The sequence below is a fragment of the Bacillus sp. 196mf genome (assembly GCF_003217275.1).
Taxonomy (GTDB): domain Bacteria; phylum Bacillota; class Bacilli; order Bacillales; family Bacillaceae_G; genus Bacillus_A; species Bacillus_A thuringiensis_S.
Map to the genome: position 1 here is coordinate 287,409 of NZ_QJTG01000002.1, position 57,671 is coordinate 345,079.

The following is a 57,671-nucleotide window of genomic DNA, read 5'->3' on the forward strand; positions in this document are numbered from 1 at the left end:
TGTTTGAAAAATAATTGATGATAAAAGAGATAGGGAGTAGATGATAATGTAAGATTGTTTACTTTCTATCTTTTTTGGATTTTAATTCTGAATTGTTTGAATTTAAATTATTATGCGTATAGTATAAAATAATATGTTTTATTGAATGATATAGATAATCGGTAATACATAATAATGTTATGTAAACTATAAACAGGGTAAGAAAGCAAGAGATTTTAATTTTTATATTTTAGATGTATTTTTACACGGTAAGTATTCCAATAATCAACTTACAACATTTACGGAGGGCATCAAACTTTGAATAAGTAATGGAGTTGATAACAAAATAAATTAACGTTTGTGTATATGGAAAAATAGAAAGTATGGCGAGTGGGAAATGGATCGAATCATAAGGGGGAATTAAAAATGTTACTAAAAACAATCTACTGTAAGGTGGAAGAAGAGAAAAAAGAATTGTTTTCCAGTGCGCAAGAAAAATGGCGTGATATACAACACCTAGAGGGTTTTCATGGACAATTTGGTGGATGGAATGAAGATGAGGCATGTGTATTTACTTTATGGGAAGATAGAAGTGTATATCAATCATTTATGAATGGAGCTCACGATACAATTTATTTAAATAGTAATCAAGAGAATACGTTTCTTTCATGTGAAATTGAATTATTTCAAACGTTGTATGATATAACTGATATGCATTTGAAAGACGTTGTAATAGAGGGGGCATTCGTAAGAGTTGCTATATGTGATGTAAAGTTGGAAAAGGAAAAGTATTTTTTACATAAGCAAGAAACAATTTGGAATAAAGGAATGGAAAAAGCAAAAGGAATGCTAGGTGGAGTAGTTGGGAAGTCTTTAAAAAATGAAAATCGTTACATAATGTTAACGTATTGGAAAGATGAAATAGCGCACCAACATTATGTGGAAGAGATTTTCCCAGATTTATATAAATTAGCTAATATTCATGAAGATATAGAAAAGATACAAGGAAAACAAGCTGTATGTAAGGAAGAATGGCTTGTATATTAAACGATGAAAAAGTGCATAAATGATTGTATAATAACGATATTTTCTTATAAACAAGTAATTAATAGAAGACGTTATATACCCTTTCATGTTAATATATTTAAGTTATAATAGGAGGCTTACCCTTTTGTATTGTACGGTAGAAGCAGTGTGAGCTTGAAATTTTTTTAGAAAAGGATGTGCCTAATTTGCGTATCAATAAATTTATTAGTGAAGCTGGAAAAGCGTCTCGACGTGGAGCGGATAAACTAATTAATGAGAGAAGAGTAATTATTAACGGTAAGGTTGCAAAAATTGGTGACCAAGTGAACCCAGGTGATGATGTACGAGTAAATGGAGAGCAGCTTCGAATTGCTCGAGATCACGTATATATCGCTTTAAATAAACCAGTAGGTATTACATGTACGAGTGAAAAAGCTGTAAAAGGTAATATTATCGATTTAGTGAACCATCCTTTACGAATTAGTCACATTGGACGTCTTGATAAAGACTCAGACGGTTTAATTTTATTAACGAATGATGGTGATATTGTTAATGAAATTTTACGTGCTGAAAACAAACATGAGAAAGAATATATCGTTTCAGTAGATAAGCCAATTACACCTGATTTCTTAGAGAAAATGGCAGCGGGTGTTAAAATTTTAGGAACAAAAACGCTTCCTTGTGAGGTTACACAGTTATCAAAATATGAGTTCCAAATTATTTTAACACAAGGGCTAAATCGTCAAATTCGCCGTATGTGTGAAGCTTTAGGTTATCAAGTATACACGTTAAAACGTACGAGAATTATGAATATCGAATTGAATAATTTACCAGTTGGGCAGTGGAGAGATTTAACGAAGAAAGAGAAAAGACGTCTATTTGCAGACTTAAATTACGAACCACAAGATTGGTAAAATTGTGAAGTGAAACCAAAAAAATTTGGTTTCACTTTTTTAATTAAATAAATAATTTTTTTAAACACTTGCAAAAATAAAATGAATAAGATATATTAAATAACAATAAATGGATGTTTTGCAAAAAGCAAAGAAAAGGACACGAGTTATTTTACCCGGTTATACAGAGAAGGAAGGAGAGCTGAGAACTTCCTAACGCAGAAAAATAACTTACCACCTTAGAGCTGCACTAGGGAAATTAAGTATCTAGTGCCGTGTATGCGACGTTATCGCAAAAGAAGCCATTATGTTTTTTGTGATGGGAATCTGGGTGGAACCACGGATATAAGCATATTCGTCCCTATATTTAGGGATGAATATGCTTTTTTGCATTCAATTTCATAATAAGCGAAGAAAAGGACACGAGTTATTTTACCCGGTTATACAGAGAAGGAAGGAAAGCTGAGAACTTCCTAACGCAGAAAAATAACTTACCACCTTAGAGCTGCACTGGGGAAATTAAGTATCTAGTGCCGTATAAACGACGTTACCGTAAAAGAAGCCATTGCATTTTGTGATGGGAATCTGGGTGGAACCACGGGTATAAGCACGCTCGTCCCTATTTTAGGGATGAGTGTGCTTTTTATTATGAAATGGAGAGATGAAAAATGAAAGAACAAATGATTGAAATTAAATTTCCAGATGGTAGCGTGAAAGAATTTGGAAAAGGAATTACTTTAGAAGAAATTGCGGGATCTATTAGTAGTAGTTTGAAAAAGAAAGCAGTCGCGGGGAAAGTAAATGATGGATTATATGATTTACGCCGAAATATTGAAGAAAATGCGGAAGTAGAAATCATTACTATAGATTCAAATGAAGGTGTAGAAATTGCAAGACACTCTGCGGCACATATTTTAGCGCAAGCTGTAAAAAGAATGTATGGTGATATAAATCTTGGGGTAGGGCCTGTTATTGAAAATGGATTTTATTATGATATGGATCTTCCAAGTAGTGTAAACATAGAAGATTTACGAAAAATCGAAAAAGAAATGAAAAAGATTATAAATGAAAATATAAAGATAGAACGAGTTGAGGTTTCTCGAGAAGAAGCAGCAAAACTGTTTCAAGAAATGAACGATCGCTTGAAATTAGAACTTTTAGAAGCAATTCCTAGTGGGGAAAGTGTAACACTATATAAACAAGGTGAATTTGTAGATTTATGTAGAGGGCCACATTTACCATCAACAGGTTATTTGAAAGCATTTCAATTAACTCACGTTTCCGGTGCATATTGGCGAGGTAATAGTAATAACCAAGTGCTTCAGCGCATATATGGTGTTGCATTCTCTTCTCAAAAAGAATTAGAAGAGTATTTACATTTCGTTGAAGAAGCAGCAAAAAGAAATCATCGTAAGTTAGGCAATGAGCTTGAGTTATTTATGTTTTCTGAAGAGGCTCCGGGAATGCCGTTTTATTTACCGAAAGGACAAATGATTCGTAACGAATTGGAAGCATTTTTAAGAGGAATTCAAAAAGAGTACAATTATCAAGAAGTACGCACTCCGTTCATGATGAACCAAGAAGTATGGGAGAGATCAGGGCACTGGGGACATTATAAAGATAATATGTATTTCTCTGAAGTAGATAATAAAAGTTTTGCATTAAAACCGATGAACTGCCCAGGGCACATGCTTATGTTTAAAAATAAATTGCATTCTTATCGTGAATTACCGATTCGTATGTGTGAATTCGGTCAAGTACATCGCCATGAATTTAGTGGTGCGTTAAACGGATTATTAAGAGTACGTACTTTCTGCCAAGATGATGCACATTTATTTGTAACTCCAAAACAAATTGAAAATGAAATCAAATCCGTAATGGCGCAAATTGATTACGTATATAAAACTTTTGGATTCGAATATGAAGTAGAGCTTTCTACTCGTCCAGAAGATTCAATGGGTGACGATAAATTATGGGAGCAAGCAGAAGCAGCATTAGAAAATGTATTACAATCGCTAAATTATAAATATAGACTAAATGAAGGTGACGGTGCATTTTACGGGCCGAAAATTGATTTTCATATTAAAGATGCTTTAAATAGAAGTCACCAGTGCGGAACAATCCAGCTTGATTTCCAAATGCCAGAGAAATTTGATTTAAATTATATAGATGAAAATAATGAAAAGAAAAGACCAGTTGTTATTCACAGGGCAGTTTTAGGGTCATTAGATCGCTTCTTAGCAATATTAATTGAGCACTTTGGAGGGGCGTTCCCGGCATGGGTGGCACCAGTTCAAGTGAAAGTAATTCCAGTTTCAAATGCAGTACATGAACAATATGCCAATGAGATTGCACATAAATTAGCACAAGCTGGAGTTCGTGTTGAAGAGGATGCACGAGATGAAAAATTAGGATATAAAATAAGAGAAGCACAAATGCAAAAAGTACCGTATATTCTTGTTATTGGGGATAAGGAAATGGAAAACGGAGCTGTAAATGTACGTAAATATGGAGAAGAGAAGTCAGAAGTTGTTGCGCTAGATGTATTTGTGGCAAGTATTGAAGAAGAAATAAAGAATAGAAAATATTGATTGTAAAGAAAACACACTATTAGAAATTAGTGTGTTTTCTTTTTTATCTTACAAAAATGTAAGGTAAATGTAAGCGAAATCGAGGGAACGAGTTGTAGAAAAATGAGAATATGAAGTAGGAAATAGGAAATAGGTTCATGTTAAGGGTGTAACTCTTATTGGATGAATAATTAAAAAATTCTTAAGGATTTACATGACAAAATAATAAGAAATATGTGAGAAATTGATTTTATACAAAAGGGATGGAGTGAAAGAGATGTCAACAAATGTAGTTACTGTAGAAAGTGTAGAAAAAACGTATGGGAAAAGAAATGAGAATCAGTCAAAAGCATTAAGGGGTGTATCGTTAAGTATTAAAGAAGGGGAATTTGTCGGGATCATGGGACCTTCTGGTTCTGGAAAAACGACTTTACTTAATGTGATAAGTACACTTGACCAAGCGACAGGTGGTAGTGTGACGATAGCTGGTACAAATATTACTTCTATGAAGGGCAATGCGTTATCTGATTTTCGCTCTCAAAAATTAGGTTTTATCTTTCAAGATTTTAACTTACTAGAAAATTTATCAATTTATGAAAATATCGCTTTACCACTTTCTTTGCAAGGCGTACCATCAAGTGAGATTACTGGAAAGGTAAATGACGTTGCGAAGAAATTAGGCATCACTGAAATTTTAACAAAATATCCGACGGCTGTTTCTGGGGGACAAAAGCAAAGAACAGCGGCGGCAAGAGCTTTAGTACATAATCCAGCAATTGTATTAGCAGATGAACCGACAGGAGCGCTTGATAGTAAAAATGCAAAAAGTTTATTAGAAGCGATGCAAGATTTACATGAAAATCATAATGTAAGTATTTTAATGGTTACACACGATGCATTTAGTGCAAGTTATTGTGAGCGTATTTTATTTATTCAAGATGGTCTTCTTTATAAAGAATTAAATCGTCAAGGCACTCGAGAGAATTTCTATCAAGACATTTTAGGTGTGCTCGCTCATATGGGCTCAGCTGCTGAGTCTAAGTAGGGGGCGAAACTATGTTATTTAAATTATCACGTCATAGTATGAAAAAGATGTTAAAAGATTATATGGTTTTACTTATTGGCCTCGTTATTAGTATTAGTATTTTCTACATGTTCCAAACAATGGCGATGAATAGTGAATTTACGAAAGATAATAGCCTAATTAGTAGTATTAGACTCGTCTTTTGGGTAGGTGCAATACTATTATCTTTCATTACTGTATTTTATATTATATATGCCAACTCTTTCTTACTTACGTTAAGAAGAAAGGAACTCGGTATGTACATGATGCTTGGTGCAAAAAAGAAAAAAGTAGCACAGTTATTATTTATTGAAACATTCGGTATGGGTATTGTCAGTATTATTATCGGTATTTTAGTAGGGATGTTACTTGCAAGTGTAGCAGGAAACTTTTTAATGAATGGAATGGAAATTTCAGCAAAAGGTAGTTATGCATCTGTATACACACCAGCAATTTTAGTTACAGCTATTTTCTTCTTAATACTATTTTTCATTACTGGCTTAATGAACAGTGTCCGATTGTTACGTAAAACTGAACTAGAGTTAATTCGTGAAGATGAAACACTAGATGAAGTAAAGAAAAGTAAAACTCGCATTATTATAATGACAGTACTTGGTATATTACTAGTAAGTACAGGGTACTATTTTATGATCAATGTAAAAATATATGCTGAATTAGGTTTTATTATAGCAACCATCGTTACAACACTTGGAACATATTTTATCTTTAGTTCATTACTCCCATTTTTTGTGATGAAAATTAAGGGGAATAAAAAACGAAATGAAACTGGTCTAAATAGTTTTACATATGCACAGCTACGCTTTCGAGTAAATAGTTTATCGAGAGTATTAGGTACTGTAGCAATGTTAATTGCATTAGGCGCAGGTGCGATGACGGCAGGTATGGCTTTCCAAAAAAATGTAGGTATTATGACAGACTTTTCTCGTGTATATGATGTTGTAATTCATGATCCGAATGATCAAGACAAAGCTGCCTTAAAAGAAATGGAAATTGTTGAAGAAAGCAAGTACAACTATAAAGTTGATGGAGAAGCGGTTTATTATTTACGTAACGACTTAACTGCGAAACCACCACTTGTTTCAGACCATTTTGATACAAAAACGTTAAAAGAGCCTGTTCGTAAACGTGTGACTGAACCTTTAACTGAACCTGTATATTCAGCTTTAGAGGCTCCTGAATTAGCAAAATTCCCTCAAATGCCAAAGGATTGGGAAGACGCAGTTGTAAGAGAGATACAAATTACGCATAATCAATTTAGCGGAAAACCAGTAAGAATTGCAGACGAAGAGCATTATAAAGGAATTCAAGGAACAGAACACACTGTAACATTAGCAAAAGTAGATGATATGAAAAAATATAAACCGTTATTGATCGAAATAGACAAGAGACAAAAAGCACAAATTGAAAAAGCAACAGGTGAAAAGGTAGACTTATTTACGAAAATGACAATTTATCAGTTTATGAACAGCTTCATGAGCGGAACAATGTTTATGGGATTTTTCCTCGGAATTGCCTTTTTAGCAATGATGGCAAGTTCCCTTATGTTCAAAATATTAACAGGTGCTTCTCGCGACGTACGCCGTTATGAAATGTTACGAAAAATTGGTGTGAGACGCAGTATGTTAACGAAAAGTATATATAAAGAAATTTCATATTTATTTATCTTCCCAGCGATCATTGGCATTTCTCACGTTTTAGTAGGTCTTAACTTATTTAGCTTTATATTAGTTGACCCGTTTGTGAAAGTGTGGGTGCCAATAGGAATTTTCTTAGTCATTTATTTCATTTATTACTGGATAACTGTTCAACTTTATAAAGGTATGGTAATGCCGAAAGAAGAGGTAGCTAAATAGTTTATGAAAAGAGTCCTTGTGTTGAGAATAAGGGCTCTTTTTTTATGTTTTTTATAAAGAAGGAAAAGATTGGATAATGGTCGAAAAATATAATGTAACTTCCAAGAAATGACTAAAACAATACTATTTTGTCGAGAGAAAGGATACGAAGTATGAAAGAAATGCTACAGTTATTTCGCAACAAAGTGTATGCACGTTTTTTTCTAGCAAATATTTTAGAGCGACTCGGTTCTATGATAGCTGGAATTTCTTTAATGTTTTATTTGCTAGATCAATACGGAAAACAACCAGTTTACGCAACGATGACACAAATTATGATTGCATTACCTGCATTAATCTTTTTTCTATTGGTAGGGACAGTAGTGGATCGATTTGATAGACAACGTATATGTACAGTAAGTAACATATGTTGCTCGCTCTGTAATATTGGAATCCTAATTTCGCTTTATTACGGGATGATTATACTTGTCTTTATATTTTTATTTTTGGAAAATGCGTGTATACAATTTTTCTCTCCAGCAGAACAATCGATGATACAGGGAGTAGTTGAATCAGACCAATACGGTGCAGCAGCGGGTATTAATCAAATGGTAAATAGTTTGTATGCTTTGTTTGGTGTAGGAATTGCAACGATGGTGTACTGGACTTTTGGAATTTACGGGAGCATTTTAGTAAATACGCTCACTTTTATTATGAGTGGTATTTTGATTCAAACAATCTCCATTCCAGAAAAAGTTCGTTTACCAAATGGTAGAACAAAATGGAAAGAAGTTAATTTGAAGATGTTAATAACAGAGTTTAAAGAAGGGATTAGGTATATATACCAAAATGAAACTTTAAAAAAATTACTTTTAGGATTTATCGTATTTGGATTATTAAATGGTGTTTTAAGTGTATCCACTACTTACATATTAAAATACAAACTAGCTCCAGAAACGTATGAAAGTTTAGCAATGGTGGGCGGTGTAGTTGGAGGGATTTCATTACTAATTGGAAGCATAGTAGCAACGAGTATAGGTAAGAAATATGCACCAAAATCTATTATAGTTTTTGGTATGGCAGGCTCAGGAGTCTTCTTTGGTATGTGTTACTTTGTAAATTACGTATGGACTTTTTATGTATGTATCGCTTTAGCGACATTCTTTTTACCGTTTATTAATGTTGCAATATCAGGATGGATGTATGAGATCGTAGAAGAATCGTTTATGGGGCGTGTTCAAAGTTTGCTAAGTCCATTAACGACAGGGTTTCAATTGTTATCTCTTGGAGCGATAGCTATGTTATTCCCAAAATGGATTGAGGCGGATACTTTGTATATTATTTTATTTGGTTTATTATTTTTTGTTACGTGTTTATACCAAGCTATTTTACCTAGTGGGCAAAAGCGAGTACATGTTGTAGCTAAAGAGATGTGACATATTTAGCTCTTTTTGTTTCTAGATATTCTATCGAATGGTAAGGGGTAATAGTTATGTTCATGCGAACTGCTAAGTGGTGTTGGATTACTTGTTTACAATTATTAGCTGCAATTCTATGTATAATCTGTTTAGGTGCGCTCCCTCGATTATTTAAGGGATTGCAAATTGATTTAATCGGTTTTTGGAACACGATTGTGTTTATTGGAGGAAAGTTACTCCGACCATGGGAAATTACATTTGGATTTCGAGACTCGAGGAAATTATTTCCACAAATATGGATTCATTATAGTGAAACTATGATTGTATTTCTATCAGCTTTTTTACTATCTTTGCTTATAGCGTATGTACTTGTTGTTTGGGTATTGCAGCGTTCTCATATGAAGCAAAAAATGTGGAATGGAGTTTTTCTTACGCTAGAGAGTATACCGGATATATTACTTATTTTATTATCACAACTTCTTGTCGTAATTATTTTTCAAAAAACAGGTTTTATGCCAATAAAACTTGCTGGATTAGGAGAAGAGAGAGTACGATTGTTACCGATTATATGTCTTACAATACCAACAACGTTATTATTTATTAAACTATTGTTATTACGTTTTAAAGAAGAAATGGAGAAAGATTATAGTATATTTGCGAAGAGTAAAGGACTAAGTTTGCAGCATATTTTAACACATCATGTTTCAAGGAATGTTTTATTGACGACAATTTACTATGCGAAAACAAATATTTTATTTATGCTATCCAATTTATATATTATCGAATGGATTTTTAATACATATGGAATGTTTGTATTTGTAAAAGAAAATTCTAAATTAGAAATATTTACAGTGAGTCTAGTTATATTATACGTTCCGCTTTTTATACTATTTCGTATATTACATACGCTTTTACAAAATGTTATAAGGGAGCGTGTGTAACATGTGGCAAGTTGTAAAAAGAGATGTGAGATTTTGGATAGGTGTTACTTTTCTGAGTGTACTAATGATTATTAGTATTGGATATACGTTATTTTTCGATGGGAATATTCGTGAACTTACGATGATGTATAATGAAAAAGGAGAACTAGAGGCTGCTCCATTTTCGCCATCAAGTAAATTTTGGTTCGGAAGTGATACGAAAGGCCGTGACCTTGTCCAATTAATAATAGAAGGCGCGAAATGGACAGTTGGAGCGAGTATAATTATAGCAACTTTACGAGTTATAGTTGGAGGAGGGATTGGTTTACTTCTTGGTATGTATGGTAAGCGATCTTTTCCGGTTATCTCATCCTTTTTTGATCCTTTTAGTATTGTACCAATGGTTATGATTTCTTATTTTATGTTAAATGAAGTTTTAACGTTTGATAGTGGAGCGGAAGTTGTGCCGTTGTATTTGCGGGTGACATTTCAAATTATAGTTCTTACATGTCTTGCTGTACCAACAGTTATGTTGTATGTAGCGCAAGAAGTTAAACGTATTAAGAAAGAAGAATTTATGTTGGCAGCCACTGTGCTTGGCGGGAGTAAATGGCAGAGGTTGAAGCGCCATATATGGCCTCATATGTTACCATCATTTCTTTTATTAGTAGCACAACAATTTGTGAGTACTTTATTACTTCTTTTACACCTTGGTTTGTTGCAATTATTTTTTGGTGGAACAATAACCTTCAGTGGAATGGATCCAGATAGTGTAACAAAAGAATGGACAGGATTAATTGGTCAAAACTTCCGGCACTTAACTACTCATACATGGATTGTACTTATACCGATTGCTTTTTATAGTATGACAATCTTAGCTGGAAACCTAATTAGTAATAGCATGCAAGATGCGATTAAGCTAGGAAATGTGAGAAGGCCAGAGCGAGAAGGTAGAGAAGTGCAAGTAGAGAAACAAGTACAACCAACTATGAATGATTTTTCTTTTTATAGGGAGATACAAAAGTAAAGAAAGATAGCTGAAGACAAATTGTTTTCAGCTATCTTTTTTCGCTTAAAGTGGAGGTAAATCAATCTTACCTTCTTCAAATAATTCTTTTATCATATGCTTCGTATAACCAGCGGCTTGACCAAATGTGATTTTTGCTGGCATTGGTGCTTCGTTAGCATCTACAACTACATCAATAATACATGGTTTATTTTGTTTTACTGCATTTTCGAAAGCGGGAAGTAGTTCATCTAAATTCTCAACACGGTATCCAATACCTCCACACGCCTCTGCATATTTTGCGAAATCTGGGTTCGTTAAGTCTGTTTCGAATTCGATATTACCCATAACTTCTTGCTCGAATTTAATCATCGCAATTTTATTATTGTTTAATACGACGACAACGATTGGTAATTTATATTTTACAGCTGTTACGAAGTCATTCATCGTCATTCCAAATCCACCATCACCACAAACTGCAAATACTTGTTTATCCGGGAAAGCAATTTTTCCAGCAAGTGCACCAGGTAAACCGCAGCCAAGTGTTGCGAGCCAGCTAGAAATGACAAATTGCTGGTTTGTCATACGGAAGTGTCTTGCGGTCCATACTGTTACATTTCCGACATCGACTGATAGAATTGCGTCATCATGTGCTACTTGCTGCAGAGCATGCATAACGCGTTGTGGTTTAATTGGAATGGAAGAGTCTTCTTCTTGATCGTGTAATTTTTCTTCCCACTTTTTCATCATTTCTTGGTGATGTTCTAAGAAGGAATGGTCTGTGTGTTCTTCAACATTTTCAATTAACCATCGTAATGTTTTATCAGCATCACCAGCTAAACCAATATCTGTCGCATAACGTTTCCCGATTTGGGCAGGATCTGTATCGATATGAATTGTTTTTGCTTTTTCAGGTAAGAAGCCGGTGAACGGATAAGAAGTACCGACCATAATTAAAGTATCTGCATGCTTCATTGCTTCATAAGAAGGTTTCGTTCCAATTAATCCTAATCCACCAATACAAAGAGGGTGTTCATCAGGAATAATTCCTTTAGCTGGTAATGTAAGTACGATTGGAGCACCAATATGTTCTGCCAATGCAAGTAAAGATTCTCTCGCATGTTTTGTTCCTTTTCCAGCTAAAATCACAGGCTTTTTCGCTTCATTTATTGCGAGTTTCGCTGCATCTAAATCTTCTTTTTGTGGAAACAACTCAGGCAAAGTAAAAGAAGTATTTGTAACACGGGCACCATTTTTCACTTCGAATTTCGGGACATCATCTGGAATAGTAAGAACGGATACACCTTTTTTCGTATAAGCCATTCGAATTGCTTGATTCACTACGGCAGGTAGTTGCTCTGCTGACATAATACGCTGGTTATAAACCGCAACATCATCAAACATTCTTTCTAAATTTACTTCTTGGAAAAAGTCCGTTCCAAGTAAATCGGTTTCTACTTGACCTGAAATTGCTAGAACAGGGGCTTTATCGAGTTTCGCATCATATAAACCATTTAATAAATGAATAGCACCAGGCCCTGCAATTGCCATACAAACGCCAAGTTTTCCTGTTAATTTTGCATAGGCAGCCGCTGCTAATGCACCAGCTTCTTCATGGCGAACTTGAATGAATTTAATTTTATCTTGTTTTTTTCTTAAAGCTTCAATGATAGAATTGATGGAATCTCCAGGCATACCGTATATGTGTTCTACTCCCCAGTCAATTAATAAATCAACTAATGCTTCACCGGCTGTTTTCCCAAACATAAGTGTTCCTCCTTATAATAGGTAGATAACATTATGTTTTGGATAAAAAGGAAAAATATACAAATAAGAAAATTTATCTGATTATTTGTAATCTAAGAATCAGTGTGGGAGGAACAAAAGTTTTACTTTAGCAACTTTAATGATGACCAGCGAATAAAGTGAACACTGTTATTAGTAAAAAACCACTAGTTGCCCACATTAGAAATGTAAGGAAAGAGAGCTGTTTCTTAGCTTTCCAAAGCATTTCATGAATTGTGACATATCCAAGTGAACCAATAGCACTTCCCATAATGAGTCCTTGCAGGTGAAGAGCTTTTCCTTCCATCAAAATGCCAAAAACTGTGCCAGTACCGAGAATAAGAGAAAGTAATAAAGTCGTTAATAAAAAGGAAATATATTTATGTTTTGTAAAAAGAAATGGAATAATTAAAGCTAATCCTTCTGGAATATGGTGAACGACAATTGCTATTAAAAAGGGAATGGCAGAGTCATTATGATTTATAAAAGCTGTACCTAACGCAAATCCACTAGGTATATTATGAATAAATATAGCGAAAGAGAGAAAAAGGAAGGTTTGCCATGCTTGTTGATCTTTTTTATGTATCATTGGATGGTGACAATAGTTATCTAATAAGCTCATAACTAAAATACCGATGGCTATACCAAGTATAGGCCCAATCATTTCGTAGCTTGAAAATGTTTCAGGAATAATTTCAAGGGATAAAAGCCCAAGTAAAATTCCGCCACATAATGCGTATAAACGATGCATCTTTTCTTCAATTAGCTGGCGTGTTGCTACTCCAACAGCACCGCCTAATAGTAATCCACCGAACGAAAAAAATGTTACAATCATTGGAATCCATAATCGTTCCATAGTATCACACTCCGATTCTTCCACTTATTTTTAGCTTACGAAAAGGAAAGTTAGAATAGTCCAAGTAATTGTGTTTGATTATAGAGAAAAAAGTAGTGATTCGTTATAATTTATATATTAAATTTAAGTGAGAAAATGAAAAGGGGAATTGGTTATGCAACAAATTAAAAAAATAGGAAACTCATTTTGGTATATGACACCAGTTTCTGAAACAGATAGACCTATATTAGGAATGGTTGTTGGAAAAGAAAAAACTTTAATGATCGATGCAGGGAATTCAGAGGAACATGCACAATTATTTTTAGAAATGTTAAAAGAACAAAATGTATCGAATCCAGATTTCGTAGCACTAACCCATTGGCATTGGGATCATATTTTTGGATTGCCTGTACTACAAGATGCATTGTCTATTGCACATTCTGAAACGAAAAAAGAGATGCGTACACTTGTTTCTTATGAATGGACAGATGAAGCTTTGGACGCACGCGTAAAAGAGGGTACTGAAATTGCATTTTGTGCGGATTGCATCAAGAAAGAGTTTGAAGAAAAAGCGAGAAATATTAACATTATTCCTCCGGCCTTAACGTTCCAGGATCAAATTGAATTAGACCTTGGTGGGGTGACATGCGTGTTAAAACATGTGGGCGGAGATCATGCACATGATTCAGTTGTTATGTACATAAAAGAAGAAAAGATATTATTTTTAGGAGACTGTATATATGCAGATATTTTTTCTTCGAAGTGGAACTATACGACGAAAAGAACGTTTAAATTGATAGATGAATTAGAGAAATTTGATGCTAAGACATATATTCTCTCTCATGGGGAAGCGATAAATCGAGAGGAGTTTTTACAAGAGATTCGTATGTTAAAAACAGTAGGAACTTATACAGAAGCTCATAAAGGTGATGAAGAGAAGATAAAGGCAGCGTATAAACAAGAACTAGATAGAGAATTAAATGAAGATGAGTTAGAAACAATAACTTATTTTGTCAATGGTTATGAAATGAGTAATCAATAAGACACTACATTAATCCAATATAATTAAATTGCACAAAAAGAGTATTGAAATTTAATTCAATACTCTTTTCAATAGTTAAATATGTAGTTTCAACTAAATTCTAAATATAGGGGTTCATCGTCTGAAGTGATTTTATTCTATTTATTTTTCGTATAGATAGTGGTTCAAGTAGAAGCTTTCTTTGCTAATTCAGTAATATATTCAAAGAATACATCACGTTTTACATCATAAACGACATTTACAGGTCGTCCATCAGCAGTTTCCTCTGTACGTCCTTGGCTTGGTCCGTATGTATGAACGATACTATTAATTGTTTCAGTTTTTGCAAGGTTAGTGTTTCCGACAAGCGCGGTAGTTAGTACATCCCATAAATAGTAGGTAGAGTTCGTTGAGAAGTGAACGAGAGGGGGGACCATTGCATAACATTGACCAAGGAAATCCATACCAATATACTTCCGTTCTTTTGCCCATTGTTCACGTATGTCTATAGTTAACGGAACTTGGTTTGTACTTTCTAGTGTCACTAAGTCGATTTTAATTTTTGCATCCCATACACGAGCTACTGCTTCAGGGTCCCAAAACGAATTCCACTCAGCTGTTCCATCATGCTCTGGTTCATGTACATTGCCTGCTGTAAGAAATGTACCACCCATCCAAACGAGACATTCAATTTTATCTTCAATTATGGGAGCTTCATATAACGCACGAGCAAGGTCAGTTAGGGGCCCGGTAAATAATAAAGTTGTTTTTCCTTCCGTTTGTAGAAGTGTTTCTATTAAATGGTGATGTGCAGGCTTTGCTGCCATGGGTGTTACAACTTTTCCAGACTCATTTAAAATTGGTAAAGCATCTACATAAAATGCATGCATCCGCCAGTCTTTCGGAAACGGGTTTTGCCCACGAGAGTTTGAAGCGGCTACTGCAATATTATCTTTGCTGAAGCGATCAATAATTTTACGACTTGCAGACATTGCGGGTTCTAAATAACAGTCTGCTGGGATAACAGATACACCGGTAAGTTCAATGTTTTCCATTTGAAGTAATAAAAATAATGAAATTAAATCATCTACGCCGCCATCATGATTGAAGTACACTTTTTTCTTCATTGTAATCTCCATCCTATATGATTTAGTTAGAAATTAAATATGAATTGAGGAAAAGTCATCAATAATTTCCACCACTTCAATTTCTCCATTAATCAGTAGCTCAGGAAGCTCATTTCTAATATTTCCTTTCCAATACTCTCTAGCTTGTTCGATTTTTTGAGAAAAAGGAATACCATCTTCTTTCGGTAAAAGATTACCGTCACCTTCAAAAGAACTTCCGATTACTCGTAGTTTAACAATCTGTAAAACTTCTCGATTGTAAGAATCAAATAATGCTTTCCATTTTAAAGCATCTTCATAGCTTTTTGAAGCGTATAAACAAGATAACCTGGAAGGGTATTCAGGGAATTCTTGTAGTCTAACCATTTCTACAATTGTTTCTCTAACTGCTCTAATTGTTTGATCCATATAACTCATAACTACTTTAGCACTTTCATTATTTATATGTAATTCGTCATTTTATAGTGATTATTTAAAATTTGTATGCCATCTTCACCATTAGCATTTAATTGTTCTCTTTCAAAAAAGAAGTGATATAGAGTATTGTGTTGATTTTTGTTAAAAGGAATCATTTGTCTGATATGCATTTTTTTCCTTGTTACGATGTGATATGCGTAAAATTCTGCTTCATTCATGGTTATCCTCCTAGTAATAGTGTAATGCAATGTTAAATTTAGTAATTCAACATTGAAATATATAAAACCTTTATAAGTAAAAGTGAGAATTTGAGTTGAAAGTAAAGAAAATATATGAAAACGTTTTAAATTTGTTCACAAAATGTTCACTTACGAAGGGGTTTCCAATGTCGATATAATGACAAAGACTCAAAGAGAGAGGATGATGAAATTTGCCAACAACAAGAAAGGAAAACTTCCAATTTGGCATGATGATGTGCTTTGGAATGGTTATCGTAATGACGTTTTCCAATTTACTAATGAATGAAACAGGAGGACCAATTTATATTAAAGAGATTGCATTAGAACTATTAATTGGCTTTATTATTGCGCTATTAATTGAAATAAGTATAGTTGGACCTTGTGCGAAAAAAATTGTATTCATGTTGCCATTTGATAAATCTAAGAAAATAAATATTATCGTTGCAATGGCGACAACTATGGTAATCGGAATGGTGTTCTTTATGTCATTTTTCGGTATGGCTATGATGCATTTACATGGTGGACTACAAGGAGATTCATTTGTTTCAATTTATTTTTCGATTTTTATTAAAAATTTCATAATGGCATATCCATTACAATTAATTATTATGGGACCGCTTGTACGTTTCTTATTTGCAAAATTTGTTATGAAAAAGAAATCTTTTAATGTAGCGTAATTTTTATTTATAAAACATTATATATAAATAATTATAAAACACATCTCGTATTTTTGAGGTGTGTTTTTTTTCATTCCAAGTTATTTTCATAGTGATGTGCCATTTGTCCTTTTGCCATTATAGGATGATGGTTTTTAATTAAGTCAGAAATAAAGGATGAGGAGATGATTTTTTGAAAGGTATTCTATTTGCTGTTTTTGCGGGGATATTTATAACACTTCAAGGAACCTTTAATGCGAAACTTAGTTCACATATCGGTATATGGTCGACGAGTATTATAACCCATTTAATTGGATTCATTATTGCAACAACTGTATTTTTGTTAAAGAAAGAAGAGAAAGTAACGGATTTAAAGAGTGTAAAAAAAATATATTTAGTAGCGGGTGCATTTGGTGGATTCATTATTTGTGCAGAAACTATGGCGATATATTCACTAGGAGTTACATTGACAGCTGGCACACTAATGGTTGCTCAATTGTTAACGGCAACAGTTATTGAAATGAAAGGACTGTTTCATATAAAAAAGATACAGATGGAGAGATATCATATTGTGGGAACAATAGTAATGATTATAGGTATTGTTGTATTTAATATGTAAATGAAAGGAGGAAATGAATATGGAGAATAGATCAAGTTTAATTACGCATTATTTGAAAATCAATAAAACGCTCGAGATTTTTTCCAAAATAGATACAGCATATTTTCAATTAAATCATTTTGAAAAAGGCGAGCTTATTTGCAATATAGATGACGAAATGAATCGTTTATATTTTGTTGTTAAAGGTAAAGTAAAAGTTTATACGATTACACCTGAAGGGAAGAAACTAATCCTTCGCTTTATTAATCCACTCGCAATTGTTGGTGATATTGAATTAATTCAAAATAGCAAAGCACATAATGTCGTTGAAGCTTGTTCAGATGTTGTAGCGATTTCCATTTCTAATACGGTTATTAGAAACAAGTTATTACATGATCCTATATTTATGAAATTCTTACTTGAAAACATTGCGAACACGTTAAAAATATCGACTCGTTTTACTGCTCTTAATTTACTTTATCCTGTAGAAGTACGTGTAGCTAGTTATTTACTTTCAATTTCAACAGATAGTAACGGAAATATGTACAAAGGGGATTTGGATACGACATCGGTAACGAGTATTGCAGGCTTTATAGGGGTAAGTTATAGGCACGTAATTCGGGTATTACAAAGATTTTATAATGAAAAATTAATTGAAAAAAGTAATGGAGTTATTGTCATTAAAGATTTTTCTAGAATGAAGGAAGTCGCTAAAGATAATATATATGAGCAATGAAAGGGAGAGGAAGATTTTGATTGGATTTAGTTTAGCTATATTAGCAGGAATATTAATTAGCTTACAATCTGTTTTTAATGCAAAAGTAAATGAAAATGTAGGACAGTGGTTAACGACTACATGTGTCCTTGGAATAGGTCTCATTAGTTCTATTCTATTTTATATCATTACAGAAAACAGTATTAGCATTAAAGTGTATACTGCAAATTATTTGTTTTATGTAAGTGGACTGTTTGGCATCGGGTTAATTATTTGTATAATGGGTGCAATAAAGAGTTTAGGTCCAGCATATACGGTGCTAATTAGTCTTATTACTCAATTGGTCGTTGCGTTATGTATTGATACATTTGGATTATTTGGAATGGAGAGCATTCCATTACAAATAAATAAATTAGTTGGTATAGGTTTATTAATTGTGGGAGTAGGAATTTTTAAAAATATCTTTTCGAACAAGAGAGCTATTAGAATAACCGAGGATGAGATTTAAAGGTTATAAGGATGTTGATAATCAGATTATAGATGTTTATGTAGTGGGAATACATTTCATATATGTCTCTGTTAGTGAAGGGTCTATATATATTCGAAAAAAAACGTGAATTAGCTATTAGTGTAGTTGAAAAGAAGACGTCAATAAGTTGAGGTCTTCTTTATGTATTGTTCTGAAGTTACCAGAACTTAAGTATAAGGGAATGGGAAGTGGTTTAAGTTAAGCAGAATATACCCGAAAATAAAATATTACTTAACATATATAACTAATGAATACAATGTCTTTTTCGGTTATTATGTTGTAAATAATTTTATGATAAAATCTTTTACATAATGAAATAAAGGGGTAGTATTCTATGGGTTATTTCTCAAATGGTTTATTAGTTTTGTTTGTGCTAATCGTATGCAGTTGTATATTTTTTGGTTGATAATATAATGAGAGTCTTATATAAAAGAAGTTATCTTAAGTGAGATAACTTCTTTTTACTTTATATTGAGAAGGAATTCTATCTTTCTTATTGAAGTTTGTTCTAGTTATTTTTACATCAATCAGATTTGTGTAAAGGGAATTTTATGAAATATAAACAAGCCAGAGAATAGGGAGTATTTACATGGAAAATAGTATACGCTACACAAGTGAACATCCTACAGATTTTAATGGATTATTATCCTTATACGAATCTTTAGGATGGAATTCTCTTAAATTAACGGTTAACGAGTTAGAACGAATGTGTAAGCAAAGTTGGTATGCAATTTATGTTTTTGATGATAAGAGGTTAGTAGGGATGGGGCGTGTCATATCAGATGGAGTCATAACAGGCATTATTTGTGGAGTTGGTGTATTGCCAAAATATCAGTCTAGTGGCATCGGAAAAGAAATAGTGGAACGATTAATCCAGCACTGTGAACAAAACAAGGTTATTCCACAACTTATGTGTGTAGAAAAATTGCAATCTTACTATGAATCTATAGGGTTTGAGGCATTCTCTATTGGTATGACAAAACATATTATAAGATAGAGGAGCTTTATCACGCTATTTGCCGGGCAGTAAAACCCCCACTGAGTAAAGTTTCACTTTATATTTTCAGTTTACTCGTACATATTTTTAAACTTTAATATAAAGGAGAATGGCTGTATGGAGATCGCTAAAGGGATAGAAATGTTACAACTTGAATTTCAAGAATTTGTTATTCATCCAATTCTTTTATGGGATGATGAAATGGCAGTATTAATAGATACGGGTTTCCCAGGACAAATTGAAGATATACAAGTAGAGATGGAAAAGGTTGGGGTATCATTTGATAAGTTAAAAGTCGTGATTTTGACGCATCAGGATATTGATCATATAGGTAGTCTTCCGGAGTTGTTGCAGCGCTGTCGAAGTAATATTAAAGTTTATGCGCACGAACTAGATAAGCCATATATCGAGGGGGATTTACCTTTATTGAAGGACGGAAATGTAGAGAACCGCCCAAAAGGAAAAGTGAGTGAGACTGTGATTGACGGGCAAGAACTTCCGTATTGCGGTGGAATACTAATTCTTCATACTCCAGGGCATACTCCGGGTCATATTAGTTTATATTTGAAACAAAGCAAAATTCTTATTGCAGGAGACTCTATGTATAGTGTGAATGGGATGTTAGGAGGAATTCACGCCCAAACAACTATAAATATTATGGAAGCAAAGCAGTCTTTGAAGAAGTATTTAAATTTACATATTGAATCTGTAGTTTGTTACCATGGGGGATTAAGTAAGGAGAATATAAATGTTCAACTTCAAAATTTGTAAAGTTAAAATGGAGTTTTTTGTTAATTGACGTTGAAGTATAATCTGATTATTAGTATATAAATAAATTATAAAAGAGCATGTTTGAAAAAATTAAACATGCTCTTTTATTAAAGTAAATCAATTTAATATGAATGACCTAACCCATTCCAATAAAAAGAAACGATTTCTTGTGCTAATTCATCTATATTTGCTAGAATAGGATTGTGATTTTCATCTTTAAAATTCCCAATTGATAATAAAGATACGAAAGCATGAGCAGCAAATTTAGCGTTTCCTTTTGGGATTTCTCCGATGTGCATCGCATTATCGAGTGCTTTTTCTAGTACTTCATACATATTATCTTCAGCATTTTTTAATTCTTTCAATTGTTCTTCAGATAACGACAGTTTTGCATCTTTCATAAAATTTTTCATATCAATATCCATCGTTGCGTGTAAGTAAACTTTAGCGAAGTCTAATAATCTTTCTTCTAACGTTTTGTTTGTAGAGAGTATTTGAAACATATTCTCACGTATACGTACCATCATTTTGATCATAGTAGCAGTAAATAAATCGGCTTTTGTTGAATAGTAATAGTAGACAGTTGCTTTCGTAACACTACAAACTTTTGCGACCTCATCCATAGAAACGACTTGATAATTTTGTGTAAGAAATAAGCGGGTTGCTACTTCTAAAATGGTTTCTTTTGTAGATTTTGTATTTTTATTTTGACGCGGCCTTCCGAGAGGACGTTGTTTTTGTTCCAAATACATTCGCTCCTGACATTTATGATTGAGATAATTATAACATAATTTTCAATCATTCTTGATTAATTAACCGACCAGTATATATAATTAATAATGGAGGAAAAAAGGAAGGTGGGTTTTTATGAAAAAGCACCCGTTACATATGTTAGGGAGGCTTGTAGCAGGGAGAAATACGCAGTGGATCACTTTATCGGTGTGGATTCTTATTACATTATTACTTTCATTTACGTTACCACAAGTAAACAGTACGAAAGAACCGAATCCGAAAAATTTACCTGAAACAGCTATGTCACAGCAAGCGGAAGCGCTTATGAAAAAAGAGTTTCCGAATAATGCAGGGAATCCGTTGTTAGTAGTATGGTATAGAGATGGTGGATTACAGTCACAGGATTATAAACTCATACAAGATGTTTATAAGGAGTTAAAAGCTAGTCCTTTAAAAGAACAATCAACGTTACCACCATTTGATACAATCCCAGAGCAAGTATTATCAAAAAGTGCATCAAAAGATGGTACATCATTTGTTACACCGGTATTTTTTAATAAATCTGCTGGTACAGATATATTAAAAGGAAATCTTGAAGAGTTTAGAAAAATAGTGAATAGTAAGGTGGATGAAGATCCATTTAAACAAAAAATAAGTGAATCTGGTTTACATGTTCGATTATCAGGACCTGTAGGTATTCAAACGGATGCAGTTAGTTTATTTAGTCAAGCAGATGTGAAATTGTTAGTGGCTACTGTACTACTAGTGTTAGTTTTGTTAATTTTACTGTATCGTTCACCAATTTTAGCGATTTTACCTATACTTGTTGTTGGCTTTGCATACGGTATTATTAGTCCTACACTCGGTTTTTTAGCTGATCACGGATGGATTAAAGTAGATGCCCAAGCGATATCAATTATGACAGTATTATTGTTTGGCGCTGGAACGGACTATTGTCTATTTTTAATTTCGAGATATAGAGAGTACTTGTTAGAAGAAGAAAGTAAATATAAAGCATTACAACTTGCGATTAAAGCTTCTGGCGGTGCAATTATAATGAGTGCATTAACTGTTGTACTTGGATTAGGAACATTACTACTTGCTCATTATGGAGCCTTTCATCGATTTGCAGTACCATTTAGTGTTGCTGTATTTATAATGGGAATCGCTGCTTTAACGATTTTACCAGCACTATTATTAATATTCGGTAGGATTGCATTTTTCCCGTTTATACCGAGAACAACTTCAATGAATGAGGAGTTTGCAAGAAAGAAAAAGAGGGCTGTAAAAGTTGAAAAATCAAAAGGCTCCTTTAGTAAAAAACTTGGAGATATTGTAGTACGAAGACCGTGGACAATAATTATGCTAACTGTATTTGTATTAGGCGGATTGGCTTCATTCGTACCACGTATTCAATACACATATGACTTATTAGAGTCGTTTCCAAAGGATATGCCTTCTCGTGAAGGGTTTACGTTAATTAGTGATCATTTCTCAGCTGGTGAACTAGCACCAATAAAAGTTGTTGTTGATACGAAAGGCAAAGAGCTTCCTATTAAACAAGAACTAGAGAAATTTTCTTTCGTAAATACAGTGAAAGAGCCAAAAGAGGGAAAAGAAAATAAGCAAATACAAATGTATGAAGTTTCTTTAGCGGAAAATCCATACTCAATTGAAGCGTTAGATCAAATTCCTAAATTGAAAAGTAGTATAGAAAAAGTATTAAAAGATGCTGGGATTAGTAATGCTAAAGATCAATTATGGATTGGTGGGGAAACAGCTTCATTATATGATACAAAGCAAATTACGGAACGTGATGAATCAGTAATTATTCCAGTAATGATTAGCATTATCGCTTTACTATTACTTGTCTACTTACGATCGGTTGTTGCGATGATTTATTTAATTGTAACTGTCGTTTTATCATTCTTCTCAGCGTTAGGAGCAGGATGGATATTACTTCATTACGGTATGGGTGCGCCGGCCATTCAAGGTGCGATACCGTTGTACGCATTCGTATTTTTAGTTGCTTTAGGTGAAGATTATAATATCTTTATGGTTTCAGAAATATGGAAAAACAGAAAGACACAAAATCACTTGGATGCAGTAAAAAATGGTGTAATACAAACAGGTAGTGTTATTACATCGGCTGGTTTAATTTTAGCAGGAACTTTTGCAGTGTTAGGTACACTTCCAATTCAAGTATTAGTTCAATTTGGTATTGTAACTGCAATTGGCGTATTACTAGATACGTTTATCGTAAGACCGTTACTTGTACCCGCGATTACAGTAGTTTTAGGCCGATTTGCTTTTTGGCCAGGTAAACTTTCAAGAAAGAGTGAAGAAATACAAAAGGTGGATGCATAGTTAAAAAAGCCAAGGATATTTTCCTTGGCTTTTTTCAATGTAGTTAATTAATTTTTTGAAGTCAAATCATCAGCTGCAGCGTGATCAGCATCTTCAATTGTTGTTTCGGGCATTCCATATAAGCCGTTCATTGCTTGTTCTTCGATAGTAAGATTTGCAGTATTATTATTTTGAATAGATGTAGTGTTTTCAGTAACATGTTCTTTTTTATTCATATTTTTGTTATTCATGTATGTATCCTCCAAATTTCATTTGATTTATCTATAGTATGTGGATGGATTTCCAGAAATATGTGAATTGATTCTTACATATGTTATATAATTAAATGAATAATTAGGGTGAATTGTAAACTGTTAGGAGTGAACAAGTATGGTGAGAGCAAGGGAATTAGCCTTCTAAAATAAAAAGAAAATTTTAGGAGGCTATTAGAATGAAGTTTCATGTAATTGATAGAGAAGATTGGAATAGAGAGCGGTATTTTGAGCATTATTTAAAGTTGAAATGTACATTTAGTATGACTGTGAATGTTGATATCACGATGTTATTAGAGGAAGTATATCAAAAGGGAATAAAATTTTATCCCGTTTTTATATATTTAATTTCTAGAGTAGTAAATAATCATAAAAAATTTCGAACATGTTTTAACGATGAAGGAGTTTTAGGCTATTGGGAGGAAATGATACCGAGTTATACAATCTTTCATAAAGATGATAAGTCTTTTTCAAGTATATGGACGGATTATTCAAGTGATTTCCGCACTTTCTATAAAAAGTATGAAGATGATATGAGATACTATGCTAGTGTTCATGGTCTTTTCACGAAAGAAAATATTCCGCCTAATGTATTTCCGATTTCTAGCATACCTTGGACTAGTTTTACTGGATTTAATCTTAATATTAATAATGATGAAAATTTTCTATTGCCAATTATAACTTGTGGGAAATATTTTAACGAAGGAAACAAGGTTATGCTACCAGTTTCATTGCAAGTACATCATTCGGTTTGTGATGGATATGATGCGAGTAAATTTATAGAAGATTTACAGCAGTTAAGTAATACTTGCAACGAGTGGCTTAAGTAATATCTAATTTTTAATTATATAAAGTGAAACTTTAATCAGTGGGGGGGTTCAGCCCTCACCAATCGGGATTTTACGGGCAATTGATCCCCCACCTAACTTCTTTGCTTTCGCTGAATTTTGAGGTGGGGGTCTTACTGCCAGGCAAATAGCGGGATAAAATTAAAAATGAATAAAAGAAGAGAACATGTTTATATTACATGGTCTCTTTTTATTATTCATTAATACTAAGTAACTGTGGAAAATATAGGGTGATTTGTAGTTTAATAGTAAAGAGAGTGATTAGTGTTAATTTTCTTAGTTTTTAAAAAGGATATAAATGTTTTAATAGGGGGGAGTAAAGTGAAATTTGTAAGCATTGTAAAAGAGGAGATCCTAATTGGGAATATGGCAAATTTGTATTGTAAAGTATTTGAGAAAACAAATTTCAATGAAATGATCAAGCGAATGAATAGGCATATAGAATATACAGGTTTTAAAGGTATAGTAGCAATAAATGATGAAAATGAAGTAGTTGGTTTTACTTATGGTTATCGCTCAATGGAGGGACAGTACTATAATCAATTAATGAGAGAAGCGTTACATCTAGAGCAAGTAGACGAATGGTTGCAAGATTGTTTTGAATTTGTAGAGTTAGCAGTTCACCCACAATATCAAAATAAAGGTCTTGGAACGAAATTACATAATAAATTACTAGAAGGAGTTTCAAATAGAACGAGTGTTTTAACAACACAAATAAACAATGAAAAAGCACGTTCGTTATATGAAAGATTAGATTGGATAAATGTATTGGAGCCATTTCATCCAAGTAAAAATGATGTTCCATATGTAATAATGGGAAAAGCATTAAAAACAAAAGTGAATTGATAATTATGGCATTCACAAAAATTATTGGTTTGTAATAATGAAGGGGAAAACAACAATGATATCTATAGAAAAAGCTACAATTTTAGATGCTGAGAAATTAACAGAAATAATGAAAAGAACATTTGATGCAGAAGCAAAACAATGGCTATACGGCCAAGATGATGTCATTGATTATAACATTCAACCGCCAGGATATTCTTCAGTTGAAATGATGGAATATTCCATTGAAGAATTGGATTCTTTCAAAGTTGTAATGGATAAAGAAATAATCGGAGGGATAATAGTTACGATTTCTGGTAAGTCGTACGGTCGAATTGATCGTATTTTTGTAAATCCTGTTTATCAAGGAAAAGGCATTGGATCACATGTTATGAAATTAATAGAAAAGGAATATCCAAACATAAAGATTTGGGATCTCGAAACATCTAGTAGACAAATTAATAATCATCACTTTTATAAAAAGATGGGCTACCAAATGATTTTTGAATCGGAAGATGAGTATTGTTACGTGAAAAGAATAAAAACAAGCTCAAATAAAGAGAGTGTAGTTACAAATAAAGATATGAAAAATAGTCAATACGAAAACTGTAATTTAGCAAATACAGAGTATTATCAAGTGAATTTAAAAAACAGTTCATTTGTTGGTAGCAATATAATGAATACGAATATGAGTAATTGTAATGTAAGTCAATCAAAGTTTAGAAATATAAATTTTAGATGGTCATCATATGCAGATTTAAATCTTTCTGGTAGTAAATTTAATTTGGTGACTTTAGGTGGAGTGCAATTTAAAAATACAAGTCTCGGAGATGAGAAGGAACCTATTTTATTCGATAAATGTGATTTGGAAGGTAGCACCATAAGTAATAGTAATCTGAAAAATATTGAAATAGAAAATTGTGATATAGTCGGCATGAAACTAAATGGTATTCTGATCGAAAATTTGCTTAATTTATATAATAAAGTGAAAAGTTAACCATATAGATATAGTTATTATAATCTTTTTGGAAATTAAGTATTATATCGAAATAATTATGTAAAAATGACATAAAGAAATACGGACGAGAAGGTCATTCATGAACGTTTCTAGAATACACACAAATATATTGTTATTTATATGGAGGAGAGAAAGATGGAGATCAATGTTAGAGCAGTAGAAATACAAGATGCTAGAGCAATTCATCGTATATGTATGCAGGATGACGTTTTACCGTATATGGTTTTCTTACCTAGCATGCGTGTAGAAGCTATGGAAAATAGAATTCGAAATTTAGCACCAAATCAATTTGAATTTGTTGCAGAATATGATGGAGAAATTGTTGGATTTGTAGGTTTAACACAAAGTCCGGGCCGAAGATCTCATTCAGGCGATTTATTCATTGGGGTTGATAGTGAATATCATAATAAAGGAATTGGGAAAGCACTTCTTACGAAGATGCTTGATTTGGCTGATAATTGGTTAATGTTAGAGAGAGTAGAACTAGGTGTGTTAGAAACGAATCCAAAAGGAAAAGCTTTATATGAAAAATTTGGATTTGTAGAAGAGGGAGTAAAGATAGGGAATTTGAAAGCTCACGGAAAGTTTATTAATGAAATTATGATGAGTCGTTTTAGACCGGATGGTTTAATTGTACATAATTAGTAGTTAAAAGCATGACAGTATACTGTCATGCTTTTTTATTAGAATTTGGCTGTATTAAAAATAATACTAAACCAATAAAAATAACGGTAATTCCTAGTCCTTGTTGTAAAGAAATGGTCTCATGTAATATAAAGTACGCTAGTATACAAGTGCCAATTGTTTCACCTAAAATACTCATTGAAATTACAGTAGCACTTATCCATTTTAATAACCAATTAAAAATGGTTTGTCCTAAAATTGTAGCGATGAAAGCTAATCCAATAAAGCACAACCAAGTTTGTGTAGAGTAATGGATGAAAGATTCTTGTTGTGTGAAAGCAAATATGCCAAGAAAGCCAGCACTACTTCCATAACTAATTACCGAATATGGTATAAGTGACAAATCTTTACGAACGTGTTGGCTAATGAAAAAATAAGCAGTAATGATACCGGCAGCGATAAGTGCTAAAATATCTCCATATAAAGCTTCTCCACTAATTTGGAAATCTTGCCAGCCAATGATGATACTACCTGAAATAGCGATGAGGCAACCAATAACTGCTCCTTTCGTAAATCTCTCCTTAAATAAAAAATAACCACCAATCATTGAGAACAAAGGTTGTAACGTTACGATAACTGTAGAGCTTGCTACAGAAGTATATTGTAATGATTCAAACCATAGTACATAATGTGCAGCTAAAAATAGCCCAGATACGAATCCAAGTGCCCATTGTTTTTTCGTTAAAGTTTTTAGCTCATTTCGACTATTTTTATTAAATAGTAATAAAGGTAACAGAATTAGTGTGGCAAAGAATAATCGGTAAAAAGCAATGATTGTCGCAGGAGCATCTGCCAATTTTACAAAAATAGCTGAAGTTGATAAGGCGAATACACCAAAAAATAAGATGCAATATGAAAGAATAGGTGATTTCAAAGTTTGTCCCTCCGATAGAATGTTTATTATAATAAACTTAATACGATATAATGTACAAAAGTAAGTATATAAGTCCCGGAGATAATAGGGAAGGGTTATTTGCCTTTGTTTAGTATGTCAGCACAAAGACAACGAAACATGCATTATGATGGACGAAAGGAAGTTTTACTGTGATACATGATAGGCTTGGACAAACGGTATTAAGTTATCGTAAGAAAAATAATATGACAATTCGTGAATTCGCTGATTATGCAGGGATTAGTACGTCGTTAATTAGCCAAATTGAAAGAGGACATGCTAATCCTTCTTTAAATGTTTTGGAATTAATTGCAAAAGCATTAAATGTACCGCTGTTTACACTTTTTATTAACGATATTGATACAGATTCAATCATTTCTAAGAAAAAAGATCGAAAAAAAGTATATCGGGAAAACAATGATCACATTGTATATGATGTATTAACACCTGATTTTATGAAAGCACGTATTGAAATGCTAATGATGGATTTAAATAAACAAGCAAACACAACAGAAAGCCATTATTCCCATGAAGATAAGGAAGAGATTGCTGTTATTATGAAAGGGGAAGTGTATGTGGAATTGGAGGGAAAAGAATATTTTTTAGAAGAAGGCGATGTTGTACGTATTCCACCGAATGTGAAGCATCGATTTTTGAATAAAAGTGATGAATCGAATCACATTTTATTTGTCCTGACACCATCTTTAGGATGAAAATATAGTGATTTTTATCCCGCATTAACAGGCAGTAAGACCTCCCTCGAAATTCAGTGAAAGCAAAGAAGTTAGGTGGGGGATTAACTGCCCGTAAATGCCTGATTGGTTCAACTAATAATCAGTGGGGGGATGAACAAAACCCCCACTGATTAAAGTTTCACTTTATTAGGGGAGATAGAAAATGGAAAACAAAAGTATTTTAAAAGGCGGCCTTTCAATTATTTCTCAATGTAAAAAAGAAACAAATGATATTTGGCATGCACATTTTGGAGTAGCTGCAATTGCTAGTTATTTTTTTATGAAAGATAATAATATTGATGAAGAAACAGCTCGTAATATGTGTTCGCAAACAAGGATGATGCTGAACAAGAAAAAAATTGGTGAGATGATTGATGATAAAAAAGAAATGAATTTTCAAATTGCGGAGAATATGATTATAAAATCTTTAGAACAAACGATTGATGAGCTTCATTGGGTGGGGCATAACGTCATTTATGCGTCATTGAGTTTATTAGCTATGAAAGAGCTACAAAAATGGGGTGATAATCAAGCAATTGAAGGGATTACTACTCTTATTTTATCATTTCGAAAAACAATTCCAGGTAGATCGTGGATTGGTTATACGACGAAAGAAGTAAAACAATTAAGTTTTGAAGATGAGATACAAAGTGAATTGAGTAATCCAACACAAGTATCTCAGTTCATTTTAAATGAGTTATCGAAATTTAATAGTATTTATCGAGCGGAATCACATCATGATTTAATTGGGCATTTGCTTACATACTCCCACGCAATTAATATAATGTACGATTTAGGACATATAGATATATTTCAACGAGGGATACGTCCGCTGTTAAAACTAGTATACGTACTAAGAGCTAGCCAAAAGCTCAAGCTGAATACGGAAATAACTTTACACTCACCTATAGATCGATTACCTTTAATTCAATCTAAACGTGCAAATATTTTACCAACTGAAAATATATTTTGGATAAAAGACTATAGTGAATTCGATTGGGATTTTGGTCATGTATTTAAATTCTCATATAGTTATTTTAATCATATACAGAGAGCTCCAAATTATAAAGATATCACATTAGAAAAATTCCGTTATGTTATTAATTCTTAATGAACGTTAATGATCTGTAAAAGGAAGTTTAATCTAGTTTCTTTTTTGTTAGTAGTATATTATTTTTTCAAATATGTAAGATTTTACATGCGTATTTTACTTTTACTAATTATGTAAGTAGGCTATACTGAAATACATACATTTTATTTTTGGAGAGATGTAAAACGACATGGAACTAGCGAAATTGGAAAAAGTAATTGAAATAAAAAAAGAAGAACTTTTATATTTAGTATCGGATTATGGAATTCAACATGAAAAAGTATTGGCATTGAGTCAAGAACTAGACAAATTAATCAATTACTTTATGTTTTTAAAATAAAGAGAACTATGACGGGGTTTGTAAATGTTATAGTTCTTTTTTATTAGGTAATTTGAAAATATATTAAAATATATTGTCTAATTTCTTACAGAATGCGCAACTTGCTAGTCGAATATAAGGACTTTTGGTTATAATAAAAAGGAATTATTAATTGTATCGGTTAGGAGCGCAGCACATATGAAAACAGTTGTTGTTATCGGTGGAGGTATAACGGGACTTTCTACTATGTTTTATTTAGAAAAATTAAAAAAGGATTATAATATCGATTTAAATTTAATTCTTATTGAGAAAGAAGAGTATTTAGGTGGTAAAATCCATAGTGTGGAAGAAAAGGATTTCATTATGGAGTCAGGGGCGGATTCAATCGTTGCTCGTAATGAACACGTTATGCCACTTGTAAAAGATTTAAATTTAGAAAATGAAATGGTATATAATGAAACGGGTATTTCTTACATATATTCTGAAAACATGTTACATCCAATTCCTTCTGATACTATATTTGGGATACCGATGAGTGCCCGGTCGTTGTTTAGCAGTACGCTAGTCTCAACGAAGGGGAAAATCGTAGCTTTAAAAGATTTCATAACGAAAAATAAAGAGTTTACGAAAGATACATCACTTGCTCTATTTTTAGAAAGCTTTTTAGGGAAAGAGTTAGTGGAAAGACAAATTGCTCCTGTGCTTTCAGGCGTATATTCTGGTAAATTGAATGAGCTTACAATGGCATCTACATTACCGTATTTACTGGATTATAAAAATAAGTATGGAAGTATTATTAAAGGTTTTGAAGAGAATAAAAAACAATTTCAATCAGCAGGAAATAAAAAATTCGTATCATTTAAAGGTGGACTATCTACGATAATTAATCGCTTAGAAGAAGTGCTGACTGAAACTGTCGTAAAAAAAGGTGCTATAACGACGGCTGTAAGTAAACAAGAAGATCGATATGAGATTTCTTTTGCAAATCATGAAACAATACAAGCAGATTATGTTGTTTTAGCAGCTCCACATGATATAGCGCAAACTTTATTACAGTCTAATGAGTTAAATGAGCAGTTTAATACATTTAAAAACTCATCTCTTATTAGTATTTATTTAGGATTTGACATACTAGATGAACAACTACCAGCTGACGGTACGGGGTTTATTGTAACGGAAAACAGTGATTTACATTGTGATGCTTGTACATGGACAAGTCGAAAGTGGAAACATACATCGGGTAAACAAAAATTATTAGTTAGAATGTTTTATAAGAGTACCAATCCGGTATATGAAACAATCAAGGATTACAGTGAAGAAGAATTAGTACGAGTAGCTTTATATGATATTGAAAAGAGTCTCGGAATTAAAGGTGAACCAGAAGTAGTTGAAGTTACAAATTGGAAAGATTTAATGCCGAAATATCATTTAGAACATAATCAAGCGGTTCAAGCATTGCAAGAAAAAATGACAAATCTTTATCCAAATGTATATTTAGCTGGTGCCTCATATTACGGTGTTGGAATTGGTGCGTGTATTGGAAATGGAAAGAATATTGCCAATGAAATAATGGCTACATTAAATAAATAATACTGTAGAATAAATAAAAACTGTTCCTTCAGCAAAATGAAGGAACAGTTTTTATTTATTTTATTTGAATGGAAATTTTATTGTTTTTTACATTGTTTTCTTTTATTGTTAATGTTATTTCTCCAGATTCTTTAAATGAATACGGTGATAGTTGATAAATATCTTTTATATCATGTTTTTCTTGTAATTTACTTATCGGTATTAATACGATATTTGGCTTCCATGTTTCTTGTTTTCCTGAAGGATATTCTATAAGTATTACCGGATTTTTTAACTGCATTTTTTTCCAAGAGACGAAATATAGTTGAACTTCTGTATCTTTTTTTAATAATTCTTCGGAGAAATAACCGAATTCGCCTACATTACCGAAAACAGTGTAGTTTTGATTTTTTAATTTAATATCTAAATAACTAGGTTGATATGTTACTGCATGATAAGTTCCATATGAAAGTGAGAGTATGGCAGCGATTAAAATACCGATTGAAAATGTCTTAAAGCTATTGCCTTTAAAGTTAGTCATCATGAAAGAGTTTGGTGTGAATTTTTTTGCGAATAAAAAAATAAGTAATATGAGTAAGAGGGATAAGCCGATGAATATATACATAGGAAATTTACACCTCCACAATAAAATAATATATTAACTATATTTTACCATAAATGTATGGGGTAGGGTGGTTGTTTGGAAGGAGAAAATGAAGAAACAATTTTTTTACAGTTCTTGATAATTTGAAATTCGATTTATGGAAATTATAGCGTAATGTTTGAGTAGTAATCAGAAGGTATCCAATTCGTGTATATAGAATAAAGAGGGAATGCGTCATTAGAAATGTTTGATTTATGGAACAATAAGGACTTTAGTAATTATAAATATTTTTTCTGATATAATGAATGAGTAGAGAGAAAGGAGTGATCCTATGGCATTTCCTATATTAGAAACAGAACGCTTACGTTTAGTTGAAATAGAACAATCTTATTGTCAAAAAATATATGAAATCTTTTCATTGGATGAAGTAACGTGTTATTACGGTATGAATTCTTTTACGGAGTTTGGACAAGCTTCACGTATGATCGAATCTTTTTCGAAAAATTACTTTGAGAAAAAGGCAATACGATGGGGAATTGTGTTAAAAGAAACGAACGTTTTAATAGGAACAATTGGACTAAACAATTTACAATTATGGAGTAAACGATCTGAGATTGGATATGACCTGCATCCTCGTTATTGGGGAAATGGTTATGCGTCAGAAGCGGCTCGAGAAATTATTGATTATGGGTTTAAAGATTTGGGTTTGTTTAGAATTGGAGCTATTACATATCCTGAAAATGTTACTTCTTGTAGAATGTTATCTAAAATCGGCTTTCAAAAAGAAGGTCTATTGCGCGGATATATTCATCAAGGAAATAAGCAACACGATGCATTATTGTATTCTATAGTGCGAACTGATATTGAGGACATAAATTTATAATAAAAAAAACCTCTTAATTAAAAGAGGTTTTTTTTATTATAAATTAACCTAATTTAGGTAATAAACGTTCTCCGCTTTTCATGCTACTTTTACATAAAGGGCATTTAGGCTCTTCTTCAAATGAAAAGTTCTTTCTCATCCATCCTAAACAATCCTCTGATTCACATTCCCAAACAGGGGTTTGTTCTGGTGGTACTTCTGCTACATCGTTCTTTCGATTGCGATACATGTAACCACTCCTTTTATGTAAAAAATTTTAGTTATATATTAAAAAGGTTGTTAACCTTGCTGGTAACAACCTTTTTATTGTTTGAATTATAGCTTTACAACGTTTTTAGCTTGAGGTCCGCGGTTACCTTCTTCAACTTCGAAGCTAACTTCTTGACCTTCGTCAAGAGACTTGAAGCCGTCGCCAGTGATAGCTGAGAAGTGAACGAATACGTCGTTACCGTCTGCAACTTCGATGAAACCGAAACCTTTTTCGCTGTTAAACCATTTTACTTTACCTGTTAATGTCATGGTAATGCCTCCTAAAAGTAGAAAAATTACAATATGATCGGCCTTATTTGAATGAAAATAAAAGTTCACATATTATCAAAAACCCATAAGGAGTACAAAATGTCCCTGATTGATACTTGATAATATGCAAAGAAAATATAGTGTTAAATTGACCTTAATTACTATCTTACAACAAATGGTGGGAAATAGCAAGTGCTGGTAATACCACTGACTAATCTGGGTGATAATAGTAAAGGCACAAAGGCATCTCTTTTATTTATATATTATTCCTAATTTGAATTTATTCCAAACAAAAATCATTTATATGAAAAAATAAGTTTAAATAAAAGGCTAAATATTATTTTAATATTGCTGATGAGTACCATAATTAGGAGGATAGAATATTGCAAAATAAACAATTTAAAATAATTGAAGCAGCAAAAGAGGGAAGAAGAAAAGTTCATCCTGTTTTTGCTGTCATACTCGCGATTATATTTTTAACTTTAGGTGAATTATTTATGTTGTTTATGCTGATTTTACCGAAAGCAGAAACAACTTTTATGAAGGCGATTTATAGCGACATTGAGATGATATTAACGTTTGGCGGCGCAATATTTTTTGTGTTTTTATGGATTAGATTTGTAGAGAAAAGATCATTTTCATCCATTGGTTTTTGGGGGAATCAATGGATAAGAAAATATTTGAGAGGTGCATTAATAGGATTTGTTTTCATTTCAATACCAGTAATTTTACTCCTATTAGCAGGAGTTGTAACATTACAAATACAAAAAATTACAGTAACCGCTATATTGGGTATTGTAGGTTCTTTAGTCGCATTTTTAATACAAGGGGCAACAGAAGAAATTATTGTACGAGGTTGGTTATTCCCGGTTCTTTCTGTTAGAAGTCGTATATGGGTTGGGATTGTTGTGACGTCTTTCTTATTTGGTTTTCTTCATTTACTTAATCCAGGTATTACAATTCTTTCAATATCGAATATAATATTAGTTGGTGTATTTGCAGCTTTTTACGTTTTAAAAGACAGTAGTCTGTGGGGGATTTGCGCATGGCATTCCATTTGGAATTGGGCACAATATAACGTCTACGGTTTTGCAGTTAGCGGGATGACCATATATTCAACGCCGTTATTTAAACCTGCAACAAATGGCCCCGTATTCCTTCATGGAGGCACGTTTGGAATTGAAGGTAGTATCATTACAACAATCATGCTCGCTATTGCTTCAATTGTTTTATGGAGAAAGTTATGGGGAAGAAAAGTGAAACAACGAAATTTTAGTTAATGAAAGAGGGAGAAACTATGGGGATAATAGCATTTGAGGGAGCAAGCGCTGTTGGTAAAAGTACCACGTGCCGTGAATTAGAAAAGAATTATGGTGCTTATATAATACCTGAAGTGAATTCTTTATTTGAAAGGCCAAAAAATGAACATAGAACATGGTATTTTGAAAAACAAGTTGAGCGCTGGAATATAGCTGTTCAGAAGTCAGAGCAATATGAATTCGTAATACTCGATGGTGATATATTTCAGCCACTTAGTTATAATTGGTGTTTTCATTTTGATATATTTAATCAGCCATTATCTTTAATAGAAAATTTTTATAAAGAAAAGATGTTAAATAGGGAAATTGGTTTTCCGGATCAATATTTTTATTTATATACGAACGATGAAGAACTTAGAAAGCGGAAAGTATATGATGAAACGAAAAGAAGGAGAAACTTTGAAAAACATTTACATATATCAAAATCGTTTCAGCGTTATTATGAAAATTTAAATACTGTTACAGATGGGTATTGTAAATTAATTGAGGCGAAAAGTGTAAGAAATAATGAATTAGAAATAGTGAGAAACTCAAAAAATTTGAACGTGTGTGAAGAAAGACGTTTTGATGTTTCGAGGTTAGATGCTATTACGAAGTGGTTAAAAGAAAATCGTGCATAAAGTAAAAACAACGAGTGTTGTAGAACGCGCTCGTTGTTTTTTTTTGCTTTTTTATAAATATAAAGGAAAAATTTGTAGAATACTTTCAATATTTAACAGAATAATCTTTCAATTTTAAAGAAAAAGAAATACAATATGAGAAAGTATATATAAATAATATGATAGGGGATGGGATGCGATATTTTAAATGAAGTAACAGTTTTTATATAAAAAATAATTAGGTAGTCAGAACAGAGATATTTGGGAGGAAACAAGCGCGATGAAAACACTATTTAAAATAATCGGTATTCTAGCTGGTATGGCGGTAATCGGAGTAGGTTTAACATATGGTATGCTGCATTATTTAAATAATAGTAAACCAGCTGCGAAAAAGGCATCACCAGCTGCTCCAGCAGTAGAAGTACTAGCTGATAGTAACGTAAAAGCAGAAGATGCAAAGCTTTTAGAAAATGGCAATTATTCATTGCCGAATAGTGGTTTTAATAAAAATTTTAAATGGACAGATGAGAACATACAGACAGCATTACATGAAATGGCACATCAAAAAGCGAAAGCTGATCAAAAGTGGGGTTATATTTTTATTACACAAGAGCGGATTGAAAGCTTAATTGATATTGTAAAGAGTAATGATCTTGTACAGGGAAGTACATATGTAGAAATTTTAGAACGATGGAAACAAGGGAAATATGAAAAGGTTGATGGGGATCACAATAAGATTTGGAAATTACAAAGTGGGAATTTAGGAGAAGGAAAAGGAGTAATGTCGGAAGCTGAGCAAAAAGAATTAATTAATCAAGTGTTTATGAACAAAGGTACATATTCAGGGAGTAAATTAATTGCAGGTGGCGGACAGACTAATAAATAATATACTAATTAATGTAAGAGAGTAATTGCTTATTAGGCAATTACTCTTTTTATATGTACTTCTTAATATCTTAATCTCGTTCAAGTAAGGAAAGAAACGACTGTAACACCGGGGAAATCCATCTGGATTTATGATAGATTACATGACTTTGAATAACGGATGGAGTTTCGATAGGCTGAAAACATAGTTGTTCTTTTTGACAACTTTCCTGTACAACGATATAAGGAAGAATTGAAATGCCTAACTCACACATGACGGATTGTTTAATGACTTCAACATTGGAAGTTTCAAATGTTTTAGCTGGAATATTTCCGCTTTGACGTAAAAAACGATCTACCATTGTCCTATAGCCGCAACTTTGTTCTGTAAAAATGAACTGAGTTTCCTGTAATAACTGGAATGGATTTGTATGTGCAGCGGAATAAGGTGGTAAAATCCATCCAAATGTTTCATTACTAAAAGTACGCGTAATAAAATCATTATGTTCTATACTTTCTCCAATTATGAAGACAACGTCTGTTTCTCCTTCACGTAATTTTTGTAATGCTTGTTCATTTGTGTTTGTTTCAAGTACGATATTTACTTTCGGATTTTTCTGTTTGTAAGTACGTAATAATTGTGGTAATCGGTATACCGCTAATGATTCATTAGATGTAATACTTAATGTACCTTCTAAATAATCTGTATTTTGGGGGATTTCTTGCGCTTTTTCATATATTGAAAGTAATTCTAATGCATAAGGATGAAATTGATGACCTGCTTTTGTAAGTAGCACTTTTTTCCCTAACCGATCGAAAAGAGGAATATGTAAATCGTTCTCTAAAGCTTTCATATGTGCTGTAACAGTAGATTGCGCATAACCTAGCGCGTGCGCAGCTTTAGAAAAATTACCATACTTCACAATGGCGCAAAATGTTTTAACATGTCTCATTTCCATAAGCGATCCCTCTTTTATTATCATGATTTGTGAATGATTATATCATGTATTTTAATTTTCCAAATGATTAAATTCTGTATAAAATGAAATTGTAGAAATATTCATTCAGGTGATATTGGAGGAGAAAAGATGATCAAAAAGGGCTATCATGTAGCTGTTGTTGGGGCTACAGGTGCGGTAGGGCAAAAAATTATTGAACTGTTAGAGAATGAAATGAAGTTTAATATAGTTGAAGTTACATTGCTTTCGTCAAAACGATCCGCTGGTAAGAAAGTAAGATTCAAAGGACGAGAGATAATTATACAAGAGGCAAAAACAACTAGCTTTGAAGGTGTAAATATTGCCTTTTTTAGCGCTGGGGGAGAAGTATCTAGACAATTTGTAACTCATGCAGTTTCTAGTGGTGCGATTGTAATTGATAACACAAGTGAGTACCGAATGGCACAAGGTGTACCGCTCGTTGTTCCGGAAGTGAATGCGCACACTTTAAAACAGCATAAAGGTATCATTGCAGTTCCAAATTGTTCAGCATTACAGATGGTAACAGCACTTCAGCCGATTCGAAAATCATTTGGTTTAGAAAGAATTATCGTTTCAACATATCAAGCTGTATCGGGTTCTGGCATTCATGCGATTCATGAATTACAAGAGCAGGCTAAGTCTATACTTGCAGGTGAAGAAGTGAAGAGTGATATATTACCGGTGAAAAAAGATAAAAAACATTATCCAATAGCATTTAATGTACTGCCTCAAGTAGATATATTTACAGACAATGATTTTACTTTTGAAGAAGTCAAAATGATTCAAGAAACGAAGAAAATATTAGAAGATGAAAACTTGAAAATGGCAGCTACTTGTGTACGTGTTCCAGTTGTATCGGGGCATTCAGAATCGGTTTATATAGAACTGGAAAAAGAAGCAAGCGTTGCGGAAATCAAGGGAATACTAATGGATGCACCAGGTGTTATTTTGCAGGATAACCCTAGTGAACAGCTGTATCCAATGCCATTATATGCAGAAGGGAAAATAGATACATTTGTCGGAAGAATACGTAAAGATCCTGATACGCCAAACGGATTCCACCTCTGGATTGTTTCCGATAACCTATTAAAAGGTGCGGCTTGGAATTCAGTTCAAATCGCAGAGACTTTAGTGGAAAAGGGGATACTTTAATATAGTTTAAAAAACTGGGGAATCGTTAATGACTCCCCAGTTTGTATTTCATAATTGTTTTCTTTATTTCGGCCGACTTTAATTAAAATTAGTCGTTATTGAATTTTTATAAATATCTACTTTATGTGCAGTGAAGCGTAAGGTTTTGGATTCTGCATGAATTGTAAGATTAATAATAATCGATAACGGCATTTCGACCGTTTTCACAATATCTTCTATAGCAATATACTCATTTTTTGCTTCCTTATAATAAACAACAGAACGAATTACGGCCTCGTCACCTTCAATATCAATTTCACACATCATAGGGAATTTTTTACCATTATGTAAGAATAATTCGCCTAGTACGATTGAACCGTTTAATTCTTCTGTAAAATTAGTAGTTGCCGCTGGTTTTACCCATGTTTCGTCATGTTCTTCGTTTTCCTCTTCATGTATTGCCCATTCCCAAATGGGGTTTTGTTTTAGGTCCTCAATAGTTAATTTATCAATTGGTTTGCAACTACTCATACATAAATTCTCCTTTTATTTTGATAAATAAGTTTTTTGATTTCATGAATTAGATGATTGCTTATAAGTGGGTTTAACAAAGTATTTTGCTCATTTGATATCCAAACTACTTTATTTTGAAATAAAGCTATTACAGCAATATTAACAAAACTTTAATTGTCTAGTAAATAATTATTAGTGGAGATATTAAAATGGGATGGTGTTAAAGAAAGATAGTAAAAAACATCAAGGATGAATGAAATTCATTTGGTACGATATGGATATATCCAATGTGAGGGGGAGTTTGATGTATCAAGTAAAGGGGTATTTTTCATCATTAAAAGGAAGTTATTATGAGATTGGAAAGCAACAAGGGGAATTCGTGAAACAAAATCCGTATCTCATCCCGCAATTTATACACGAAGAAAATGTAATATCTAATAACCATTGGACAGAATCGAGAAATATACTAAACAAACATTGTCCAGGCATAAATGAAGAAATTGAGGGGTTTTGTGAAGTGTTAAAAATCCCTTCAAAAAATATGATGTATTACTATCAAACACTATTGAAAGCAGGTTGTAGTCATTGTGCAGTATTACCTAAAAAGACCGATTTAGAGCACACATATGTATTAAGGAATTATGATTTGTCACCAGTAATAGATGATATGCGTTTTTGTTCAACTCATGTTGAAGGTGCGTATGCACATAGTGGCTTTTCTACTCAATATTTTGGCCGAACGGAAGGGATAAACGAGCATGGATTAGCTGTTACATTTTCATCATGTGGTCAACCAGTAGGAAATATTGCAGGTTTAAGAAAGCCAATGGTGAGTGGTTTACAATGTTTTGCGATAATTCGATTGTTGTTGGAGAAATGTAAAAATGTGCAGGAAGCTAAGTTACTAATAGAAGAAATCCCAATTGCTAGTAATATTAATTTAATAATAGCTGATCCTTTAAATGCAGCATATATTGAAATATTTGACGGTCATAAATCCACAATAACGATTGATGGTGAAAAACAAGCTTTTATTGTATCAACAAACCATGCAGTTAGTTCATCAATTCAGAAATTAAATAATAGGAAATTAGAACAATCAACAAAGAGATATCACCTTTTACATGAGCATTTAAATAGATGTGAACAAGTAAGCATAGAGTCTTTAAAAAAGTTAGTAGAAGAAGAATATCCTGCTGGACTTACTGTGCATAACTATGAAGAATGGTTTGGAACTTTACATTCTGTATTATTCGATTTACATGATCGTACAATGAAGATTTGTTTCGGATCACCACTTTTAAACGACTGGTATTCATTGAAAGTTGGAGGAAGTATGCCGTTTTCTGAGGTGAACGTGAACTTTAAAAATAAAACTTATACTGACTTTTGGAAGGAAGATAAGAATGAATTGATACCTAAAAGATAAATGGGATAAGATGGTGATGTAAAGAGTGCATTTATACTGGAGGGATTATCAATACTAAAAGTTACGTTACCATTTGTTCTTATCTTTTTTCTTGTCATTGCGATGTATATTGCTTATCAAAAGAGAAAAAAGTCTGGGATAAAAGGATTGAAAAGTGCGGTAACTTCTATTTGCTTCTTTTCACTTGCAATCTTAAATATGTTTGCATATTGGTTTCATTTTGGCGGTGCTTTTACTTGGCTATTTTCAATTGTATTATTGCTAGTTGGTGCATATTTTACTAAATATATTCCAATATCTAAAAAGGTACATTAAAGTTTATAAGAGTTAAATATAATGTTTACTTTGTTTTGAAAAGAGATTATTCTACTAAATTGTTGTGAAACGGTTTCATAGGATAATCTCTTTTGTTTAGTTTTGGAAAGAACGTACTGTGATTTTTAGTTGCTCAATAAATTCTCGAGTTGCAGCACACATATATTTATCTTTTCTATAAATTAGCCCTATTTCAATTATTGGAGTAGGGTTTTCTATTTTAATAGCTTGAATGTTTTTATTTTGTAAAAAGTCTATATATGGTTTGGGTAACACTGTAATTCCCATTCCTTTGGAAACCATTTGGATTAAAGATTCCATCGTACTAATTTCTAAAATTGGCCTTGGTTTAAAGTTTAACTTTTGACAATGAGATGTAATTAGTTCGGTTAAAAAGAAATTTTTAGGTAAAAGAATTAAAGGGTAGTTCTGTAATTCAGCAATAGATACATGATTACGTTCAGCTAATCGATGACCAGTGGGCACGACCAATGTAAGATTGCTTTTGTATAGAGGGATGGAGATAATCTCTTTATCTTGCACCGGGAGAAATGTAATTCCAATATCTAGTTCGTTTTGTAATAATTTTTCACGAATATCTCCTGTACGAAGCCCTAATACAGAAAGCTCTATATTAGGATATAAATTATTAAAATTTAAAATAGCTGTTGGTAGTAAATAATTTACGACGGTTAACAAAGCCCCTATTGTTAAGGAACCTTGCTGTAATCCGTTTAGGTCTTGAATAGCTGAACGAGCTTGTTCGACTTCATGAAAAATGGTTTTACTATGTGATAATAAAATCTTCCCTGCTTCAGTTAATGATATTTTTTTACCAATTCGATCGAAAAGTGGCATTCCTACTTCATGCTCTAATGCACGTATTTGTTGACTTAGTGAAGGCTGTGAAATATTTAATTTTTCAGCTGCTTTTGTGAAATGTAATTCTTTTGAAACAGCTAAAAAGTATTCAAGTTGTCGTAATTCGATTGGAATCACCTCAAGTATAATGATAGGTTATACCTATCATTATTATATAAATAATTGAATTGAACAATGATTTTAGAGGTTTTATAATCATCTTTATGTAACAGAGAGGGTTGTAAAAATTAATCGAGAGAAAATACATGTAACACCTTTAAAGGAGGAAATAGAATGGCTAATGAATATCAATTATTATCTTTAAATATAGGATTACCAAAAGAGGTTATATACGGCGGAAAAGTAATTCATACAGGCATAAATAAGAAACAAGTAAAGGAACCGGTATATTTATCCTTTGTAAAATTTAATGGAGATGGACAGGCGGACTTAGTTCATCATGGAGGAGTAGATAAAGCAGTTTGTGTTTATACTGGTGATCACTATCCATACTGGGAAAAAGAATTGAATCAAGATCTTGTATATGGGGCTTTCGGAGAAAATATAACAGTTAGTGGTATGCGCGAAGAGGATGTTTGTATTGGTGATACGTTTGAGCTCGGAGAGGCAATCGTACAGGTAACACAACCAAGGCAACCTTGTTTTAAATTAGCAAAAAAATATAATATTCCAAAGTTACCACTATATTTTCAAGAAACAGGATATACAGGATTTTATTTTCGTGTATTAAAAGAAGGATGGGTATCATCAGTCGATACATTAAAAAGTCTACAGTCTGATCCGAAAGGTGTTTCAATAGCGTTTGCTAATCGTATCATGCATAAGGAAAAACAAAATATTGAAGGGGTAAAAAGAATATTAGAAGTAAATGCACTTTCAAGTAGTTGGAGAAAGTCTTTTGAAAAGCGTATAAGTGGAGAAGAAATTAATACGAAGGAAAGACTTGAAGGGATAAAAGAATAAAAATATTTTATTATAAATAGTGTATTTCTATTAGTAAAAGCTAATTAGAAAGCGCTATTTTTATATAATAAACTAATTAATATCCAGAAATCTTAATACTGTTTTATTCGACTTATTTTCAAATAGTCAAAACATAAAATTAATTAGACTTTTTTTTTATGTTTTATGATAGTATATTGATTGGTAAGACCTCTATTTTTAAGAGTAGGTCATATAAGTATATCTAATTTAATGGAATTTAACATTTGGAGGTACAACATGGGGAATGTTGAAAAATTGGCAAGTATTCTAATAGAAGAACCGAAAAGAGAGCAGTTATTTCCTTTATTTGAAGAAGTGTTTGGAATTAAAACTCAAACATTGAATGATTTTTCGGATAAAGGATATTGGGATGATACATATAAAGCTTTATCGTTTTTACAAGAAGATAAAGTGATTGCAAATGTTGCGGCATTTTCACTCCCATTATTAATTAATGGTGAAAAAATAAATGCGGCGGGTATTCAATCAGTAATGACACACCCTAATTTCCGTAGACAAGGGTTAATGACACAATTAATGGATAAAATGATAGAAGAAATCGATAAGAAATGTGAATGTGCATTATTGTTTACGGAAAACCCTGAACTATATACAGCATTTGGATTTAAAGTTGTGCAGGAATATTTGATGACTATACCATATGATAAAAATATTAATAATAACGATTCACTACTTAAAAAGTTAGATTACTATAATATAGAGAATAGACAGTTAATACATGAAACTATTGATAGTAGCCAAAGACTTTCAAATAGTTTTTCAACTTTAAACTTCCATCCTTCATTTTATTTGAATATGTATGATTCGGAATGGAATGAGAAATTGTATTATTCAGAGAAACTAGATGCTCTAATCGTTTATGAAGTAGAAAATGAAAAGTTGAAATTATTTGGAGTATTTGCGCCAGTACTTCCGGTTTTAGATGAATTATGTGGAGAAATCAATGAAAGGTTTACGGAAATCGAATTTTATTTTTCTCCGGATCAATTAGGGGTTGAGGATGTACAGTTTACAGAAGTACAGTCTAGCAAGTATTTAATGGTTCGAAGTGATAAAGAGTTAGATTTTAAAGGTTATAAATTCCCAGTATTAGCGGAGTTTTAAATGTCTATATAAATGCTTTATTATGGAGGAGCTATGAATATATCGTATATACCAGAACATATTGAGCAACTCACTATAATGAATGTACCTGAATACTATAAAATTAATGATAATCATGCGTTTATTGTCCGTTCGAAAGCAGAAACTGATTTTTGGCTTAAAACACATTATGGTTTTGAAGTAATGAATGGTCATGTATTTTATAATGAGATGATGACAGACTTTCAAGCTGAAGTTCAGTTACGTATGAATCCAAATTCAAAATTCGATCAAGCAGGTCTTTTTGTTATGATTTCGGAGAACTGTTGGCTAAAAACATCTTTAGAATATATCCCTGAAGGGCCATCTCACTTAGGTGCTGTCGTAACGAATAATGGATATTCTGACTGGTCAACGCAAAATTATCCAACTGAAGCAGCTAAGCAACAACTTCGTTTTCGAATTATTCGAAAAAGCGGTGATTACACAATATATGTGAAAAAGGGCCATCAATGGGAACAAATAAGAATCGCTCATTTAATGGAGGATATAGGGAAGGAGCCTGTTAAAATAGGTTTTTACACGTGTAGTCCTTCTAAAAATAAGGGATTTGAGACTGAGTTTTTACATTTTACAATTGAAGAAATATAGATGAAAAACCGTATTCTTTTCATTAAGAATACGGTTTTTGTATTTATATAATATAAAGCACATTTATTGACTACAAAGTCATTAATACTTATCATTTAATAATGTTAAATATTAATTTACATAATATAATAGAAGTAATAAAGAAATTACAAAATATATAGCTTAAATAAGGAGGGATATGAATTATTCAGTGGTAATTTCATGGGAAAAGGAGATTATGTATGAAATCATTTCGTAAGTTATTACAGTATTTAAAACCATACATGTTCTTCGCTATTATTGGGCCGCTATTTATGGTACTTGAGGTTGCGATGGACTTAATTCAACCGACTATTATGCAACATATCATTGATGTTGGGATTGCAAATCGGGATTTAAATTATGTAATAAAAATGGGGCTTCTTATGATAGGAGCAGCAGCACTCGGTTTAGTTGGAGGGCTTGGGTGTATGATGTATTCTACAAAAGCAGCTGTTAATTTCGCTACAGACATACGAAAAGATGTGTTTGCGAAAATAGAAACATTTTCTAGTAATAATCGGGACTCATTTGGAACAGGTAAATTATTAACGATCGTGACAAATGATATCACTTCCATTCAATCGGCAATGACGATGACATTACGTGTTCTCGTTCGTGGTCCACTGTTATTTATCGGAAGTATAATTATTGTTTTTGTAACAGCGCGAGAGTTATTTCCAATATTACTTGTAGTTGTTCCGATTTTATTACTTGCGATTATTTTAATTGCAAGTAAAGCAAGTGGTACATTTAAAAAGGTGCAAGAGGCATTAGACAAAGTGAATACAAAGCTACAAGAAAATTTATCTGGTGTGCGTGTTATAAAAGCGTATGTAAGACAAAAATACGAAATCGCTCAATTTGGAAATGTAAATACAAATTTAACGAAGATAAATATTCGAGCTGTGCAACTTATTTCTTTAATGATGCCAATCATTATGCTAGTTGTAAGTGGCGGGATTGTCGCAACATTATGGATTGGTGGAGAAAAAGTATTCGATGGAACGCTTCAAGTAGGAGCGATTTTGGCATTTATTAATTACTTGAATATCATTTTAATGTCACTTATGTCGATTAGCATGGTATTTATTCAAATTGCGCGAGCTTTTCCATCTGCGGATCGTGTACAGCAAGTGTTAAATACCGAGGTTGATATTATAAGCGAAGCGTATGCGATCGAACCTGAGAAAATTGAAGGAAATATCGAATTTAAAAATGTTAGTTATAGCTATACGAAAAATAATGAATACGTTTTAAAAGATATTTCGTTTAGCATACAAAAAGGTGAAAAAGTAGGGATTATTGGATCAACTGGAAGTGGTAAATCTACCTTAGCGAAACTGTTACCACGTCTATATGATGTGGATCATGGTGAAATATGTATAGATGGAATAGATGTTAAAAAATATGATTTGCAAAAACTCCGTGCTTCAATAGGGTTTGTACCTCAGAAGGCGTTGTTGTTCTCAGGCAGTATAGAAGAAAATTTACGTTATGGTAAAGAAGATGCAACACATGACGAGCTGGAAGTAGCAGCTGCATCAGCTTGTGCGACTGAGTTTATCAATAAGCTGGAAGAATCTTATCAATATAATTTAACACAAGGCGCGACAAATCTATCAGGTGGACAAAAACAACGTGTATCAATTGCAAGGGCACTTGTGAGAAAGCCACCGATTCTCATATTAGATGATTCTACATCAGCAGTTGATGCAAAATCAGAGGCTACTATTCAAATAGCTTTAAAAACAAAATATAAAGGCACAACAACTTTATTAATTGCGTCTAAAATTTCTTCCATAATGGATGCGGATAAAATACTTGTATTAGATAATGGTGAATTAGTTGGCAATGGTACACATGAACAATTGTTAGAACAAAGTGAGGTTTATCAGGAAATTTATCTTTCCCAAGGTGGTAATTTAGATAAAGAAGGTGGGGAAGAACATGCGTAATTTTCAAGGGCAATTTGCTAATAAAGGTGGACGAAACACCCCAAAGATGGGAAAAGCTAAAAATGCTCAAGGAACTGTAATGCGGGTATGGAACTATATGGGCTATCAAAAAGCTGCTCTTATGTTTGTTATATTTCTAGTCGTTGTTACTACATTACTTGGATTATTAGGTCCCTATTTTATGGGAGTCATTATAGATCAATATATTGTACCGAAAGATTTAAGTGGTACAGCAAGAATGTGTATGTTACTTATCGCGATTTATGGTGTAACTGTACTTTTAACATGGTTACAAACGTTTGTCATGATTAACGTTGCATTAAAAACAATTCAAAAAATACGACAAGATATTTTTGAGAAAATCCAAACGCTTTCTTTACGGTTCTTTGATGTGCGTTCTCAAGGTGATTTAATGAGCCGTGTGACAAATGATATAGATAATTTGAATCAAGCTTTGACACAAAGCGTTGTACAAATTATTTCATCAGCATTAACTTTTATAGGTGTAACGATTGCAATGTTCGCCTTAAATTGGATTTTAGCAATTGTAACTTTAATTACAGTACCTATTATGTTTTACGTTACAAAAAAACTAGTTGCATATAGTGGTAAAAACTTTGCGAAGCGTCAAAAAGATTTAGGTGAATTAAATGGATTTATTGAGGAAGCAATTACAGGTGCGGATGTTACAACGTTGTACGGAAAAGAAAAAGAAACTGTACAAAATTTCAATAAAATTAATGAACAGCTAAGAGTTTCAGCTACGAAGGCTGATACATTTTCAGCTTTTATTTTTCCAAGTATGAACTTTATTAATAATTTAGGTATGGGCCTTGTCATTGGGACTGGATCAGTTATGGTCTTAAACGGAATGACAACAGTAGGAGTTATTGCGGCTTTTATTAATTATTCTCGTCAATTCTCAAGACCGCTAAGTCAATTTGCGACTTTAATGAATACAATTCAAGCGGCAGTTGCTGGTGGAGAACGTGTTTTTGAAATTATGGATGAGGTACCAGAAATTCAAAATAAAAAAGACGCATTCGTTGTACAAAATTTACAAGGGCATGTTGCACTTGAGAATGTTTCATTTGGCTACGCAGAAAATAAAACGATTTTAAAAGAAGTGAGTCTTAAAGCGCAGCCAGGAGAGACAATTGCTTTAGTTGGTCCGACTGGATCAGGGAAAACAACAATCATTAATTTGTTAACTCGCTTTTACGATATACAGCAAGGACAAATTCATATTGATGGAAAAGATATAAAAGATTATGATATTAATTCTTTACGAAGTAAAATAGGAGTAGTTTTACAGGATACGTATTTATTTGCTGGTTCGATTATGGATAATATCCGTTATGGACGCTTAGATGCTACTGATGAAGAAGTTATCACTGCAGCTAAGGCAGCATCTGCACATTCTTTTATTAAGCATTTGCCAAATCAATATGAAACAGAAATTGCTTCAGAAGGATCGAATTTAAGTCAAGGGCAAAAACAACTTCTAGCGATTGCACGAGCAATTTTAGCAGATGCAGATATATTAATTCTCGATGAAGCGACATCAAATATTGATACAAGAACAGAATTACAAATACAAGCAGGACTAAATAATTTAATGAGAGGTCGCACAAGTTTTGTGATCGCTCATCGACTTAAAACAATTGAAAAAGCAGATCAAATTCTTGTTATAAAAGATGGAAATATTTTAGAAAGAGGGAATCATGAATCTCTCATGGAAGATAGAGGGTTTTATTTTGATTTGTATACGAGTCAGTTTAAAATATAGTAAAAGCATTGATATGTTGCGGTTTCTCTTGAGAGGAGAAACCGCATTTTTTATATTTACAAATATTACTATCCAAATGGTCTTTCACTACATATTTTAACAGCATCCACCTGCATTCCAGGCAAAACATGTGAATAGCGATTTAATGTTATGAACATATCTTTATAACTGAAGTGTTCACTTACAGTCTTTGGATGTATACCTTGTTTCAAAAGTAGCGTGGCATGTGTATAATAACGTAAATCATAAAATCGAACTTTAAAAATCGGAGTTTAAATAAAAAGAGCGCTGTTAAAAGCGCTCTGAGACAAACCATACATTTAGAGAGGAATCAAGATAATATATGGATATTGTGTGAGAATGTTGTAGGTTTTAATTAAAAATAAAGCACACATATAAGTGTGCTTTTATGAACGCTTTAGATTTGTATGACTATATAGTCATACAATAAAATATGCTTGTTTAATATAAATGTGTGTCAAATCTATAAAAAGATATTGTGTATAAGGAACAATAAATGTTAATTAGCTAAGTCTTTTGTTTTTATCCTGCTATTTGCCGGACAGTAAGACCCCCACCTTAAAATTCAGCGGAAGCAAAGAAGTTAGGTGAGGGCTGATTAAAGTTTCACTTTATTAACGAATTTGCACAACTGTTAACGCTGCAGAACGAATATCTACTGTACCTATTACTTCAACGGGGACAATTTGAATTAAATCACCAGGGTTTAAGTTAATTAGAATGACCCCACTTGATACATCGACTTCACCAGTTCCAATAATATTAGAACGGACTGCGGATCCGGATCCTGCAATAATATTAGTCGATGAATTTAATGTCAAGAAAAAGCGAGCTGCTTCCGGGGCTAATGGAACGTTATCAAGGCTAATCGTTAATGTATAGCTAATTTGATAAATACCAGCTACCTGAATTTTAATACCAGTTCCAGTACTAATTGTATCATTAATTACAGGGACAGTAATGTTAGGATTTGGGCCTGTACTAGGTAATAGTAGTGGTGTAAATAATGTTGCAAATTGAGGTGAAGTAGCATTGAAGGCAAAACCTAGGGCAGGTAGTGAACTAGGTGCTTGTGCTTCACAATTAAAATTAGCGAATTTACAAATGGATGAGCGCATATTTTCACTCCTTTCTTGTATTTAGATTTCGTGAGTATTAACTTCACATTTTGGACAAGCATAATACAATATATGAAAATTTATAGTAGATAGTGCACAAGCATTACTATTACGGATAAAGCTATGAATAATAATAAATACTATATGGAAAAAGCAGTTAGCTAATTTAACTAACTGCTTAGTCGGTTCTCCAAGAGCAAATAGGCGAAAAATTATTGCGCTATATAAAAGATCGCTATAGATAAGTGCTCTTTTTGAGAGTGAGTATAAAATTCTATCATTCTATCTAGTATGTGCACTGTATTATGTAGTTGCTACTAAAATTGATGTGAATTTTTAAAATTAGAGGTTTCTTTCAATGAAACCTCTAAAAAGAAAACTAAATTTACGTTATAGTAAATTCAATTGCGATAGGAGTGCCTCCATCTAGGACTGCTCCTCCTACAATAGTAGCAGCTGTAGTAGTTACACCAGTAATAGTATCACCTGTTTGAATAACACCATTAATATAAAGTGTTAAAAAGGCATAAGAAGCAGGGAATGTTGTTACAGCACCAGTGTCATCAGTGAAGTCTGTGTTAGCAAAAGTTAAATCTGCACCAGCAGCAGTTCCTGTTGCGGCTGTACTTACAAATCGTCTTCCAGCTATAAAAGGTTTAACGATAGGCATTTATGTTCACCCCTTTTTGAAAATTAACTCGGACAAGTGTTTTGAAAGTTTTGTCCTGTATCGTATAATATGCTGTGCTTCTACTAAGAGATACGGCTTGTATACTAGTAAATAAGTATAATTATTATGCGTTTTATAAGTTAGGTTCTTATAAGTAATTAAGTGGTTAAGGTTGGATTTTGTATATGGTATGTTTATGTAAAAAAAAGAGAGCGCTTTTAGAAAGAGCTCTTAATCAAATTATTATCTTAGTGTTGGAGGGAGACTGGCGGCCTCAGTGACAGATGGTAAAAATAATTTCCGTGGTATTGTAATAAATTCAAGCGCAATTTGCTTTGGATAAAAAAGTATTTGAGTTAAATCTAGAGCATGTATTAATAGTATCATGAAGCTTGTAAGAATGATAAAACTACCCCAAAAGAAACTTTTTGAAGTGTTGCGAAAATCTTTTATTAAAGAAAAGAATGAAAAAAATGCGGTAATAATGAGAATGAAAAATTTATACTTATCAGCCATTGTAATCCTCCTAAAGCACAGTAATTTATATTATACCGTATTTTTCAATATTATTATAAAAAGATTTTAAAGTGAATAATAAAAAAATAAAGCCATAACTTAAAACATTAGTTTAGGTTCTATTGTTTGAATTCTTTGTTTTAGAAGGTATATAATCTGAATTTAAAAATTTTCCAAATGAATTACCATTTTTTATTTCTGATCCAACATCAAGTGCTTAATGAAATGGTATGAAAGATTATAGGCTAGTGATACGAGATTAAATAAGAGGAATTTGCGTGCTGCAAGAGTTCTAGCTCAGATTTCTACTAGAGAAAAGTATTAGTTGGAGTTGGTATGTTAATAAAAAACGGATAGATGTCGAAACTAAATATTCATGACATTAAGGACAAAGATCAGGAAATATAATTTGGTATTCTGGGAATAACCGGAGATCCGTAGTTAAGGTTGCATAGTATTTGTATTTTTTTTTCTAATTTTTCAATTGTTGTTAAGTGATGAGAACCTAATCCACGTCGTACACTATGTTGAGAAAGAGTCGGCCCAATTTGTAATTTTCGTTTTTTCATTGGATCGTTCCATGGACTGTAAAAAAATTTAAAAATAAAAGCAGGTTCCATGTAAATGCTATAAGGATAATGCGAACCATGTCTCCCGACTCTATAGTTCCCGTGCGAATTATTGTGAATTAATCTACCGTTAAGATATAGTTGATTTGGATTAGGTTGAATTATTATGCCGTGATAACGTTGTTTAACAAGCGGAGAACTATATCTTGGATTAGTGTAGCCATAAGTCGGTTCATCAATCATCATAATCATTCTTATTGAAAACATATTGCCGCCCATAGTGCTAAGTGATTTAAAAAATTGTTCTTTATTATAACAGCACAGGAATTCTGTCGTATTCAATACCATTTTCCATCCTGGAATTTCTCTTTCAATTTCCATAACTTCTTGATCAACTAAATAAGCATCAAATTCGAGTGATTTTGAGTTTCGTATTTCCCAATTAGGAGCGAATGTTTTACAGATTTCAACTGAACGATCAGTGGATCCACGATTAATAAGAATGCCATGATCAAATAGCTTTGTATGGTGCATTAACCACCATGGAAGTAAATATTCTTCATTGTAAAAATGAGAAATTAAAGTAGTCTTAATCAAAATCACCTCCGTATTTAACCTGCTTCTTATTTAATATGATATGGAAGGAAACCTATTGTTAGAAGGTTTCCTCTTAAAAGTTTTAAACCACATAGGGTATGTGGATGGATTAGTATATAAAGTAGTCTGATTGATAAAGAGTGGTATTAAAAAGTACAAAATCTAAAATGAGCATCGAATTAGTGTATAACGATTGAAACGGCACTGAAAACTAATAAAACAGCCATAATCATGTTGAATAATTGGTTATGTTTTACTAATAATTTTTGGAATATTGAACTAAATAAACTCCAACTAAATGTACTCAGTAAACCGACTATACCTAGAAATAATGAGAAAAGCAGAAAACTTGAATATGAATTGTAGTAGGGGAGTATAAAAGTAGAGACTACTGTGAGTCCGAATAATATTCCTTTTGGATTAACAAATTGAATGAAAATACCCACTGTAAATAAGTTTTTATTATTTTTTTCATTGTGATCTGCACCGCCTTTACTAGTAATTATTTTAAAGGCTAAATATAGCATATACGCGACACCTAAAATTTTTAAAGGAAATTCAATTAAAGGGATAATATTAATTAATACAATATTAAAAAAACTACATAAAGAAGTGAGGATGAAAAAACCAAAAGCTACTCCGAAGCAAAAGTTTATGCTTCTCTTTAATCCATGTTGATTTGCGTATGTCATAGCTAAGAAATTGTTGGGACCAGGTGTGAAGCTACTTATAAATACAAATAACAAAAAAGAAAATATAGGCATTTCAAAACCCCCTATTTTTTGTGTGTTATAATGACCAAAAAGAACAATATAACGTGTGCTTTTTATTATACATAACGGTCGTTATATTGTATACAGTGTAGGAGTGTTTTTTATGGAAGAAATTCAACTTATTCTGGCAAAAAATTTAAAATCAATACGTGAAAAAGAAAAATTAAGTTTAGAAAAGGTCTCTCAATTAACAGGTGTAAGTAAAACAATGATTGGACAGATAGAAAGAGGAGATTCAAGCCCGACACTAACAACAATATGGAAAATTGCTAATGGTTTGAAAGTATCATTTACCTCTTTAATTAATAATCCACAGCCTGATACGAAAGTAGTTTTACGAAATGATGTTCAAGTATTGTCTGAAGACAATGGGAGATATAAGGTGTATCCCTCATTTCCTTTCCAAGATGATAGGAATTTTGAAATCTATATGGTTGAAATTGATACAGAAGGGAAATTAAGTTCAGAAGCGCATAAAGAAGGAACAGAAGAGTTTATAACGGTATTTGAAGGGAAATTGACAATTGACATAAATGATTGTCAATATACGTTAAATAATGGAGACTCAATTGGCTTTAAGGCGGATAGACCGCATACTTATACTAATTCAGGAAGAACATTAACTCGGTTAAGTATGACTATTTATTATCCAGCTTTATAAGTTGGCAATAATATAAAGAGTAAAAGTAAATATGTATTGTTAAAACCATCTATAAGAGATGGTTTTATTTTTTGAATATAAAAAAAGACACTCAATTGAGTGTCAATATAGTATTGCTCTCGCGTATAGGATTGGAGATGTTCCTCAAATACATATTGAGATGGTCTGTAAAGAAGAAACAATCTTCATCTTTAATGTAACATCGACATGGGTGAAGTGTAAATTGATAATATATATACGGAAAATTTAGTATAGATGTTTTCTACTATGGATATAGTAAAATTTATTTTTATTACTTAATCACTATCGTAATATTTATCAATTGAGTATTTAGATTGTTTATTATAAAAAGAATGAATCATTTTTTTAATCAATTCGTATAATTGTAAGAGAGGCACCTGTTGATCCGCCTCCAACTAAATTCACGACGGATAATATACCAAATAATTGTAGTGAGATTGTATTACCAGCATTTAAATTAGTAATTAAGTTATTACTATAATTTGAAGTGGATAAAGTGGGAGAAAAAATAGAGCCAGGAATTGGCGTAGAAGCGTTTAATAGTAGTCTAGTTCCAGCAAGTAGAGCGGTTGTCGTATTAACTTGATAGGTTAAATGATATCTTCCAGTTACAGGAATTGTAAATACGTCATTTGAAGCGTTAACTGTAAAATTACCGAGACTTTGGTTATTTGCAAGTGGAATGTTTGTTCCTCCTAATACGACTGCAACAGAACCACCTGATGTATTATTAGCGAACATAGAGTTTGTTGTAACGATTGAACCAGTACTCCCGGTAGGTCCAGTACTCCCGGTAGGTCCAGTACTCCCGGTAGGTCCAGTACTCCCGGTAGGTCCAGTACTTCCGGTAGGCCCAGTACTTCCGGTAGGCCCCGTAAGCCTGTAAGGGAAAATAATGTCAAGAGCCATTGACATTAGTTCCTTTTTTCTAATTTCATTATTATCTTGAATATAAATCACCTCATCTTTTTAAATAAGAATGTTATAGATTTACTACTTTTTAAATAGAATGATCAATTTATTATATTAATAATAGTGGCTATAGCAACGGTAAAATGTTTAATACATGTAATAATTATTATGAGAAGAAAAGAGAATAGTTATAAAGTTATTCTTTAATGATAAGTTCTAAATGATATGTATGGGTTAAAAAACATGTGGAATGAGGTATTAACTTGAAATGCAATGACAAATTATCATTGAATAAGGGGATGATAGGACCAGAAAATATTGGACCTACATTTCCGATTCTTCCACCAATTTATATTCCAACCGGAGCAACAGGCCCAACTGGAATAACGGGAGCAACCGGAGCAACAGGCCCAACTGGAATAACGGGAGCAACCGGAGCAACAGGCCCAACTGGAATAACGGGAGCAACCGGAGCAACAGGCCCGACTGGAATAACGGGAGCAACCGGAGCAACAGGCCCGACTGGAATAACGGGACTGCCCGGAATAACAGGAGCAACCGGAGTAACAGGCCCGACTGGAATAACGGGACCGCCCGGAATAACAGGAGCAACCGGAGCAACAGGCCCGACTGGAATAACGGGGCCGACTGGAGTAACAGGACCGCCCGGAGCAACGGGAGCAACCGGAATAACGGGAGCAACCGGAGTAACCGGGCTAACCGGAGCGACGGGAGCAACCGGAATAACGGGAGCAACCGGAGTAACCGGGCTAACCGGAGCAACGGGAGCAACCGGAATAACGGGAGCAACCGGAATAACGGGACCGACAGGAGTAACTGGAGCAACAGGTCCTACTGGGGGCATTGGTCCTATAACCACAACCAATTTGTTATATTACACTTTTGCAGATGGAGAGAAACTTATATATACAGATGCTGACGGGATACCTCAATATGGTACAACGAATATTTTGTCTCCTAGTGAAGTTTCTTATATTAATTTGTTTGTTAACGGAATACTGCAACCACAACCATTATATGAAGTGAGTGCTGGTAAATTAACTTTATTGGATACGCAACCACCATCGCAAGGATCTTCAATTATATTACAATTTATCATTATTAATTAAAAGGACAGTTCCTTAATGAAAAGGAATCTGTCCTTTTTGTTTTATATTTGAATAGTTAAAATTAAGTGAAGGTACATTCAATTTCTAGCTGTTATAAATGGTTGAATGATAGGAATTTTAACTTCAATCCTTTTCATAGTGTATTGGAATAAAATATAAAATGAATTTTGCAACATAGTATATGAGAGTTCTCTATAATACAAACGGCTTCATGTTTAAAAAAGAGAACACAATCTTAGTAAAGAAATAAGGTATATTTATATGAAAAAAATGGCACTGTTAATTGTTGAGTATATTCAAATTAATATGTGTATTTAAACCTAAGAGATAAACGTGGAAAAATAAAATAAACTCTTAAGTTTAGGTATTTAATCTAAGCAGTCAATTATTAAAAACATATAATTAATATGTGAGTCATGAACATAATTAAATAGCGTTTGCAAGTTTAATTATATTTCATGTTTCCTATTTTAAGTCAATATATAACACATACTCTTTTACAACTTTATGATCCTTATAATAGGAAAAACTCAAATATAAAACAAGTAAGGAGGACATAAATGACAAGTAATAATTGTTTCGGTCATAACCACTGCAATAATCCGATTGTTTTCACTCCAGATTGCTGTAACAATCCACAAACAGTTCCAATTACTAGTGAGCAATTAGGTAGATTAATTACTTTACTAAACTCTTTAATTTCGGCTATTGCAGCGTTTTTTGCAAATCCAAGTGATGCAAACAGATTAGCTTTACTCAATTTGTTTACTCAACTATTGAACTTACTAAATGAATTAGCACCTTCTCCAGAAGGGAATTTCTTAAAACAATTAATTCAAAGTATTATTAATTTACTACAATCGCCTAACCCAAATCTAAGTCAATTACTTTCTTTATTACAACAATTCTACAGTGCTCTTGCACCATTCTTCTTCTCTTTAATTATTGACCCTGCAAGCTTACAACTTTTATTAAACTTATTAACTCAATTAATTGGTGCTACTCCAGGAGGCGGCCCAACAGGTCCAACAGGTCCAACAGGTCCAGGAGGCGGAGCAACAGGAGCAACAGGAGCAACAGGAGCAACAGGAGCAACAGGTCCAACAGGAGCAGGAGTAACAGGAGCAACAGGAGCAACAGGTCCAACAGGAGCAACAGGTCCAACAGGAGCAACAGGTCCAACGGGGGCAACAGGTTTAACTGGTGCAACAGGCTTAACTGGTGCAACAGGAGCAACTGGTGGCGGAGCTATTATTCCATTTGCTTCAGGTACAACACCATCTGCGTTAGTTAACGCGTTAATAGCTAATACAGGAACTCTTCTTGGATTTGGATTTAGTCAGCCTGGTGTAGCTTTAACTGGTGGAACAAGTATCACATTAGCATTAGGTGTAGGTGATTATGCATTTGTAGCACCACGCGCAGGGGTTATTACGTCATTAGCTGGTTTCTTTAGTGCAACAGCTGCTTTAGCTCCATTATCACCTGTTCAAGTGCAAATACAAATATTAACTGCACCTGCAGCAAGCAATACGTTTACAGTACAAGGCGCACCTCTTTTATTAACACCAGCATTTGCCGCAATAGCGATTGGTTCTACAGCATCAGGAATCATTGCTGAAGCTATTCCAGTAGCGGCTGGAGATAAAATACTACTGTATGTTTCATTAACAGCAGCAAGTCCAATAGCTGCAGTTGCTGGATTTGTAAGTGCAGGTATTAATATCGTTTAATTTGTTACAATGTTTAGTAGGAAATTAAACAGGGGTTTGTATATAGTCCTTCCTAATAAATTTAGGAAGGACTATATTTTTTGAGGAAATAAGTAATAAATCAATTGAACAATTACTCTTTATTAAGTTCGTATAAAAAAGTATAATTTACCCTTTCTCATTTAAGGCATAAGTTATGTAACTTTAAAAATTTCCGATCAGCAAAAAAAGATGAATTCTTTTAAAAAAGAATTCATCCATAAAATAAACTATTTATTTTTATTACAGTTACATCCTTTTTTCTTTACATAGCCTTGCTCGGCTAAGTCTCTTTGCGATTGGGAATTGGAAGATTGGGAATTGGAAGATTGAGAATTGGAAGATTGAGAGGATGCTGAAGAGCTACTATTTTTATTATAAGAGTAGTTTTTTCGATAGTTATAATTACTCATAGTACTATCACCTCCAATTTAATATATAAATATTATATGTATGTACACTATCAATTGTTACTATTATTAATAGGAAGAGAACATACAATAAAAAAATCTCCTCGGTATTTTCCTAGGAGATAAATGATGATTCTTTTAAAAATTTACAAATTAATAGCCCCAGTAAAGAGGAAAGTAATAAGAATCTTGGGGATACGGATTATGTTGTTGAGGGAGGGGTTGGGTTGGGT

General features: G+C 32.8%; 59 protein-coding genes, 2 pseudogenes and 2 other annotated features (2 of these 63 cut by a window edge). Of the genes and pseudogenes, 40 read left to right on the forward strand and 21 right to left on the reverse strand.

The features are described 5' to 3' along the window. From ATL10_RS05715 to ATL10_RS05755, 9 genes are all read left to right on the forward strand, one after another. Positions 1-14 carry the final stretch of a hypothetical protein gene (locus ATL10_RS05715; RefSeq protein ID WP_003278183.1) on the forward strand. It extends 331 nt beyond the left edge of the window, so the window shows 14 of its 345 coding nt (coding positions 332-345); its start codon lies off the left edge, out of view; it ends in the stop codon at positions 12-14. Between the two features lie 391 nt (positions 15-405). Continuing rightward, a complete protein-coding gene (locus ATL10_RS05720; protein WP_065228805.1) occupies positions 406-1,026 on the forward strand; it encodes a YdbC family protein in 621 nt (206 codons plus the stop codon). A 185-nt stretch (positions 1,027-1,211) separates the two neighbouring features. Continuing rightward, positions 1,212-1,919: a 23S rRNA pseudouridine(2604) synthase RluF gene (gene rluF / locus ATL10_RS05725; protein WP_001222162.1), complete on the forward strand. Its 708-nt coding sequence runs from the start codon at positions 1,212-1,214 to the stop codon at positions 1,917-1,919. A 121-nt stretch (positions 1,920-2,040) separates the two neighbouring features. After that, positions 2,041-2,264: a binding site (T-box leader), on the forward strand. Between the two features lie 36 nt (positions 2,265-2,300). Beyond that, positions 2,301-2,522: a binding site (T-box leader), on the forward strand. Positions 2,523-2,566: 44 nt separating this feature from the next. Continuing rightward, positions 2,567-4,489, forward strand: coding sequence for a threonine--tRNA ligase (gene thrS, locus ATL10_RS05730; RefSeq protein ID WP_100910288.1), 1,923 nt, complete (start codon positions 2,567-2,569; stop codon positions 4,487-4,489). Between the two features lie 256 nt (positions 4,490-4,745). Next, positions 4,746-5,513 (forward strand): ABC transporter ATP-binding protein, encoded by a 768-nt coding sequence (locus ATL10_RS05735; RefSeq protein WP_000106426.1) that lies wholly within the window; start codon positions 4,746-4,748, stop codon positions 5,511-5,513. An 11-nt stretch (positions 5,514-5,524) separates the two neighbouring features. Further along, positions 5,525-7,405: an FtsX-like permease family protein gene (locus ATL10_RS05740; RefSeq protein WP_098508846.1), complete on the forward strand. Its 1,881-nt coding sequence runs from the start codon at positions 5,525-5,527 to the stop codon at positions 7,403-7,405. 143 nt (positions 7,406-7,548) lie between these two features. Beyond that, entirely contained in the window at positions 7,549-8,820 is a 1,272-nt protein-coding gene (locus ATL10_RS05745) for an MFS transporter (protein ID WP_254904529.1), read from the forward strand. Positions 8,821-8,876: 56 nt separating this feature from the next. Then, positions 8,877-9,743 carry an ABC transporter permease subunit gene (locus tag ATL10_RS05750; RefSeq protein ID WP_141553443.1) on the forward strand — a complete coding sequence of 289 codons (867 nt, stop codon included), beginning with the start codon at positions 8,877-8,879 and terminating at the stop codon, positions 9,741-9,743. Between the two features lies 1 nt (position 9,744). Beyond that, the gene (locus ATL10_RS05755) at positions 9,745-10,749 is read left to right on the forward strand and encodes an ABC transporter permease subunit (RefSeq protein ID WP_097911758.1); all 1,005 of its coding nucleotides are present in this window, start codon (positions 9,745-9,747) and stop codon (positions 10,747-10,749) included. 45 nt (positions 10,750-10,794) lie between these two features. Here ATL10_RS05755 and ATL10_RS05760 read toward each other — a convergent pair whose 3' ends face one another. Together ATL10_RS05760 and ATL10_RS05765 are read right to left on the reverse strand one after the other, a co-directional pair. Further along, complete coding sequence (locus tag ATL10_RS05760; protein ID WP_098202927.1) at positions 10,795-12,495, reverse strand: pyruvate oxidase; 1,701 nt, start codon at positions 12,493-12,495, stop codon at positions 10,795-10,797. Positions 12,496-12,631: 136 nt separating this feature from the next. Continuing rightward, entirely contained in the window at positions 12,632-13,369 is a 738-nt protein-coding gene (locus tag ATL10_RS05765) for a ZIP family metal transporter (protein ID WP_000440626.1), read from the reverse strand. A 154-nt stretch (positions 13,370-13,523) separates the two neighbouring features. Here ATL10_RS05765 and ATL10_RS05770 point away from each other — a divergent pair, with 154 nt between their 5' ends. Next, on the forward strand, positions 13,524-14,390 hold the full coding sequence (locus ATL10_RS05770) for an MBL fold metallo-hydrolase (RefSeq protein ID WP_097911754.1): 867 nt from the start codon (positions 13,524-13,526) through the stop codon (positions 14,388-14,390). A gap of 164 nt (positions 14,391-14,554) precedes the next feature. Here ATL10_RS05770 and ATL10_RS05775 read toward each other — a convergent pair whose 3' ends face one another. Both ATL10_RS05775 and ATL10_RS05780 read right to left on the reverse strand, forming a co-directional pair. Continuing rightward, a complete protein-coding gene (locus ATL10_RS05775) occupies positions 14,555-15,508 on the reverse strand; it encodes a nucleoside hydrolase (RefSeq protein ID WP_142327660.1) in 954 nt (317 codons plus the stop codon). Positions 15,509-15,529: 21 nt separating this feature from the next. Continuing rightward, positions 15,530-16,131: pseudogene (locus tag ATL10_RS05780) on the reverse strand (DUF2441 domain-containing protein). A 212-nt stretch (positions 16,132-16,343) separates the two neighbouring features. Between ATL10_RS05780 and ATL10_RS05785 the strand changes: the two are divergent. The 6 genes from ATL10_RS05785 (at position 16,344) to ATL10_RS05810 (ending at position 20,418) form a co-directional block, all read left to right on the forward strand. Further along, positions 16,344-16,829 (forward strand): DUF2798 domain-containing protein, encoded by a 486-nt coding sequence (locus tag ATL10_RS05785; protein ID WP_065228808.1) that lies wholly within the window; start codon positions 16,344-16,346, stop codon positions 16,827-16,829. A gap of 172 nt (positions 16,830-17,001) precedes the next feature. After that, positions 17,002-17,427, forward strand: a complete 426-nt coding sequence (locus ATL10_RS05790; RefSeq protein ID WP_000676258.1) for a DMT family transporter — start codon at positions 17,002-17,004, stop codon at positions 17,425-17,427. Between the two features lie 19 nt (positions 17,428-17,446). Then, positions 17,447-18,142, forward strand: a complete 696-nt coding sequence (locus tag ATL10_RS05795; RefSeq protein ID WP_000431606.1) for a Crp/Fnr family transcriptional regulator — start codon at positions 17,447-17,449, stop codon at positions 18,140-18,142. Positions 18,143-18,158: 16 nt separating this feature from the next. Continuing rightward, positions 18,159-18,629 (forward strand): DMT family transporter, encoded by a 471-nt coding sequence (locus ATL10_RS05800; RefSeq protein WP_061667012.1) that lies wholly within the window; start codon positions 18,159-18,161, stop codon positions 18,627-18,629. Positions 18,630-19,239: 610 nt separating this feature from the next. After that, the gene (locus ATL10_RS05805; protein WP_044584445.1) at positions 19,240-19,647 is read left to right on the forward strand and encodes a GNAT family N-acetyltransferase; all 408 of its coding nucleotides are present in this window, start codon (positions 19,240-19,242) and stop codon (positions 19,645-19,647) included. Positions 19,648-19,764: 117 nt separating this feature from the next. Then, on the forward strand, positions 19,765-20,418 hold the full coding sequence (locus ATL10_RS05810; RefSeq protein WP_098284429.1) for an MBL fold metallo-hydrolase: 654 nt from the start codon (positions 19,765-19,767) through the stop codon (positions 20,416-20,418). Between the two features lie 122 nt (positions 20,419-20,540). Here ATL10_RS05810 and ATL10_RS05815 read toward each other — a convergent pair whose 3' ends face one another. Continuing rightward, positions 20,541-21,164, reverse strand: a complete 624-nt coding sequence (locus tag ATL10_RS05815) for a TetR/AcrR family transcriptional regulator (RefSeq protein WP_142669935.1) — start codon at positions 21,162-21,164, stop codon at positions 20,541-20,543. 121 nt (positions 21,165-21,285) lie between these two features. On the opposite strand from ATL10_RS05815, the gene ATL10_RS05820 reads away from it, so the two are divergent. Then, positions 21,286-23,517, forward strand: a complete 2,232-nt coding sequence (locus ATL10_RS05820) for an MMPL family transporter (protein WP_071730178.1) — start codon at positions 21,286-21,288, stop codon at positions 23,515-23,517. Between the two features lie 47 nt (positions 23,518-23,564). On the opposite strand, the gene ATL10_RS05825 is transcribed toward ATL10_RS05820, so the two are convergent. After that, positions 23,565-23,747, reverse strand: coding sequence for a DUF4021 domain-containing protein (locus tag ATL10_RS05825; protein WP_053564536.1), 183 nt, complete (start codon positions 23,745-23,747; stop codon positions 23,565-23,567). A 200-nt stretch (positions 23,748-23,947) separates the two neighbouring features. Between ATL10_RS05825 and catA the strand changes: the two genes are divergently transcribed. The 4 genes from catA to ATL10_RS05845 all read left to right on the forward strand — a co-directional run bounded on the left by catA (position 23,948) and on the right by ATL10_RS05845 (position 27,104). Next, positions 23,948-24,598 (forward strand): type A chloramphenicol O-acetyltransferase, encoded by a 651-nt coding sequence (gene catA / locus ATL10_RS05830; protein ID WP_000668543.1) that lies wholly within the window; start codon positions 23,948-23,950, stop codon positions 24,596-24,598. 339 nt (positions 24,599-24,937) lie between these two features. Next, positions 24,938-25,462, forward strand: coding sequence for a GNAT family N-acetyltransferase (locus tag ATL10_RS05835; RefSeq protein WP_090976521.1), 525 nt, complete (start codon positions 24,938-24,940; stop codon positions 25,460-25,462). A 37-nt stretch (positions 25,463-25,499) separates the two neighbouring features. Then, on the forward strand, positions 25,500-26,438 hold the full coding sequence (locus tag ATL10_RS05840; protein WP_025118050.1) for a GNAT family N-acetyltransferase: 939 nt from the start codon (positions 25,500-25,502) through the stop codon (positions 26,436-26,438). A gap of 156 nt (positions 26,439-26,594) precedes the next feature. Next, a complete protein-coding gene (locus ATL10_RS05845) occupies positions 26,595-27,104 on the forward strand; it encodes a GNAT family N-acetyltransferase (protein WP_090976523.1) in 510 nt (169 codons plus the stop codon). Positions 27,105-27,129: 25 nt separating this feature from the next. Here the strand turns inward: ATL10_RS05845 and ATL10_RS05850 are convergent, their stop codons facing one another. Continuing rightward, positions 27,130-28,017, reverse strand: coding sequence for a DMT family transporter (locus ATL10_RS05850; protein ID WP_000841797.1), 888 nt, complete (start codon positions 28,015-28,017; stop codon positions 27,130-27,132). 170 nt (positions 28,018-28,187) lie between these two features. On the opposite strand from ATL10_RS05850, the gene ATL10_RS05855 reads away from it, so the two are divergent. The 4 genes from ATL10_RS05855 (at position 28,188) to ATL10_RS05870 (ending at position 31,768) form a co-directional block, all read left to right on the forward strand. Further along, positions 28,188-28,748 (forward strand): helix-turn-helix domain-containing protein, encoded by a 561-nt coding sequence (locus ATL10_RS05855; RefSeq protein ID WP_110496561.1) that lies wholly within the window; start codon positions 28,188-28,190, stop codon positions 28,746-28,748. A gap of 184 nt (positions 28,749-28,932) precedes the next feature. Continuing rightward, the gene (locus tag ATL10_RS05860; protein WP_100910279.1) at positions 28,933-29,880 is read left to right on the forward strand and encodes a hypothetical protein; all 948 of its coding nucleotides are present in this window, start codon (positions 28,933-28,935) and stop codon (positions 29,878-29,880) included. Between the two features lie 169 nt (positions 29,881-30,049). After that, complete coding sequence (locus ATL10_RS05865; protein ID WP_000417698.1) at positions 30,050-30,199, forward strand: aspartyl-phosphate phosphatase Spo0E family protein; 150 nt, start codon at positions 30,050-30,052, stop codon at positions 30,197-30,199. 177 nt (positions 30,200-30,376) lie between these two features. After that, positions 30,377-31,768 carry a protoporphyrinogen oxidase gene (locus ATL10_RS05870; RefSeq protein WP_061661081.1) on the forward strand — a complete coding sequence of 464 codons (1,392 nt, stop codon included), beginning with the start codon at positions 30,377-30,379 and terminating at the stop codon, positions 31,766-31,768. A gap of 55 nt (positions 31,769-31,823) precedes the next feature. Here the strand turns inward: ATL10_RS05870 and ATL10_RS05875 are convergent, their stop codons facing one another. Then, positions 31,824-32,372 (reverse strand): hypothetical protein, encoded by a 549-nt coding sequence (locus ATL10_RS05875; protein WP_000275232.1) that lies wholly within the window; start codon positions 32,370-32,372, stop codon positions 31,824-31,826. Between the two features lie 310 nt (positions 32,373-32,682). Here ATL10_RS05875 and ATL10_RS05880 point away from each other — a divergent pair, with 310 nt between their 5' ends. Next, positions 32,683-33,234 (forward strand): GNAT family N-acetyltransferase, encoded by a 552-nt coding sequence (locus ATL10_RS05880; RefSeq protein WP_000885398.1) that lies wholly within the window; start codon positions 32,683-32,685, stop codon positions 33,232-33,234. A 43-nt stretch (positions 33,235-33,277) separates the two neighbouring features. On the opposite strand, the gene ATL10_RS05885 is transcribed toward ATL10_RS05880, so the two are convergent. Together ATL10_RS05885 and cspD are read right to left on the reverse strand one after the other, a co-directional pair. Continuing rightward, positions 33,278-33,463: a cold-shock protein gene (locus tag ATL10_RS05885; protein ID WP_000286203.1), complete on the reverse strand. Its 186-nt coding sequence runs from the start codon at positions 33,461-33,463 to the stop codon at positions 33,278-33,280. An 86-nt stretch (positions 33,464-33,549) separates the two neighbouring features. After that, positions 33,550-33,753 (reverse strand): cold-shock protein CspD, encoded by a 204-nt coding sequence (cspD, locus tag ATL10_RS05890; RefSeq protein WP_000176366.1) that lies wholly within the window; start codon positions 33,751-33,753, stop codon positions 33,550-33,552. Positions 33,754-34,136: 383 nt separating this feature from the next. Here cspD and ATL10_RS05895 point away from each other — a divergent pair, with 383 nt between their 5' ends. The 3 genes from ATL10_RS05895 (at position 34,137) to ATL10_RS05905 (ending at position 36,557) form a co-directional block, all read left to right on the forward strand. Continuing rightward, positions 34,137-35,033, forward strand: a complete 897-nt coding sequence (locus ATL10_RS05895; protein WP_090976529.1) for a CPBP family intramembrane glutamic endopeptidase — start codon at positions 34,137-34,139, stop codon at positions 35,031-35,033. Then, positions 35,033-35,692 carry a DEAD/DEAH box helicase family protein gene (locus tag ATL10_RS05900; RefSeq protein WP_141553440.1) on the forward strand — a complete coding sequence of 220 codons (660 nt, stop codon included), beginning with the start codon at positions 35,033-35,035 and terminating at the stop codon, positions 35,690-35,692. The genes ATL10_RS05895 and ATL10_RS05900 overlap by 1 nt, the downstream gene beginning before the upstream one ends. 259 nt (positions 35,693-35,951) lie before the next feature. Further along, positions 35,952-36,557, forward strand: coding sequence for a PRK06770 family protein (locus ATL10_RS05905; RefSeq protein WP_053564524.1), 606 nt, complete (start codon positions 35,952-35,954; stop codon positions 36,555-36,557). Positions 36,558-36,627: 70 nt separating this feature from the next. Here the strand turns inward: ATL10_RS05905 and ATL10_RS05910 are convergent, their stop codons facing one another. After that, positions 36,628-37,494 carry a LysR family transcriptional regulator gene (locus tag ATL10_RS05910; protein WP_090976533.1) on the reverse strand — a complete coding sequence of 289 codons (867 nt, stop codon included), beginning with the start codon at positions 37,492-37,494 and terminating at the stop codon, positions 36,628-36,630. Between the two features lie 129 nt (positions 37,495-37,623). On the opposite strand from ATL10_RS05910, the gene ATL10_RS05915 reads away from it, so the two are divergent. Then, positions 37,624-38,667 (forward strand): aspartate-semialdehyde dehydrogenase, encoded by a 1,044-nt coding sequence (locus ATL10_RS05915; RefSeq protein WP_098284434.1) that lies wholly within the window; start codon positions 37,624-37,626, stop codon positions 38,665-38,667. A gap of 78 nt (positions 38,668-38,745) precedes the next feature. Here ATL10_RS05915 and ATL10_RS05920 read toward each other — a convergent pair whose 3' ends face one another. After that, entirely contained in the window at positions 38,746-39,177 is a 432-nt protein-coding gene (locus ATL10_RS05920) for a hypothetical protein (protein ID WP_098284435.1), read from the reverse strand. Positions 39,178-39,463: 286 nt separating this feature from the next. Here ATL10_RS05920 and ATL10_RS05925 point away from each other — a divergent pair, with 286 nt between their 5' ends. Next, on the forward strand, positions 39,464-40,588 hold the full coding sequence (locus tag ATL10_RS05925; protein ID WP_142669936.1) for a C45 family autoproteolytic acyltransferase/hydrolase: 1,125 nt from the start codon (positions 39,464-39,466) through the stop codon (positions 40,586-40,588). 51 nt (positions 40,589-40,639) lie between these two features. Then, complete coding sequence (locus tag ATL10_RS05930) at positions 40,640-40,903, forward strand: hypothetical protein (protein ID WP_140155603.1); 264 nt, start codon at positions 40,640-40,642, stop codon at positions 40,901-40,903. A 96-nt stretch (positions 40,904-40,999) separates the two neighbouring features. Here the strand turns inward: ATL10_RS05930 and ATL10_RS05935 are convergent, their stop codons facing one another. After that, positions 41,000-41,902, reverse strand: coding sequence for a LysR family transcriptional regulator (locus tag ATL10_RS05935; protein WP_053564520.1), 903 nt, complete (start codon positions 41,900-41,902; stop codon positions 41,000-41,002). A gap of 156 nt (positions 41,903-42,058) precedes the next feature. Here ATL10_RS05935 and ATL10_RS05940 point away from each other — a divergent pair, with 156 nt between their 5' ends. The 5 genes from ATL10_RS05940 (at position 42,059) to ATL10_RS05960 (ending at position 48,289) form a co-directional block, all read left to right on the forward strand. Further along, on the forward strand, positions 42,059-42,748 hold the full coding sequence (locus tag ATL10_RS05940; RefSeq protein ID WP_001262982.1) for an MOSC domain-containing protein: 690 nt from the start codon (positions 42,059-42,061) through the stop codon (positions 42,746-42,748). A 258-nt stretch (positions 42,749-43,006) separates the two neighbouring features. After that, the gene (locus ATL10_RS05945; RefSeq protein WP_090976543.1) at positions 43,007-43,894 is read left to right on the forward strand and encodes a GNAT family N-acetyltransferase; all 888 of its coding nucleotides are present in this window, start codon (positions 43,007-43,009) and stop codon (positions 43,892-43,894) included. Between the two features lie 33 nt (positions 43,895-43,927). Beyond that, on the forward strand, positions 43,928-44,524 hold the full coding sequence (locus ATL10_RS05950; RefSeq protein WP_090976545.1) for a DUF1349 domain-containing protein: 597 nt from the start codon (positions 43,928-43,930) through the stop codon (positions 44,522-44,524). Positions 44,525-44,745: 221 nt separating this feature from the next. Then, positions 44,746-46,500, forward strand: coding sequence for an ABC transporter ATP-binding protein (locus tag ATL10_RS05955; protein WP_053564518.1), 1,755 nt, complete (start codon positions 44,746-44,748; stop codon positions 46,498-46,500). Beyond that, positions 46,493-48,289, forward strand: coding sequence for an ABC transporter ATP-binding protein (locus ATL10_RS05960; protein ID WP_016081661.1), 1,797 nt, complete (start codon positions 46,493-46,495; stop codon positions 48,287-48,289). The genes ATL10_RS05955 and ATL10_RS05960 overlap by 8 nt, the downstream gene beginning before the upstream one ends. Before the next feature lie 635 nt (positions 48,290-48,924). On the opposite strand, the gene exsF is transcribed toward ATL10_RS05960, so the two are convergent. The 5 genes and pseudogenes from exsF to ATL10_RS05990 form a co-directional block, all read right to left on the reverse strand. Further along, positions 48,925-49,428, reverse strand: coding sequence for an exosporium protein ExsF (gene exsF / locus ATL10_RS05970; protein ID WP_090976548.1), 504 nt, complete (start codon positions 49,426-49,428; stop codon positions 48,925-48,927). Between the two features lie 385 nt (positions 49,429-49,813). After that, positions 49,814-50,098, reverse strand: coding sequence for a DUF4183 domain-containing protein (locus ATL10_RS05975; protein WP_001123247.1), 285 nt, complete (start codon positions 50,096-50,098; stop codon positions 49,814-49,816). A 243-nt stretch (positions 50,099-50,341) separates the two neighbouring features. Then, positions 50,342-50,614, reverse strand: a complete 273-nt coding sequence (locus ATL10_RS05980) for a hypothetical protein (protein ID WP_100910277.1) — start codon at positions 50,612-50,614, stop codon at positions 50,342-50,344. A gap of 382 nt (positions 50,615-50,996) precedes the next feature. Next, positions 50,997-51,780 (reverse strand): annotated as a pseudogene (locus tag ATL10_RS05985) (glycosyltransferase family 2 protein). Between the two features lie 179 nt (positions 51,781-51,959). Continuing rightward, complete coding sequence (locus ATL10_RS05990; protein WP_110496568.1) at positions 51,960-52,544, reverse strand: LysE family translocator; 585 nt, start codon at positions 52,542-52,544, stop codon at positions 51,960-51,962. Positions 52,545-52,599: 55 nt separating this feature from the next. Between ATL10_RS05990 and ATL10_RS05995 the strand changes: the two genes are divergently transcribed. Then, positions 52,600-53,214: a helix-turn-helix domain-containing protein gene (locus ATL10_RS05995; RefSeq protein ID WP_142669937.1), complete on the forward strand. Its 615-nt coding sequence runs from the start codon at positions 52,600-52,602 to the stop codon at positions 53,212-53,214. Between the two features lie 366 nt (positions 53,215-53,580). Here the strand turns inward: ATL10_RS05995 and ATL10_RS31115 are convergent, their stop codons facing one another. After that, positions 53,581-54,195, reverse strand: coding sequence for a BclA C-terminal domain-containing protein (locus ATL10_RS31115; RefSeq protein ID WP_110496570.1), 615 nt, complete (start codon positions 54,193-54,195; stop codon positions 53,581-53,583). 215 nt (positions 54,196-54,410) lie between these two features. Here ATL10_RS31115 and ATL10_RS06005 point away from each other — a divergent pair, with 215 nt between their 5' ends. Further along, a complete protein-coding gene (locus ATL10_RS06005; RefSeq protein WP_110496572.1) occupies positions 54,411-55,277 on the forward strand; it encodes a DUF4183 domain-containing protein in 867 nt (288 codons plus the stop codon). 560 nt (positions 55,278-55,837) lie between these two features. Beyond that, positions 55,838-57,010 carry an exosporium glycoprotein BclB-related protein gene (locus ATL10_RS06010; RefSeq protein WP_110496574.1) on the forward strand — a complete coding sequence of 391 codons (1,173 nt, stop codon included), beginning with the start codon at positions 55,838-55,840 and terminating at the stop codon, positions 57,008-57,010. Positions 57,011-57,258: 248 nt separating this feature from the next. On the opposite strand, the gene ATL10_RS06015 is transcribed toward ATL10_RS06010, so the two are convergent. Continuing rightward, complete coding sequence (locus ATL10_RS06015; protein ID WP_089170973.1) at positions 57,259-57,441, reverse strand: hypothetical protein; 183 nt, start codon at positions 57,439-57,441, stop codon at positions 57,259-57,261. A gap of 150 nt (positions 57,442-57,591) precedes the next feature. After that, a protein-coding gene (locus ATL10_RS06020; RefSeq protein ID WP_000126322.1) for a cupin domain-containing protein crosses the window boundary here: on the reverse strand, positions 57,592-57,671 show its end. Its footprint extends 553 nt past the window's final position; the window shows 80 of its 633 coding nt (coding positions 554-633); the start codon falls outside the window, past its right edge; it ends in the stop codon at positions 57,592-57,594.

What these genes read in the sequence shown, in the direction of transcription:
- ATL10_RS05720 (WP_065228805.1), top strand. Translation starts at nt 406, where the DNA reads ATGTTACTAAAAACAATCTACTGTAAGGTGGAAGAAGAGAAAAAAGAA.
- thrS (WP_100910288.1), top strand. Translation starts at nt 2,567, where the DNA reads ATGAAAGAACAAATGATTGAAATTAAATTTCCAGATGGTAGCGTGAAA.
- ATL10_RS05735 (WP_000106426.1), top strand. Translation starts at nt 4,746, where the DNA reads ATGTCAACAAATGTAGTTACTGTAGAAAGTGTAGAAAAAACGTATGGG.
- ATL10_RS05740 (WP_098508846.1), top strand. Translation starts at nt 5,525, where the DNA reads ATGTTATTTAAATTATCACGTCATAGTATGAAAAAGATGTTAAAAGAT.
- ATL10_RS05750 (WP_141553443.1), top strand. Translation starts at nt 8,877, where the DNA reads ATGTTCATGCGAACTGCTAAGTGGTGTTGGATTACTTGTTTACAATTA.
- ATL10_RS05755 (WP_097911758.1), top strand. Translation starts at nt 9,745, where the DNA reads ATGTGGCAAGTTGTAAAAAGAGATGTGAGATTTTGGATAGGTGTTACT.
- ATL10_RS05760 (WP_098202927.1), bottom strand. Translation starts at nt 12,495, where the DNA reads ATGTTTGGGAAAACAGCCGGTGAAGCATTAGTTGATTTATTAATTGAC.
- ATL10_RS05765 (WP_000440626.1), bottom strand. Translation starts at nt 13,369, where the DNA reads ATGGAACGATTATGGATTCCAATGATTGTAACATTTTTTTCGTTCGGT.
- ATL10_RS05770 (WP_097911754.1), top strand. Translation starts at nt 13,524, where the DNA reads ATGCAACAAATTAAAAAAATAGGAAACTCATTTTGGTATATGACACCA.
- ATL10_RS05775 (WP_142327660.1), bottom strand. Translation starts at nt 15,508, where the DNA reads ATGGAGATTACAATGAAGAAAAAAGTGTACTTCAATCATGATGGCGGC.
- ATL10_RS05795 (WP_000431606.1), top strand. Translation starts at nt 17,447, where the DNA reads ATGGAGAATAGATCAAGTTTAATTACGCATTATTTGAAAATCAATAAA.
- ATL10_RS05805 (WP_044584445.1), top strand. Translation starts at nt 19,240, where the DNA reads ATGGAAAATAGTATACGCTACACAAGTGAACATCCTACAGATTTTAAT.
- ATL10_RS05810 (WP_098284429.1), top strand. Translation starts at nt 19,765, where the DNA reads ATGGAGATCGCTAAAGGGATAGAAATGTTACAACTTGAATTTCAAGAA.
- ATL10_RS05820 (WP_071730178.1), top strand. Translation starts at nt 21,286, where the DNA reads ATGAAAAAGCACCCGTTACATATGTTAGGGAGGCTTGTAGCAGGGAGA.
- ATL10_RS05825 (WP_053564536.1), bottom strand. Translation starts at nt 23,747, where the DNA reads ATGAATAACAAAAATATGAATAAAAAAGAACATGTTACTGAAAACACT.
- catA (WP_000668543.1), top strand. Translation starts at nt 23,948, where the DNA reads ATGAAGTTTCATGTAATTGATAGAGAAGATTGGAATAGAGAGCGGTAT.
- ATL10_RS05840 (WP_025118050.1), top strand. Translation starts at nt 25,500, where the DNA reads ATGAAGGGGAAAACAACAATGATATCTATAGAAAAAGCTACAATTTTA.
- ATL10_RS05845 (WP_090976523.1), top strand. Translation starts at nt 26,595, where the DNA reads ATGGAGATCAATGTTAGAGCAGTAGAAATACAAGATGCTAGAGCAATT.
- ATL10_RS05860 (WP_100910279.1), top strand. Translation starts at nt 28,933, where the DNA reads ATGGAAAACAAAAGTATTTTAAAAGGCGGCCTTTCAATTATTTCTCAA.
- ATL10_RS05865 (WP_000417698.1), top strand. Translation starts at nt 30,050, where the DNA reads ATGGAACTAGCGAAATTGGAAAAAGTAATTGAAATAAAAAAAGAAGAA.
- ATL10_RS05870 (WP_061661081.1), top strand. Translation starts at nt 30,377, where the DNA reads ATGAAAACAGTTGTTGTTATCGGTGGAGGTATAACGGGACTTTCTACT.
- ATL10_RS05875 (WP_000275232.1), bottom strand. Translation starts at nt 32,372, where the DNA reads ATGTATATATTCATCGGCTTATCCCTCTTACTCATATTACTTATTTTT.
- ATL10_RS05880 (WP_000885398.1), top strand. Translation starts at nt 32,683, where the DNA reads ATGGCATTTCCTATATTAGAAACAGAACGCTTACGTTTAGTTGAAATA.
- ATL10_RS05885 (WP_000286203.1), bottom strand. Translation starts at nt 33,463, where the DNA reads ATGTATCGCAATCGAAAGAACGATGTAGCAGAAGTACCACCAGAACAA.
- cspD (WP_000176366.1), bottom strand. Translation starts at nt 33,753, where the DNA reads ATGACATTAACAGGTAAAGTAAAATGGTTTAACAGCGAAAAAGGTTTC.
- ATL10_RS05900 (WP_141553440.1), top strand. Translation starts at nt 35,033, where the DNA reads ATGAAAGAGGGAGAAACTATGGGGATAATAGCATTTGAGGGAGCAAGC.
- ATL10_RS05905 (WP_053564524.1), top strand. Translation starts at nt 35,952, where the DNA reads ATGAAAACACTATTTAAAATAATCGGTATTCTAGCTGGTATGGCGGTA.
- ATL10_RS05910 (WP_090976533.1), bottom strand. Translation starts at nt 37,494, where the DNA reads ATGGAAATGAGACATGTTAAAACATTTTGCGCCATTGTGAAGTATGGT.
- ATL10_RS05915 (WP_098284434.1), top strand. Translation starts at nt 37,624, where the DNA reads ATGATCAAAAAGGGCTATCATGTAGCTGTTGTTGGGGCTACAGGTGCG.
- ATL10_RS05920 (WP_098284435.1), bottom strand. Translation starts at nt 39,177, where the DNA reads ATGAGTAGTTGCAAACCAATTGATAAATTAACTATTGAGGACCTAAAA.
- ATL10_RS05925 (WP_142669936.1), top strand. Translation starts at nt 39,464, where the DNA reads ATGTATCAAGTAAAGGGGTATTTTTCATCATTAAAAGGAAGTTATTAT.
- ATL10_RS05940 (WP_001262982.1), top strand. Translation starts at nt 42,059, where the DNA reads ATGGCTAATGAATATCAATTATTATCTTTAAATATAGGATTACCAAAA.
- ATL10_RS05945 (WP_090976543.1), top strand. Translation starts at nt 43,007, where the DNA reads ATGGGGAATGTTGAAAAATTGGCAAGTATTCTAATAGAAGAACCGAAA.
- ATL10_RS05950 (WP_090976545.1), top strand. Translation starts at nt 43,928, where the DNA reads ATGAATATATCGTATATACCAGAACATATTGAGCAACTCACTATAATG.
- ATL10_RS05955 (WP_053564518.1), top strand. Translation starts at nt 44,746, where the DNA reads ATGAAATCATTTCGTAAGTTATTACAGTATTTAAAACCATACATGTTC.
- ATL10_RS05960 (WP_016081661.1), top strand. Translation starts at nt 46,493, where the DNA reads ATGCGTAATTTTCAAGGGCAATTTGCTAATAAAGGTGGACGAAACACC.
- exsF (WP_090976548.1), bottom strand. Translation starts at nt 49,428, where the DNA reads ATGCGCTCATCCATTTGTAAATTCGCTAATTTTAATTGTGAAGCACAA.
- ATL10_RS05975 (WP_001123247.1), bottom strand. Translation starts at nt 50,098, where the DNA reads ATGCCTATCGTTAAACCTTTTATAGCTGGAAGACGATTTGTAAGTACA.
- ATL10_RS05980 (WP_100910277.1), bottom strand. Translation starts at nt 50,614, where the DNA reads ATGGCTGATAAGTATAAATTTTTCATTCTCATTATTACCGCATTTTTT.
- ATL10_RS05990 (WP_110496568.1), bottom strand. Translation starts at nt 52,544, where the DNA reads ATGCCTATATTTTCTTTTTTGTTATTTGTATTTATAAGTAGCTTCACA.
- ATL10_RS06010 (WP_110496574.1), top strand. Translation starts at nt 55,838, where the DNA reads ATGACAAGTAATAATTGTTTCGGTCATAACCACTGCAATAATCCGATT.
- ATL10_RS06015 (WP_089170973.1), bottom strand. Translation starts at nt 57,441, where the DNA reads ATGAGTAATTATAACTATCGAAAAAACTACTCTTATAATAAAAATAGT.